Genomic DNA, 57,333 nt, shown 5'->3' on the forward strand with positions numbered 1-57,333 from the left:
CCCGATGGCAGCATCAGCAGCGAACGCCATCGTCGCAACCATGCGCAAACTCCTCACCATCCTCAACGCCATCTCGCCATCGTCGCAACCATGCGCAAACTCCTCACCATCCTCAACGCCATCATCCGGGACGAAAAGCCATGGCAAAGCGCTTGACAGCAAAGACAGTCGCTCTCCCCGGTGGGGAGAAGAGGGAAGATGCCGATATTTCGGTGGGCATCCCGGTTTTCACGGCGGGAATTTCAAGGACAATCATCATGTCTGAACTGGATTTCGATCCGGCGCTGTTCGGCCTGTGGCCGAAGGCGGCGGTTTATGAGGGGTTGGGAGCGGAGAAGGACGCGGCGCTGCAGGATGTGGCGCGGCGGGTGATCCTCGATACCAAGGCGGAGGCCGTGTCGCCGCTCGATGACCTGCAGGACATGCTGAACGGCATGACGAAGGAATTGCGCGAGCAGATGCAGCAATTCCAGCGCTTGCGACACGCTGCCGATGAAAGTGCGCAGGCTGAGGGGCAGGAGATCGACCGCAAGGTGATCCAGGCGGACGCCAAGGCGGCGATCGAGGCGATGTCGGTGATCGTACGGACGCTGGAAAAGATCGACAGCCTGCAAAGGACGATTGCGCATGATCGACAGGCACAGGCAGAAGCCGCCTTTGACGAGGAAGGCTACAAAGCCCTGCTTGCCGAATTCGAGCAGCGCATCGAGGACCGGGCTGCCCGAAAGGCCGCCGGCGCTGCAAGCGCTGACGGACGCGATGGACACGAGCCTTCCGACCGGGGAGGTGGCGGTGGTACGGCGGGTGCCGCGCGTGGGTCGCCTGAAGCTTAATGCCGAACTGCGCCAGCTTGAAAAACAGATGGTTCTCTATTCGCCGACAATGGAGCGTCTCGGTTTCATGCGGGCGGGAATTCAGGGCGTCACGGCGGGTTTGAAGGTGCGGATGGATGGATCGGAATTGGCTGACCTGCCTGTGTCAAGCTTGTCATCCGTGATCTTACCATCAGTCGTCTCGCAGGGCACGGATGCCGGAACGGAGCCCGCTGGACAAGAGACACGGATGGGCGTTTCGGAAGCCATGCCGGGTGATAGCGAGCCGATGACGGCGGATGCGGACGATGCCGGTGGTGTAATGGCGGTCGAAGCGGAGCCGACTGGTCTGTCCTTCGATCGTCTCCAACATTTTCGAAACCTGATCCGTTTTCGCAACGATTGGAGTTGGGCCGGACGCGAGGAACAGAAGCCACCGGAAGGCGACTGGCGAGTCTGGTTGCTGATGGGCGGGCGCGGATCCGGCAAGACACGGGCCGGGGCCGAATGGGTGCAGGAACTGGCATCCAAGCCGGGTTTGCGGATCGCGCTGGTAGCGGAGACGCTGGGCGATGCGCGCGAAGTGATGATCGATGGTGTTTCCGGCATCTGCCGGATCGCCCGTTCGCGTCGGCCGGATTTCGAGGCGTCGCGTCGGCGGCTCGTCTGGCCGAACGGAACGGTGGCGCAGATCTTTTCGTCGGAAGATCCGGAAAGCCTGCGCGGGCCGCAATTCGACTATGCCTGGTGCGATGAACTGGGCAAATGGAAACACGGGCAGGAAACCTGGGACATGCTGCAATTCGCGCTCAGGCTCGGGACCGATCCACGCGCGCTGGTAACGACGACACCACGGCCGGTGCCGGTGCTGAAGGCGCTGATGGCGGACCCGGGCACGCGGACGCACAGGATCCGCACAAGCGATAATGCGGGCAATCTGGCGCCGGGCTTCATCGCCGCCATGGCCGGGCGCTATGGCGGCACGCGGCTCGGGCGGCAGGAACTCGATGGCGAAATGATCGAGGACCGTGAGGATGCGCTCTGGTCACGCGCCGGCATCGAGGCCTTGCGGCTGCGCGATACCGGGCCATTGGGCAGGATCGTCGTTGCCGTCGATCCGCCGGCAGCAGCCGGGGCAGACTCCTGCTGCGGCATTGTCGTGGCAGGGCTCGACCGCAGCGGGCGCGGCGTGGTGCTGGCGGACTGTTCGGTGGAGGGCGCGAGCCCGGCCGGATGGGCGGGCGCTGTCGTTCGGGCCTACAAACGGTTCGATGCTGACCGGATCGTCGCCGAGGTCAACCAGGGCGGTGACATGGTGGCGGCGGTCCTGAAGGGTATCGATGCGCGGCTGCCGGTGACGCCGGTTCGCGCCTCGCGTGGAAAATGGCTGAGGGCCGAGCCGGTGGCGGCACTCTACGAGCAGGGGCGTGTGGTGCATGCCGCCTCGTTTCCGGAGCTCGAGGACCAGATGTGCGATTTCGGTCCGGACGGGCTGTCATCCGGCCGCTCGCCGGACCGGCTCGACGCCTTGGTGTGGGCGCTGACCGCGCTGATGCTGGATGGCGGCGGCGAGCCACGGGTCAGGGGGATTTGAAGAGGGCACCCCACCCCGGAGCCAAGCTCCGAGCCTCCCAACTCTGGGGTGGGGCGTTACCGGCGTCGGAGCGCCGGGTGATCGGGATTATTTGCTGGAGGCTGTTACCGGAGGCTTTGCCGGGGTCGCGCTTTCGCGGAACTGGCGCCATTCGTTCTCGAGGCGTTCAAACTGGGCCTGGGAAATCTGCTGTGATGGCATGGACGATCCTCTCAATCTGCTTTTGCAACCTACGGAAACACGGCGAGGGCCGAAAAGTTCCTTTGTGGAGGGCATGAAACGCGGGAAAAGAGATCAGCGCTTGTCGTCTTCGCGCTGGAAGGATTTGGTCGCGGAGGCGGCATTGGAGCGCATCTGATGCCATGCGGTCTCGAAGCGGTCGAGGATGTGCTGGTCGATGGTCGGGCGGGCAGATTGGGACGGGTTCTTGGGTTCGACTTGCATGCGATCCTCCTCGGTCTCGGGCAATATCATATTGCTGGATTTCCGATCTCACATCCCAAAGACAAAGTAAATCAGGTGATTAAACTGTTTAAACGATTTAAATTGGTTAAATCGATTTAGATCGACAGGTTTTTTCGAGGCATGCTTAACAAGGGAATATGAAAGATGGCGATCCTGCGTCCGGTCTTCTTCAAAGCGGTACGTACATCACTTTTCGACCGGCGCCTGAACCAGAAGCAGGTCGATGGTCTGTCGTTTATACTTGACCGGTGGGACGCGCAGACGACGGGGCCGGACAACCGCTGGCTCGCCTACATGCTGGCAACCGCGCATCATGAGACGGGCCGGACGATGCAGCCTGTGCGCGAAACATTCGCCGCAACGGACGACCGGGCGATCGCGCTGCTGGATGCCGCCTGGCGTCGCGGAAAACTGCCATCGGTCTCCGTGCCCTATTGGCGGCGGGACGAAGAAGGACGCAGCTGGTTGGGGCGCGGGCTGGTGCAACTCACCCACCGCGCCAATTATGAGCGCATGAGCCGGATGACGGGTATCGACCTCGTCGATCATCCCGAGCGGGCGATGGAGCCGGATGTGGCTGTCGATATCCTGTTCAGGGGCATGGAGACCGGGGCGTTTACCGGGCGCAAGCTCGGCGACTATTTTTCGCCGGCCCGGCAGGACTGGACCGGGGCGCGGCGGATCATCAATGGGCGCGATCGTGCGGCGCTGGTGGCGAGTTACGGGCGGCAGTATTGGGCTGCGATACGGGCGGCTTCGGATTGAACGGAGTGGTCGCGGATTTGGCCTTCGGCCCCCTCATCCGGCGCGACGCGCCGCCTTCTCACCGGCGGGGAGAAGAGGAAAGGGGCCATGCGGCGCCCATTTGAAAGACAATCAAGGATCGAGACCCTATGAAAAATCCATTCCGGCTGCCGTGGCGTCGTGCGGCGGAGAGCGAGCCTGTGCGCGAAACCAAATCGACCTCCGGCTTCATCGCGATTGCGCAGGACGGACGGGCGCACTGGACGGGGCGCTCCTATGCGGCGCTGGCGCGCGAGGGCTTCATGCGCAATCCGGTGGCGCACCGCGCTGTGCGGCTGATCTCGGAGGCGGCGGCGAGCGTGCCGCTGCTGCTCTATGAGGGAACCGAGGAGCGTACGCAACATCCGCTACTGGCGCTGATGGCGCGGCCGAACGGGCGGATGGCGGGCGTGGATTTTCTGGAGACGCTGTACGGCCATCTGCTTCTGTCCGGCAATGCCTATGTCGATGGCACCGGGATCGGCGGCGATCTGCGCGAACTGCATCTGCTGCGGCCGGATCGGGTGCGTGTTCTCGAAGGGCGGGATGGCTGGCCGGAAGCCTACGAGTATCGTGTCGGCAATCTCGTGCGGCGAATCCCCGCTGGCGAGGATGGGCTGCTGCATCTCAGGCTGTTTCATCCGCTCGACGACCATCTCGGCTTTCCGCCGCTGGCGGCGGCGCAGATGGCGCTTGATCTTTCCAATGCGGCCGCGACCTGGAACAAGGCGCTGCTCGACAATTCGGCCCGGCCATCAGGCGCGCTGGTCTACCAGCCGAAGGAGGGCGGCAATCTCTCGGCAGACCAGTATGACCGGCTGAAGAGCGAACTCGACGAGGGCTATTCGGGGCCGATGCGGGCAGGGCGGCCGCTGCTCCTGGAGGGCGGGCTCGACTGGAAGGCGATGGGGCTTTCGCCGAAGGACATGGATTTCGTCGAGGCAAAGAATGGTGCTGCGCGCGACATCGCGCTCGCCTTCGGCGTGCCGCCGATGCTGCTCGGCATTCCCGGCGACAACACCTATGCGAACTACCAGGAGGCCAACCGTGCCTTCTACCGGCTGACCGTGCTGCCGATGATTTTCCGGACGTTCGGCGCCTTGTCAGGCTGGCTGGCTGGGCGGATCGGCGAAGATGTGAAACTGGTGCCGGACCTCGACCAGGTTACCGGACTGACTGGCGAACGCAGCGAGGTCTGGGCGCGGATGAAGGACGCGGATTTCCTGAGCGACGCGGAGAAGCGGCAGGCGGTGGGGTATTGAGGGCGGAGGTGGTTGCTGCTATTTTGTAATACGGCGTATGACAAAATGGAGGCGATGATGGCCAAGCCCGTTCTATCCGACCCGATCACCCTGCGTCTGCCGGTCGATCTCCTGCAGGAGATCGAGGCGATCGCCGCTGCATCCGACCGCACGCGCAGCTGGGTGATGGTTCGAGCGATGCGGTATTATCTCCTCAATGAAGGTGCGGAGATCCTGGAGATCGCGCAAGGTCTGCGGGACGTCAAGGATGGCAAGGTTCATGATCTCGACGTCGTGCTCAGCGAGCTTGATCGTCTGGCTGAAGATGATGCCGCCTGATGAAAGTCCAATTCTCCGAGCGGGCATTGGCTTATCTCAAGGCTGAACAGGCCTATCTTGGTCGGTTCGACAAACGGGCGGCCAGAGCGCTTGTTCGTCAAATCCGAAAGGTGGCGGAAATCATCGGGGAGTATCCGCAATCCGCTCAGGCTGTGCCGATGTTGCCGGGTGTGAGGCGATATGTATCGGCACCCTATGTCATTGATTATACCGAAAAGGGTGGCGTCATCGTCGTGGTCGCCATTCGGCACGGACGGCAAAATCCGATCGCACCGGATCAGGGCGACGATCTGCCGGATCAGTTCGAAGTCCAATAGAACCAATATTGTCAGTGGTTTGGCACAAATTTCTGCGGCGAAAGCCTGACGGCTGATTCAATTTCTGAACTGCATGACTCAGTTTCGGAGCGCCCGGCTACAACCGATTCAAAAGACTCGGAAATTTGCTCGTCCTGACGTTGCGTCAGGCGGTGGCTTTCGTTGCGGCAGTTGATTGCCGTTCCGTTATCCTCTGTCAATTCCTACAATAGCATCAAGGGCTTAACAAATGGCTGATTTTGGCAACGACCCAGGGATATGGGCGGCCAAGGGGCTGGGCTCGGTTGCGGGTGCGGCCGTGTCGCTGGTCTACATGTTGCCGAAGGGGCGGCGCGAGGCGGGGTCGCGGTTCTTCACGGGCTTGATCTGCGGGCTGATCTTCGGCGGGCCGGCGGGATTGTGGATCGTTTCCCGGCTCGGGATCGCCGGCACGCTGTCCGGGACCGAGGTGATGCTGACCGGATCGGCGGCTGCCAGCCTTTCGGCATGGTGGGTGCTGGGTGCGGCGGCGCGCATTGCGGAGCGGTACGGGCGGGGGAAGTAGCGAATAGTGAATGGTGAGTAGCGAATAGTGAGTGGGTGGGTCGTGGCGTAGCAACATGCCGGTGACCGGTTCCTAATGATCCTTTTTCGCTCTTCGCTCTTCGCGATCCGCGATCCGCCCCATCGCAATTCATCAAAATCTGGAGAGACACATGACGACCGACAGGATGCCTGTCTGGCGAACGCAGAAGTTTGCCAATCTGACGCTTTCCGGCGTGACCGGGGAGGGACGGTTTTCTGGCTATGCCAGCATCTTTGGCGAGGTCGATCTCGGCAAGGATGCAATCGAGCCGGGGGCGTTTTCACAGTCTTTGGCGCGGCGCGGCGCGTCCGGGGTGCGCATGCTGTTCCAGCATGATCCGTCCGAACCGCTCGGAGCCTGGAAGACGATCCGCGAGGATGCGCGTGGGCTCTATGTCGAGGGCATGCTCTCGCCAGGCGTTGCCCGGGCAAAGGAGGTCCACATGCTGATGAAGGCGGGCGCGCTCGACGGGCTGTCGATCGGCTTCCAGACCGTCAAGGCCAGGACCGACGGCAAGACCGGGGTCCGCCGCATCCTCCAGGCAGACCTCTGGGAAATCTCGATCGTGACCTTTCCGATGCTGCCATCGGCGCGCGTGTCGAATGTCAAGAATGCGCGGTTCTTCCGCGACAAGGAAACGGAGCTCGTGCGCACCATGCGGCGGGCGGCCCGGATGATGATGACGAAGCTCTGACAGAAGGATCAGAATATGACGGAGACGACAGGTGTGGCGCCCGAAATCAAGACGGCGCCGGAGACGATGACGGCTGCCTTCGAGGAATTCATGGGTGCCTTCGAGGCATTCAAGGAAACCAACGATCGCCGGCTGGGTGAACTGGAAAGCAAGCTGACGGCCGATGTCGTTACCCGCGACAAGATGGACCGCATCTCGCGTACCATGGACGAGCAAAAGCGGCTGATCGACCAGATGGTGCTGAAGAAGGCGCGGCCGGCGCTGGGGCGCAGCGGCGAGACGAGCCTGGAGGTTATGGAGCACAAGGCGGCGTTCGAAAGCTATATCCGTAAGGGCGACGAGCAGGCGCTGCGCGATCTGGAGGCCAAGGCATTTTCCATCGGTTCTTCCAGCGACGGTGGTTACCTGGTGCCGAACGAGACGGACACGGAAATCGGCCGCCGGCTGTCGGTCGTTTCGCCGATCCGAGCGCTGGCGACGGTGCGCCAGGTCTCCGGCGCCGTGCTGAAGAAGCCATTTGCGCTGGCCGGCATGGCGACCGGATGGGTGGCGGAGACCGCGGCGCGACCGCAGACGGCGACGCCGCAGCTCGCCGAGCTTTCCTTCCCGACCATGGAACTCTATGCCATGCCGGCGGCGACGGCCGCGCTGCTCGACGACGCGGCCGTCGATATCGAGAACTGGATCGCCTCCGAGGTGGATATCGCTTTCGGCGAGCAGGAAGGCACGGCCTTCGTGTCCGGCGACGGCACCAACAAGCCGAAGGGGTTCCTGAGCTATACCAACGTTGCCGAGGCGAGCTGGACCTGGGGCAATATCGGCTATATCGCCACGGGCGCCGCCGGCGCCTTCAAGGCGAGCGGTCCCTCCGACACGCTGATCGACACAATCTATGCGCTGAAGGCCGGGCACCGGCAGAACGCCACCTTCGTGATGAACCGCAAGGCGCAGGCGGAAATCCGCAAGTTCAAGGACGCCGACGGTAACTATCTCTGGCGTCCGCCGGCCGTTGCTGGGCAGCAGGCTTCGCTGATGGGCTTCCCGATCGCCGAGGCCGAGGACATGCCGGATATTGCGGCGGGCAGCACCTCCATCGCCTTCGGCAATTTTGCCGCCGGCTATCTGGTTGTTGACCGGACCGGGGTGCGCGTGCTGCGCGACCCCTATTCCGCCAAGCCCTATGTGCTTTTTTACACGACGAAGCGTGTTGGCGGTGGCGTACAGAATTTCGAGGCTATCAAGCTGATTAAATTCGCGGCATCTTGAAGAAACGTAAGGACGCCCTTTCTCAAGGGTAACGACCATTCGCGCCGGCGGTCTTCCCTGCCGCCTGTGCGCGAGGGTGGACGCAGCTCCCCTCCCGCTGCGTCCACCCATTTCATTCCCTCACGGAGATTTCCATGACCATCACCGAACTGGCGCCGCCGGTCGGCGAGCCGCTGACGCTTGCCGAGACGAAGGCGCATCTGCGCGTCGAGACCGATGCCGACGACACGATGATTGCTGAGCTCATCCGCACCGTGCGCGAACATCTGGAGCGGCAGACGGGACTGGCGCTGCTGGCCCGGACGTTTCGCCTGTATCTCGACAACTGGCCGTCGTCCCGCGTGATTCAGATTGGCAGGGGGCCGGTGCAAACGATTGAAGCGGTTACTCTTTATGATGCGGCGGGGATGCCGCAGGAGATCGACACATCCGGTTTCGTGCTCGATGGACAGGCCCGACCGGCCCGGCTGGTGCTGCCGCAACAGCCGGTGCCGGGGCAGGTGATCAACGGGATCGAGATCGATTTTTCCGCAGGTTTCGGCGCGACGGGGACGGATGTTCCCGACACGCTGAAAAGGGCAATGCTGTTGCATGCCGCACTGCTTTACGAGTTTCGCGGTGCGGTTTCGACGAACGATCAGCCGGCGGCAGTGCCTGCCGGGTACGACAGGCTGATTGTGCCGTTCTGCCGCCGGGGGCTTTGACCATGGTGGCGAGGATACTCGATCCGGGGCAATTTTCGGCGCGGCTGGATCTGGAGATGCGCAGCGACACGGGTGACGGGCAGGGCGGTGTTGTCACCGCGTACGCCGTGACAGGCTCCGTCTGGGCGCGGATCGAGCCGGTTGCGGTTGAAGTGGGGGAGGTGGCGGACGAAGCGGGCTTTGCCGTGACGCATCGGATCTGGATCCGCTTTCGCAACGATATTGGCGCCGGCATGCGGTTTCGCAAGGGCGGGCGGGTTTTCGTGATCCGGGCCTTTTCCGATCCGGACGAGACACGGCGCTATCTCGTATGCCGCTGCACGGAGGAGGGCCGATGAGCGCGGCGGCGGCCCTGCAGAAGGCGATTTTCCTGAGGCTTTCCAGTGATGGTGCGTTGACCGGACTGATCGGCAGCGATGGCGTGCGGGATCACCTGCAGATGCGGATGGATCGACCCTACGTGTTCATCGCGTCGATCGAAAGCCGGGATGCTTCGACGGCAAGTGAGCCGGGAGAGGAGCATTGGGTGACGATTGAGGCACGCGCCGGCGAGGGTGGCAATCTCACGGCCCAGGCGATCACGGCGCGCGTTCGGCACTTGCTGGATGATGCCGATCTTGAACTCGACGGTTTTTCGCTGATCAGCCTGCTTCACCGGCGAACGCGGGTGGCGCGCGAGGCCAAGGCCAAGGGGCATGTGGCGGAGATGCTTTTCCGCGCGGTGACGGAGTGACGTTAAACGACCTGCAAGATGATTTGGCGCGCGCCTGAACGGGCGCCTTTTTTGTTTTCTGAAAGGATCAGGACATGGTGGCCCAGAAGGGGAAGGATCTTCTGTTGAAGATCGACAATGGCGGCAGTTACGTGACGGTGGCGGGGCTTCGGTCCAAGCGGTTGGCGTTCAATGCCGAAACGGTCGATGCGACCGACGCGGAATCGACGGGGCGCTGGCGCGAGTTGCTGGGAGGCGCAGGCGTGCAACGGGCATCAGTTTCGGGTGCGGGCATCTTCAAGGACCAAAGTTCGGACGCGCTCGTGCGTGCCGCCTTCTTCAACGGATCGATCCTCAACTGGCAGATCATCATCCCCGATTTCGGCACGCTGTCCGGGGCCTTTCAGCTGACGGCGCTGGAATATTCCGGGCAGTACAATGGCGAAATCCTGTTCGAGGCGGCGCTGGAATCGGCGGGCGCCCTGACCTTCGTGGCGCTGTGATGGTCATGCGGCACGTTGTGGCCACAGTGCGCGCCAACCGGCATCGAGGCGAAGTGGAGGCGGTGATCGATGGCGAGCGGCGGATCCTCTGCCTGACACTCGGCAGCCTGGCGGAACTGGAAACGGCCTTTGCCGCAGAAAACTTGCTGGCGCTGGCGGCGCGGTTTTCGTCCGGGCGACTGAAGGCGGAGGACATGATCCGCATTCTCGGCGCTGGCCTTCGCGGCGGCGGCAATCTGGTCTCTGACGAGGATATTGCGGGCATGAGCGTCGAGGGTGGTCTGGCGGGTCTCGCGCGACTGACGGGGGACCTTCTGACGGCAACATTCGGAAGCGCGGAGGACATGCCGGACCCTTGAGCGCCGCAGCGGGTGGGGCCGGTCTGCCGCCGGCGTTTCCCTGGCATGCGGTGATGCATGCCGGGCTCTGCCTGCTGCGGCTGCCGGCAAGGGATTTCTGGGCGATGACGCCGCGCGAGATGCAGGCGGCGCTCGGCGGCTTGCGGCCGCGGGCGGCGGGGCCGGGACGGCCGGGGCTCGAGGATTTGATGCGGGCGTTTCCGGATGAGGGGCGCGAAGGCAATAGGGAGTAGGGAGTAGGTGTTTGGCGGTCCGCACTTTGTCGCGGCCTGCTGTATCGCGGATGAATGATTGAAAGGAGATGGACGTGGCGGATGATGAGATGGATTTTGCCGAGGCGGCAGACGATGCAGCGGCCTTGCGTGATGTGCTCGATGATCTCGAGCAAAGGTCGCGATCGTTCGGCTCGGCGCTGACCGGGGCGCTGGCATCGGCGACGCGGGGCGGCAGGGGGCTGGAGGATGTGCTGCGTAGTGCGGGCTTGCGGTTGACGGAGGTCGCGCTTTCGGCGGGGTTGAAGCCGCTGGAAGGGGCGTTCGGTTCCCTTTTGTCCGGGCTTACAGGTGGAGTTGCCAGCGGTGTGACGGCGTTTGCCGACGGCGGCGTGCCGGGCCGGGTCACGCCTTTTGCCGCTGGCGGCGTGGTGTCAGCGCCGACCTACTTTCCGATGAACGGTCAGACGGGGCTGATGGGCGAGGCGGGGGCAGAGGCGATCCTGCCGCTGAAACGCGGCGCCGATGGTGTGCTCGGTGTGGCGTCATCGGCTGGTGGGGCGGCGATGAATGTCGTGTTCAATGTGACGACGCCGGATGTGCAGAGCTTTCGCAAATCGGAGGGGCAGATTGCGGCTATGCTGACGCGGACGGTCGGACGCGGGCGGCGGGGGATTTAGGGGATTTCTGCGTTCATCTCTCGCTTACTCACGGCATCGCAGAAACGCTTTGGGGCCGACGGCACAGTTTGCTGACGTGGCAGGCGACATACAGTGGCGAGCCAAAGCCACCGCTACGAACGGCGATAACGCGCGGGCGATGTGTCCGCGCTGCGGCGATGCTGGATCCGGCGCGTAAGGTTCGGTGGTGAGGTAGAGACCGCCACAAACACATTCAAGACATCAAACAGCTGGCGACTTGCGAACGAAATGCGCAAGCCGACTGATTTCACACGTTTAATTGCAAGTGTTTAAATCAAAAGGAGAAGTCATGTCCAATCAAGTCGCATTTGTCTCAATTGCTGAAGCTACAGCCTCATCGATTGCGGTCGACGTAAAACACGTCGACGTGCAATTTTACGCTCCGAACTACGGCGTGCCTTCCAGCCTGAGTGGCGGTGGCACCTACGTCCGTGTCAGCTCCCAACCGTCACACCAGGGAAAATTTCGAAGCACCGATCAGTTTCTTCCAGACGGTACGACCAATTCGACAAACGGCGGCTGGTGGGCGCTATCGCGGGATCAGGAAATCACCATCGAGCAGTTTGGCGCCAAGGGAAACGGCACGGATGATGATCTGACACCATTTCACAATGCACTGGCGTTTCTCGGCTCTGACGGCGGCGAACTGCTTCTTCGCCACGGCCCATACCGCATGTCATCGACACCGCGCGTCGAATACCCCGTCACGATCCGGGGTACGAGCCGCGACGTGAAGATGATCATCAACAACAGCAACGCGAAGGAGGGCCTGTTCATTCTTCATTCGGACGTGACGGTTTGTGGTTTTACCATTTCCGCCAATGCCTCGACGGCACTGACGAACGGCTCCGGCCATTGCGGCACCTGCATCACCATCAGTGAATGGTTCGTCAATCCCGATCTCCCCCAGCCGGCGCTTGTCAAGAACATCGTCATTCGAGACGTGACTCTGACCCGTGAAACGGGTTCCAAGTCCGCACATGCGATTGCCGTGATGGCGCGCACCTCTCATGTGCTGATCGAAAACATCGACTTCATCGGGGCAGGGGCAATTCCTGATGACGGCTCGCACGGCGATGCGGTATTGACGCATTGGGGAGCCCATTCTCACGGTGTCAGCACAGGTGCGCTGAAATTCGACAACTTGACCGGGACAGCGCCAGTTCCCGGCATCACGATCACCGGCTCGGCCGGCGCGACAGCCTATCTCGTCGCGATTGATCTGGACGCACCTGGTGCGACGAGCGGCATCATCTACATCAAGAAGGTCCTCGGCACATTTGCGAATAACGAGACAATCACCGGCCCTGGTTTCTCGATAGCAGCGGACGGCATCGTGTTTGTCACGGCCCTGAACTTCCTGTCCCAATCCGCGAATTTCAGTGTGGGGCAACAGATCAAGGGCGGAGATTCTGGCGCCACGGCGACAATTGCCGGCCAGATCGATAACGGAAGTACGGGGACCCTGTTTCTGACAGCTGTTTCCGGCACGTTCCAGAATGCTGAAATCATCACCAGTTCGTCCGGCTCGGCGACCAGCAACGGAACCACCTATTCGGGCTTGCGGCAGTCAAAGTTTTCGACGGGGAAATACAGCTACCACCCGAATAACGTTCGTGTGCGCAACTGCCGCCTGAGAAACACGGGCCGGCTGATCGCGTGCTCCGCTTCCTATTCGATCGACATCGATGGCATCGATTATCAGGGTCCGGTTTCGGGGGGGCAGTTGTTCGACCTGCCGATCGGCGACGAAGGCCAGACCTTTGCGCATCCGGACGACTTCGGCCGCGTCTACGATGGTTTCTCGATGAAGAATGTCCGGGCCAAGCTCATTACCGGCACCGGCGCAAACGCGGTCACCGTCATTGATTGCTCCGGATTTTCGACCAGCAAACAAAGCGACGCCGATCTCGCGGACTACGCCAATTATTCCGACGTGCATTACGCAGGACGCGTTCAGCCTCGACGTCGTCAGTTTGAATGGAAGAACGTCCTGATCGACGGCCTGGTGTGGGACGCAGGTCCATCCACGCCACCATCGACGACACCGTATGTCAGGCAGATCTGGCTGAGAAATCTCTGGGGCGATTTTACCTTCCGGAACGTTTACGCAGAAGGCCGCGACGGCGTTCTTGCGCTCACCATGCAGAATTGTATCGGCAACTTCCTGTTCGAATCCTGCGCGTTTCTCGGTGGATCCGTGGTCGATGCGGTGAACAGCGTCAAGTTCGACAAATGCCTGATGGAGGAGCGCAGCATCGAGGTCGGTTCGTCGGTTCTTTTCACCGACGGGGACATTCGCAGTACCGTGACCTCCGGCGTGACGGCAATCGGGGCGACCTCGCTGAGCGTGCCCGCTGGTCTGCCGACCCGCTACAACCGCGGTGACAAACTCACCTATTCCGGCGGGGTGGTCTATGTGGCGGAATACGGCGAAACGGGCGACGCGGTCCTGAAAGTGACCCCTTTGCCGGCCGCCTCCACCAGCGGCGAGACGTTCTTCCTTGATCACCGCTCGGATGTCGTGGTCGAGGATTGCACCTTCACGGGTGGTACCCGAAGCATCGACAACAACAACACCCTTCTCAAGGTCAGGGGTGGATTGTTCCGAGGCGGCGGCCAATACGGCATCCTGGGCAATGCCGGCGATAAATCCAGTATTGACATCAATGGGGCGATCTTTTCGAACAACGGGTTGCGCCGTGCAAGGCGAGGATTGTCCAGCATCGATGTGACGAATGGGGGATCCGGCTATACGTCGGCGCCAACGGTTCTCTTTACCGGAGGTGGCGGAAGCGGCGCCGTTGGCACTGCTATCCTCGGGACTGGCGGCAATGCGGGAAAGATCGCTGGCGTTGCAGTGACAAATCCGGGATCTGGTTACGCAACGGCACCTGCGGTTTCGTTTAGTGGCGGCGGTGGTTCTTCTGCCGCCGCAACCGCCGTTACGGATGCAACCCTCGCGACACGCGACGTTATCGCCAATGCAGGCGCTCTGGCCGTTCGTGCCTGCCGCTTTGAAGACAGCAAGTCCATATCGGTCAACCTGGTCGTGGCGGCGGAGGTGCAGTCGGCGGAACTGACCGGAAATATCTTCTCGGGCACGCCGACGAGCAAGCTGCAGGTCGCGACATTGACGAACGGCAAGCCGGTTCTTGCTTTCGGCAATGTGGACGGCGTTGGTTCGGGCGTGTTCTTGTCGGGCACTTGGACACCGGTTCTCAACATCGCCGACTCCGGCACCGGTATCACCACCGATACCGCAACGGGTTCGTACACCGTCTACGAAGACCGTGTCTTCGTTGATTTTGACCTCACCCTGTCAAGCAAGGGGTCGGCCACCGGCGCGGTATCGATCGTGGGACTTCCGTTCGCACAAACGGGTCTGTCCGTCGGATCGATGGCCCTGACTGCCGCCACCGGCCTTACCGGAACGGTATTGACCAGGGCCAGTGGGGGGATTCTTCGACTGGACCAGACGGTGGCAACGGGGATTTCAAGCCTCACGAATGCCAACCTGACAAATACGACCCGGTTGAGAGGGTCTATCGGCTACCAAAGGAGCGCCTAAACGGCAGCGGATGGGTTCCTGAACCAAGGGCTTGCATTTTGAAGAGACGGGGCAACACCCGTCTCTGACAGGCTCCCCTGGCAACTCTTGAGAGCCTGCCGGGGAATACGGGGCGCGGGCGATGGCCTTGCGCCCCGTTGCCAATACGACAGCCGACGGCAACCAATACTCAGCATCCAATTTCACACACGGAAAACATCATGCCGACAGGATTTCACGATGTCCGGTTTCCCTTGCGGCTGGCGCTTGGTACCAGCGGGGGGCCGGTCAGGCGGACGGATATCGTCAGTCTTTCCAATGGCCGCGAGAACCGCAACCGGCGCTGGCGCGATGCGCGGCGGCATTACGATGCGGGGTCGGGCATCCGGTCGATCGGCGATCTCTATGCGGTTCTGGCGTTTTTCGAGGCGCGCGCCGGGCAGCTTTACGGGTTCCGGTTTCGCGATCCGCTAGATTTCAAATCCTGCGCGCCGGATGCGACGGTCACTCCAGCCGACCAGGTGATCGGGACGGGGGACGGCGTGACGGCCGTGTTTCAACTGGTGAAGACCTATGGCGATGCCGGTGGGGCGAGCGTGCGCGATATTGCCAAGCCGGTGGCTGGAACGGTGCTCGTATCGGTGGGGGGCGTCGCGGCGGCGCCAGCGGATTTTACGCTGGATGCGGCGAGCGGGCGGGTGACCTTCGTGCCGGGGAAGATTCCGGCCGGCGGTGCGGTGGTGCGGGCTGGCTATGAATTCGACGTGCCGGTGCGGTTCGATACCGACCGGATCGATGTCGATCTGGCGCAATTCCAGGCCGGTCGCATTCCGTCCATTCCGCTGGTGGAGATCAAGCCATGAGAACGCTTCCCGCAGCACTCGCCGAGCATCTGGCCGGCGACGCCACGACGATGTGCCACTGCTGGCGGGTGACGCGCCGGGACGGGGTGGTTTTGGGTTTTACCGAGCATGGCCACGACCTGACGTTCGCAGGCACGGGTTTTCTTGCCGCGAGTGGCTTCGAGGCCGCCGACAGCGAGGCGGCGAGTGGACTGTCCGTCGAGGCGGGGGAGGTCAGCGGCGGATTTTCGAATGTGGCCATTACCGAAGCGGATGTGATCGCCGGGCGATATGACGGGGCGAAGGTCGAGGTGTTTCAGGTCAACTGGCAGGCGCCGGACCAGCATATCCTGCTCAGGGTGCAGGAGGTCGGCGAGGTGGTAAGGGCGGGCGGCGCGTTTCGCGCCGAACTGCGGCGGCTGACGCATCGGCTGGATCAGGTGCAAGGACGGATTTATGGGCGGCGCTGCGATGCGGTGCTGGGCGACGGGCGGTGCAAGGTCGATCTGAGCAGCCCGGCCTATCGGGGAACCGGAACAGTCACTGCCGTCCTCAGCGAGACACAGGTGCGGGTGTCGGGACTGGATGCGGCGATTGCCGGGTTTTACCGGCAGGGTGTGTTCCGGTTCACCGCAGGCGCGAATGCCGGGCATGCGGTCGATGTCGAGGATCACCGTGTTGATGGGGATGGGGTGACGCTGTCACTCTGGCTGCCGCCGCCCTTGCCGCTGGCGGTGGGCGACACGTTCATGGTGACGGCGGGGTGTGACAAGCGCTTTGCGACCTGTGGGGCGACGTTTTCCAACATTCTGAATTTTCGCGGGTTTCCGCATATGCCGGGATCGGATTTCGCGTTTGGTTATGCTGACGGTGACACTGTGCATGACGGGCGGGCGCTTTATGAGTGAGAACCGGTCAGGGCATCCGAGCTTGGGTTTTGGGGCTGACGCCCCCCTCATCCGGCCCTCCGGGCCACCTTCTCCCCGCCGGGGAGAAGAGGGAAGGCGACCGCCTAATTTACAGGTTGTCGCTTTGGCCGAGAGCTGGATCGGGACGCCGTATCGGCATCAGGCGAGCCTCAAGGATGTGGGGTGCGATTGCCTGGGGCTGGTGCGTGGTGTCTGGCGGGAGCTTTACGGCTGCGAGCCGGAATTGCCGCCGGCCTATCAGCCGGACTGGGCGGAGCGTGGCGGGGAGGATCGGTTGTTTGCGGCAGCGCTTCGGCATTTTGGCGAAGTGCTACCTTTGAGCGAGATGCGACCGGGCGATCTTATTCTGTTTCGTTGGCGGCCGGATCTGGCGGCCAAGCATGCCGGGATTGCCTGTGGCGATGACCGGTTCATCCATGCCTATGAGCAGGCAGCGGTGATCCGCTCGCCGCTCGTTCCCTCCTGGCGCCGGCGGATTGCCGGTGTTTTCCGTTTTCCTGAAAAGGCCTGATATCCATGGCGACCATACTTCTGCAGGCGGCGGGTGCGGCACTCGGCGGCGTGTTCGGTCCTGTCGGGGCGATCCTTGGCCGGGCGGCCGGTGCGCTGGCGGGTTCCGTCGTCGACCGGTCGATCATCGGCGGCATGACGACGGTCTCCGGCGCGCGATTGGGGAATGCGCGCATTCCCGGAGCCGACGAGGGGACGGCGATCACTCGCGCCTATGGCACGGTGCGGGTCGGTGGGACGCTGATCTGGGCGACGCGGTTCGAGGAGGAGGTTCGGGTCGAGCGGCGTGGGGGCAAGGCGAGCGGACCGAGAGTGGAGACGTTTCGCTATTACGCCAATTTCGCGCTCGGGATCTGCGAAGGCGAGATTGCCCATGTGCGGCGGGTCTGGGCGGATGGGCGCGAACTCGACCTGACCGGTATCGAGATGCGCATTCACCATGGGACGCAGGACCAGATGCCAGATCCGCTGATCGAGGCGAAGCAGGGTGTGGGTAAGGCGCCGGCCTATCGCGGGCTGGCTTATGCCGTGTTCGAGCGCTTTCCGCTCGATGGATATGGCAACCGCATGCCGCTGATCCAGTTCGAGGTGCTGCGGCCGGTCGGTGGGGTGGAAACGGCGATCCGGGCGGTGACGATCATTCCGGGATCGAGCGAGCATGGTTATGATCCGCGCGTGGTGAAGGAAAAGACGGGGGCGGGCACAAGCCGGCTGATCAACCGCAATGTGTTTCATGCCGGGTCCGACTGGCAGGCCTCGCTTGACGAATTGCAGGCGCTTTGCCCCAATCTCGAGCGGGTGGCGCTGGTTGTTTCCTGGTTCGGGACCGATCTTCGGGCCGGGCATTGCCGGATCGTGCCGGGCGTCGAGACGGCTGTTCGCGAGGATGAAAGCCGGACCTGGTCGGTATCGGGCATCGGTCGCGGTGGCGCGTCCGTGGTCAGCCAGAATGGCGGCGGGCCGGCCTATGGAGGGACGCCGAGCGACGGGAGCGTCGTGGCGGCGATCGCCGATCTCAAGGCGCGCGGGCTGAAGGTCTATCTCTATCCGTTCGTGATGATGGATATTGCGGCCGGAAACACGCTGACCAACCCCTATGGCGGGACGGGACAGCCGGCCTATCCCTGGCGCGGACGCATCACCGCGCATCCGGCGCCGGGGCAGGCCGCAAGTGCTGACAAGACCAGCGCCGCGCGCACGCAGGTCGAGGCTTTCTGTGGGGCTGCGACTGCAGCGGATTTTGATATTTCGGGAACCTCTGTGGTTTCCACGGCAGAGGATGAAGGTTATCGGCGGCTGATCCTGCATTACGCGCTGCTGGCGCAGGTGGCCGGCGGGGTCGATGGGTTCATCATTGGTTCGGAACTGCGAGGCCTCACGCAATTGCGGGATGGGGCCGGTGCGTTTCCTTTCGTCGAGCAACTCGTGACGCTTGCCGCCAATGTCCGGGCGGTCCTTGGATCATCGACGAAGCTGACCTATGGCGCCGACTGGAGCGAGTATTTCGGTTATCACCCGGCGGATGGCTCGGGCGAGGTGTATTACCACCTCGATCCACTCTGGGCGTCGGCGGCAATCGATGCCGTGGGGATCGACAACTATATGCCGCTGTCCGACTGTCGGGACGGCGATCTCGTCGAGGGAAATCCGGATGGTTTCCGGGTTGCTGACGATGCAGCGGCGATGCGGGCGATGGTGGCATCGGGCGAGGGTTATGACTGGTACTATGCCGGCGATGCCGACCGGCGAGCCCGAGTTCGGACGCCGATCAGCGACGGGCTGGCGGGGAAGGATTGGGTTTATCGCTATAAGGATATCGCCAACTGGTGGGGGCAGGCACATCATGACCGGATCGGTGGCGTCGAGCAGGCTCTGCCGACGGCCTGGGTTCCCGGCAGCAAGCCGATCTGGTTCACGGAACTTGGCTGCCCGGCGATCGACAAGGGGGCGAACCAGCCGAATGTGTTCACCGATCCGAAATCTTCGGAAACGGCCGTGCCGTATTTTTCCAATGGTGCGCGGCGGGATGCGATGCAGCGGCGGTTTCTGGAGGCGCAGTATGCGTTCTGGGACGGGCCGGATGCGCCGGACTGTGTCGATCCCGATCATATCTTCGTCTGGACTTGGGACGCTCGGCCGTTGCCGGCCTTTCCGGAGGATACGAAGCTCTGGTCGGATGGTGACAACTGGCAGGTGGGGCATTGGCTGAATGGCCGGCTCGGCGCATCGACGGCGGCGGATGTGATTGCCGCTGTTCTTGCCGATCATGGCTTCGAGGCGGGCAATACAGATCTCGTCAGCGGTGATCTCGGTGGATATGTGCAATCGGAACAGGCGTCGGCCCGCGATGTGCTGGAGCCTCTGATGGCAGCGCTGCAGATCGATGCGGTGGAGACGGGAGGGGTTCTGCAGTTTCGCTCGCGGATGAAACAGGCGGGTTCGCCGACGATTGTATCCGTACTGGCCGATATGGATGAGCAGCCGCTTTTCGAGGAGGCACGTGGCCATGACAGCGATTTTGGCAGCGAGGCGATCCTCGATCATTTCGATCCTGCCAACGCCTATGGACAGACGACGGCAAAGTCGCGGCGGGTCTCGCCCGCCAATGACCGGGTGTTGAGGCTTTCGCTGCCGGGCACGTTGCATGAGGGCGCGGCGGCATCGGCGGTCGAGGATGCGCTTCGGGATCATCAGGTATCACGGCGCAGTGTCCGGTTTTCCCTGTCTCCGGCAGACATCGAGCTGGAACCGGGGGATGTGATTGCCTTCGAGGACGGGCCTGCCGGGCATTTCATCGTCGGGCGGATCGAGGATGGCGCAGTCAGGGCGGTCGAGGCGCGGGCCTATGTGCCTTCGAGCGGTGGCGGGCGAAGCGTGCCGCCGCGTCTGGTTGATCCGCCTCGAAAACCCTCGGATGGATTTTCACCGATCGTCCATTTGATGGACCTGCCTCAATACGAGGATGGCGAGGCGGCAAGTTTTGCGCGCGGGGCGGTGTTTGCGCGTCCATGGCATTCGGTGATGCTGTCGTCGTCGGCGACGACGGAAGGATACAGGGCGCGAGCACGGCTCGATCAACCGGCGCAGACGGGTGTCCTGACGGAGGCGCTTGGTGCGGGCGTGCCGGGGCGGTTCGACGGTTCATGGACATTGACGCTCGATCTGCATTTCGGCGGGCTGTCGTCGGCGGGCCGGACGGCGGTGTTGAACGGGCAGAACCGGATCGCGGTTCTTGCCGCCAATGGCGTCTGGGAAATTATCGGGTTTCGCGGGGCAACGGAAATCGCCAGCGGTCGCTGGCGGCTTTCCGGGCTCTTGCGCTGTCTGCATGGGACCACGGATGCGATGTCGGCCGGTGCCGCAGCCGGCACGCCTGTTGTGCTGCTCAATGGTGCGGTGAGGCCGCTCGGGCTGAGTGCGGACGAGGTGGGCCGGGTCATGAACTGGATGATCGATGCGGGAGGGGTAGCGGGCGCAGCGGAAGGCCCGTTCGCTTTTGCCGGGGGGCTGAGGGCCGAAACGCCGATCGCGCCGGTGCATTTGAAGGCCCGGCGACTGGAGACCGGGGCGGTTCGAATTCAGTGGACCCGTTGTGCCCGACGGGCGGCCGATCACTGGCTCGACGGCGATATCGCGTTCGACGAGCCAGTGGAACGCTATCGCGTTGAAATCCTCGATGGCGGGACGGTCAAGCGCCGGGTCGATGTGACTGAACCTGTTCTCGAATATGCGCCCGCTTTGGAGCTTGCGGATTTCGGTTCGACGCAAACGAGCCTGTCCGTACGGGTGCGCCAGAGAGGCGAAAAGGTTGCGCTCGGCGTACCGGCGCAGGCCGTGCTGGCGCTGTGATGTCAGCCGATATTTTTCTAAAGGAGCGTCAAATGAACGAATTGAAGAACTGGTACCTGTCGAAAACCGTTTGGGGCGGCGTTGTCGCGATTCTTGCCTCCTGCGGCAATCTGTTCGGGCTGGATATCGCGCCGGACGATCAGAGCGGGATTGTGGACGGGCTCACCGCGCTTGCCGCTGCCATCGGCGGGCTGGTTGCGATCTGGGGCCGAATTTCGGCGCGGACGCGATTACGATAACGCGATCCATATGGATCAAAACAGAGCGTTATCCCGACATTCATTTGCCATTCAGACTGTATCGTTTATTGAATTTACAGTGATGCTTCCCAAGTCACCCATGTTTTTCGAGCCGAAAGTGCGTTCATGTCTTCACCTTTGATCATAGCAACGCTTGCAGCGGGTCTGACCGGATTCGCGCCGCCGGCGATTGATGTGCCATCGATGGTTGTCGTCGTGGACGGCGATTGCGGCCAGGCGGCAGCCGAAGTGGTGGCGGAAACCGGGGGGGAACTGCTGTCCGCCCAGCCTACCAGCGATGGCCAATGCGTCGTTACCGTGCTGATCCCCGGCAATGGCGGGCGCCCGAAGAAGGTGACGATGCGCGTTCCCATGTAAGGGGACATCTCGCGGACCCGACTCGCGATATTCTCGGACGGCCGGGAATGAGGTATGCAGTGAGTCTGATGTTACGGCGCGCGGCCTGCCCTGATCGGCCGCGCTGAAGGGAAGAAAGTCAGTTCATGCGCATTCTCGTGGTCGAAGACGACGTCAATCTCAATCGCCAGCTGACGGATACGCTGAAGGAAGCGGGATATGTCGTTGACCAGGCTTTCGACGGCGAAGAGGGGCACTATCTTGGTGACGGCGAGCCCTATGATGCTGTTATCCTCGATATCGGCCTGCCGGAGATGGACGGTATCACTGTACTGGAAAAGTGGCGCGGCGCGGGCAAGGTGATGCCGGTGCTGATCCTGACTGCACGCGATCGCTGGAGCGACAAGGTGGCTGGCATCGACGCCGGTGCCGACGATTATGTGACGAAGCCGTTCCACGTCGAGGAAGTGCTGGCACGCATCCGCGCCCTGATCCGGCGGGCGGCAGGGCATGCCAGCTCCGAAATCGTCTGCGGTCCGGTGCGGCTGGATACCAAGGGTTCCAAGGCAACGGTCAACGGCGTGGCGCTGAAACTGACCTCGCATGAATTCCGGCTTCTCTCCTACCTGATGCACCATATGGGGCAGGTAGTGTCGCGCACCGAGCTGGTCGAACATATGTACGATCAGGATTTCGACCGCGATTCCAATACGATCGAGGTCTTTGTCGGCCGATTGCGCAAGAAGATCGGCAACGATCTGATCGAGACCGTGCGTGGCCTCGGCTACCGGATGCAGGCGCCGGGCATGGTCAGCAAGGACGCCAAGAGCTGAGCGCGTCAGCGGACATGACCGGCTCCGGATCGGCGCTCGCGCCATCTTTGCCGTGGTGCCGCTGATGCTGCGGCCGCAATCCCTGACCGCGCGCGTGCTTCTGGTTTCCACCATCTGGGCGGTGGCGGCGCTGGTGGTGATCGGCGTGGTGATCTCGGCACTCTATCGTCAGGGATCCGAGCGCGGATTCCAGGATCTTTTGCGAGCGCAGCTCTACAACGTCATCAACTCGATCGTCGTCAACGACAAGCAGGTGCTGGCCGGAAGTCCGCAGCTTGGTGACCTCAGGTTCTCGCAGCCGCAGACCGGTTGGTACTGGATCGTGGAGCCGATCGGTGAATTCGCGACGCCGCCGCTGATGTCGACCTCGCTCGGTTCCGGCAAGCTACCGATTGCAAGCGTTGACGAGGTTCCGTTCGACATTCGCTACGAGCGCTTCTACACGACGGTCGATTCCTTCAACAACGACGTCGAAGTGGCGGAGACGGAAGTCGTTCTCGACATCCAGGGCCACACGGCGCGCTTCCGGGTCGCGGGCAATCGCGACGTGCTGGAAGCCGATATCGACGATTTCAACCGCAATCTCTATCTGGCGCTGGCGATCTTCGGTTTCGGTGGCCTTGGCATGAACGCGCTGGCGATCCTGTTCGGCCTCCGGCCGCTCGATCAGGCGCGGCGCTCGCTGGAAAAAATTCGCGCCGGTGAGAGCGAGCGGCTGGACGGGGAGTTTCCGCGCGAGATCCAGCCTTTGGCGAGCGAGGTCAATGCGCTGATCGATAGCAACCGCCGCATCATCGAGCGCGCGCGCATGCAGGTCGGCAATCTCGCCCATTCGCTGAAGACGCCGCTGGCCGTGCTGATCAACGAGGCGCGGGTGCTGGAGGCGCCGCATGGCGACCTTGTCAAGGCGCAGGCCGATGCCATGCAGATGCAGGTGCAATCCTATCTCAACCGTGCGCGGATCGCGGCGCAGCGGGAATCCGTGCTGGCGCGCACCGAGGTCGAGCCTGTTCTAGAACGGCTGGTGCGGGTGATGCGCCGGCTACATCCGGAGAAAACCTTTCTGCTGACGGTCTCGCCCCCCGGTCTTATTCTGGCGATGGAACAGCAGGATGTGGAGGAAACCGTCGGCAACCTGCTGGATAATGCGGCGCGCTACGCCAACGAGCAGGTACACGTTACCGCGCATATCGCGCCGGAAGGCGTTCAGGGCAAGGATCCCGGGCGCAGGAACTGGGTGACCGTTGCGGTTGATGACGACGGGCCGGGCCTGGAACCGGACCAGATTGCGGTGGCGATCAAGCGCGGCAAGCGCCTGGACGAAACGAAGCCCGGGACCGGGTTGGGACTTTCGATCGTCAGCGAGATTGCCGGCGAATATCAGGGCACGCTCGTGCTTTCGCGCGGCGATCGCGGGGGCTTGAGCGCGGTGCTGGTGCTGCCGGCCGTGTCATAAGAGGGCGGCTGGCCGTGACTTTTTTGACGGACTGGCAGGCAAAATGTCCGAATGGTTCGGCTTTCGCTGCTGCGATGTTGCCTGCTTCGGCGGGGAATGTAAAAAGAAAGTCAACCATGGATTCGGTGGACGCGCCGTCCATGATCTGCCGATGCAACGGAATTGCGAGAGCTGCCCCGAGAGATGAAAAACCTGGCCTGTTTTCCGACCATCTTTTCAGCGCCTCCGGTTGCGTGCCTGATCGTGTCTTCTCTGCTTCTCAGTAGCTGCGGCACGACTTCGGGGAATGGGGCAAAGGCTGGTACCTTGACGGCCACCAATACATCGTCATCCTACATCGCTGCACTTGGTGGAGGCGTGATCGGCCGTGAGACCGGTCTTTCGATCAGCAAGGCTGACCGTCAGCGCGCGCTCGAGGCGGAATATCGTGCGCTGGAAGGCGCGCGTGGCGGGCAGCCGGTGGTCTGGCAGGGATCGGGCGTCAGCGGTTCGGTCGTGGCCGCAGCACCCTATCAGGTCGGCTCGCAGAATTGCCGCCAGTACAGCCATACCTTGACGGTCAAGGGACAGGACAGCGTGGCACGCGGTGCGGCCTGCCGCAATGCCGACGGCACCTGGACACCGTTGACCTGAGCGCTTGCTTGCGGCGAAATGCCTCAAATTTCTGTCATTTACGGTTTAACAGTTGGAATGGTGCAGTCCGCATAGTAATTGAGCGGACATGCTGTTCTGGATTCTCGTTGCCATCCTGACGGCGGCTGTTGCTGCCGTTCTGCTGCTTCCGCTGTTGCGCGCCGCCGCGCGCGTCGAGGCGCCTCGCTCCCATGATGTCGAAGTCTATCGGGACCAGTTGAAAGAACTCGAGCGTGATCGCGCGGGCGGACTGATTTCCGCCGAGGATGCCGAATTCGCACGCGCCGAAGTTGCCCGCCGCCTGCTGGCGGCCTCCGATGCCGTCAAGGCAACCGCAAGCGTACCGGCGCCGCGCCGAAGCAATCGGCTGGCGCAGCTTGCCGTCGTCGTCATCCTGCCCGCCATAGGCCTCTGTCTTTACTTGCGTACAGGCAACCCGGGCGTGCCGGATGCGCCGCTGGCAGCCCGTCTTGCAAACCCCGGCAACGACATGAACATCCTGATCGCGCGGGCGGAACGCCAGCTTGTGATCAATCCAGAGGACGGCGCCGGCTGGGACGTACTGGCACCGATCTATTACCGTAGCGGCCGGGTTCAGGAGGCTGCGACGGCCTTTCGCAACGCGCTGCGCATTCTTGGGCCGACGCCTGTTCGCCTCGGCGGTTATGCCGAGAGCCTGATCGCCCTGTCGGGTGGATTAGTGACGAGCGAGGCGCAGGAAGCGCTTGAGAAATCGCTGGTGATCGAGCCGAACGATCCGCGCGCGCAGTTCTATCTGGCGCTGGCGATGAAGCAGGAGGGAAGGTCGGCGGATGCACTGGCCGCCTTCCGCAAGATCGTCGCGACATCACCGAAGGACGCGCCGTGGCTGCCGCTGGTCAACGACCATATCGCGAGCCTTGATGGTGGCGTCCAGTCGGGCCAAAGTGCCGAGGCCGGACCCAAGCTCGGTAACCCGACGGCGGACGATATTGCTGCCGCTCAGGATATGAGCGCGGGTGACCGGACGGCGATGATCGAGGGCATGGTCGGCAGCCTTGCCGAAAAGCTGAAGGCCGACCCGAAAAATTTCGAAGGATGGATGCGGATCATCCGTTCCTACTCAGTCCTTGGCCAGAAGGATAAGGCGGCGGAGGCCCTGAAGCAGGGATTGAAAGTCTTTCCGGCTGAGGGGAACGAGGGTAAACAATTGCTGGCGCTTGCCGGTGAACTTGGCTTGAAGACCGATGGAGGCGCGCAATGACCCGCAAGCAGAAGCGCCTGGCAATCATCGGCGGGGGTGTCAGTTTCATCGTCGCGGCCGTGCTGCTGGTGATGTTCGCCTTCAGCCAGTCGGTCGCCTATTTCTATGTTCCCGGCGACCTTGCCAAGGCAAACCTGGCGCCGGGGACTCGCATCCGCTTGGGCGGACTGGTCGAGACCGGCTCCGTGAAGCGTGGCGAGGGGGCGACGATCACTTTCAGCGTCACGGATACGCTGGGGCATGTGCCGGTGAGTTATACCGGTATCCTTCCCGATCTTTTCCGTGAAGGGCAGGGCGTTGTCGCCGAGGGCAGCTTCAAGGATGGAAATCAGCTTTTCGTTGCCGACACTGTGCTGGCCAAGCATGATGAGACCTACATGCCGAAGGATGTCGCGGACCGGCTGAAAGAGCAGGGTGTCTCGCTCGGGGGCAAGGAGAATATCCAATGATCGTTGAGCTTGGCCACTACGCGCTTGTGCTGGTACTGGCGACTTCGTTGCTTCAATCGGTCTTGCCCATCATCGGGGCGCTGCGCAACGATGGGCCACTGATGGAAATCGGCACGATCGCGGCCAAGGCGACATTCCTGCTGGTGGCGCTTTCCTTCGGCGCCTTGACCTATGCCCATGTGACCTCCGACTTCTCCGTCCAAAACGTCTGGGAGAACTCGCATTCGCAGATCCCATTGATCTACAAGTTCTCCGGTGTCTGGGGGAACCATGAAGGGTCCATGCTGCTGTGGATGCTGATCCTGGCATTCTTCTCGGCGCTGGTTGCGTGGTTCGGAAACAATCTGCCGGACACGTTGAAGGCCAATGTGCTGGCCGTACAGGCCATGATCACCGCCGCGTTTTCGCTATTTATTCTCCTGACGTCCAATCCCTTCAATCGGCTCCTCGATGCGCCCGGCGAGGGGCAAGACCTCAATCCGGTCCTGCAGGACGTTGGCCTCGCCATCCATCCGCCGCTGCTCTATCTCGGTTATGTCGGTTTTTCCGTCTGCTTTTCTTTTGCCGTGGCGGCGCTGATCGAAGGCCGCATCGATGCGGCCTGGGCGCGCTGGGTTCGGCCGTGGACATTGGCTGCCTGGACCTTCCTGACGGCCGGCATCGCCATGGGGTCCTACTGGGCCTATTACGAACTGGGTTGGGGCGGCTGGTGGTTCTGGGACCCGGTCGAAAACGCATCCTTCATTCCCTGGCTTGCCGGGACGGCGCTGCTTCATTCGGCGCTTGTGATGGAAAAGCGGGAAGCGCTGAAAATCTGGACGGTGCTTCTGGCGCTGATGACCTTTTCGATGTCGTTGCTCGGGACGTTTCTCGTTCGGTCCGGTGTCCTGACCTCGGTGCACGCCTTCGCCACCGATCCGACGCGCGGCGTGTTCATTCTGGTCATCCTCATCCTGTTCATCGGCGGTTCGCTGTCGCTGTTTGCCTTCCGCGCCTCACGGCTCAAGGTTGGCGGGCTGTTCGCCCCGATTTCGCGTGAGGGCGCGCTGGTCTTCAACAATCTCATCCTCACGACAGCGGCCGCCACTGTTTTGACTGGCACGCTTTATCCGCTGGTTCTGGAAGCGCTGACGGGCTCCAAGATTTCCGTCGGACCACCTTTCTTCAACATGACGTTCGGGTTGTTGATGCTGCCTCTGCTGTTGGCGGTTCCCTTCGGGCCTCTTCTGGCCTGGAAGCGGGGTGACCTGCTCGGCGCGGGCCAGCGACTGTTTGCGGCGGTGGCGGTCGGGCTGGTTGGCGGCAGTGCAGTTTACTATGCGCAGAACGGCGGGCCGGTCATGGCTTTGCTCGGTCTTGCCCTCGGCTTCTACCTGATCGTGGGCTCGCTGACGGAGGTTTATCTGCGATCCGGATTCGGCAAGGTCGCCGGTTCGGTTGCCGTGCGGCGGCTGACGGGCCTGCCCCGCTCAGTCTTCGGTGCTGCTCTAGCGCATGTCGGGCTCGGCGTGACGCTGATCGGTATCGTTGCGGTCACGGCATTTTCGACGGAGCATGTCGTCGAGATGAAGCAGGGCATGACCACGGAGGCCGGCGGTTACACACTGCGCTTCGATGGTCTGCGCAACAGTAATGGTCCCAACTACAGCGAGGAGAGCGGGCATTTCAGCATCACGCGCGCGGACGCTTTGTTGGGCGATGTATGGTCTTCCAAGCGGTTCTACACGGCGCGGCAGATGCCGACGACGGAAGCCGGCATCCGCACATTCGGCCTCAGCCAGCTCTATGTCTCGCTGGGTGACGACATGGCCGATGGTGGTGTCGTGGTGCGGGTCTGGTGGAAGCCGCTGATCCTGTGCATCTGGGGAGGAGCCCTGTTCATGATGGCCGGCGGGATAGTCTCGCTCAGCGACAGGCGTTTGCGTGTCGGCGCGCCGTCCCGGGCGAAGAAGCTGAAAAAGCCGGTTCTGGAGCCAGCGCAATGATCCGCCGGTTGGTCTTCGTGCTGTTGCTGATGATCTCGGCCTGGCCGGCCTTTGCGGTCAATCCGGACGAGGTGCTGGCTGATCCGGCGCTCGAAGCCCGCGCTCGCGCCCTGTCGGCGCAACTGCGCTGTATGGTCTGCCAGAACCAGTCGATCGACGATTCCAACGCTGAGCTCGCCAAGGATTTGCGCCTGCTGGTGCGCGAGCGGATCACCAATGGTGACAGCGATGCTGCGGTCATCGACTATGTGGTGTCGCGCTACGGCGAATTCGTGCTGCTCAAGCCGCGTTTCGAGGCGAAGACGCTCATCCTCTGGGGCGCGCCGGTCATTCTGCTTCTCGCAGGAGCCGTTGCCATGTTGACTGCTGTTCGGCGCCGAACAGGGAAGGTGACGGGAACGAAACTTTCCGCCGAGGAACAGGCGCGTCTGGATGCTGTATTGAAAGACTGATTTCGTTCGGTTTTTCAGGCCCCGTGGTCTGATGGCCCAAGACGTTGCCGTTTAAAGATTTACAGGCTCTCTACTCCAAAAGAACAGTTAGTCCCAACATTACCAAAAGTTCACGTCGCGGACACGAGCCAGTAAGGTGCGTTCGACTAAACCTTTCTCATCGGCTGTTCCTCCAGTCAGCCAGACTTTGAAGAGAAAAGGCAAATCGGATGTTCAAGAACCAATCACTGCGTCCTTCCCTGAAGACTGTTTTGAAAACCTCGACCGTCGCGGGGCTCGCGGCTGTCATGCTGTCGACCGGCATCCCTGCTACCGTCACCCATTCCTTTGCCGCCGCCGTCAAGATCGAGGCGCCGCAGGTTCCGAGCTTTGCGAACGTGGTCGATGCCGTTTCTCCGGCTGTCGTGTCCGTTCGCGTCCAGTCGCGCGCCAACCCGGTTTCCGATGATGCCAGTAACGGCTTCAGCTTCGATTTCGGCGGCCGTGGTTTTGACGAACTTCCCGACGATCACCCGCTGAAGCGCTTCTTCAAGGAATTCGGCGGCCCGAACGGCGGCCAGGATAATGACAGACGCGCCGATCGTGGCCATGGCCCGCGTGACGGCAAGCCGGGTCGCCTGCGTCCGACCTCGCAGGGTTCCGGCTTCTTCATTTCCGAAGACGGTTACCTCGTCACCAACAACCACGTCGTTTCCGATGGCTCGGCCTTCACCGTTATTCTGAACGATGGCACCGAACTCGACGCCAAGCTGATCGGCAAGGACAGCCGTACGGATCTTGCCGTCCTGAAGGTCGATGACAAGCGCAAGTTCGCCTATGTCGGTTTTGCCGATGACAGCAAGGTCCGTGTCGGTGACTGGGTCGTAGCCGTCGGCAATCCGTTCGGTCTCGGCGGTACGGTGACTGCGGGTATCGTTTCGGCCCGTGGCCGCGATATCGGCTCCGGCCCCTATGACGATTACCTGCAGGTCGATGCGGCCGTGAACCGTGGCAACTCGGGTGGCCCCACCTTCAATCTCAACGGCGAAGTTGTTGGCATCAACACCGCGATCTTCTCGCCCTCCGGCGGCAATGTCGGCATCGCCTTCGCCATTCCGGCATCCGTTGCCAAGGACGTGGTCAACGACCTGATGAAGGACGGCGAAGTCTCGCGCGGCTGGCTTGGCGTGCAGATCCAACCCGTCGACAAGGACGTGGCCGAATCGCTCGGCCTTGCCGAGGCGAGCGGCGCGCTTGTCATCGAACCGCAGGCCGGTTCTCCCGGTGAAAAAGCCGGTATCAAGAAGGGCGACGTGATCACCGCCGTCGACGGCGACACGATCAAGGGACCGCGCGAACTGGCTCGCAAGATCGGCGCCATGCGTCCGGGCACCAGCGTCGACGTCACGCTCTGGCGCGACGGCAAGGCGGAAAGTGTCAAGCTGGAAGTCGGCACGCTGCCGGCGGACAAGGAAGCTTCTGCCGGTGCCGAACAGCAGCCGCAGCAGGAAGAGCAGCCTTCGAGCGAGAAGGCTCTGGCTGACCTCGGCGTCACCGTCATGCCGGCCGATGACGGCAATGGCGTGACGATCTCCGCTGTCGATCCGGACTCCGACGCCAGCGATCGCGGGCTGAAGGAAGGCCAGAAGATCGTTTCGGTCAACAACCAGGAGGTCAAGTCGGCCGACGACATCCTCAAGGTGATCGAAGCCGCCAAGAAGGATGGCCGCACCAAGGCGCTGTTCCAGATCGAGGCTGACAATGCCAGCCGCTTCGTGGCGCTGCCGATCAACCAGGGGTGATGCGGCTCCACTGATCAGCCGGGCGCCGCGAACTCTCTCCAGAGTTTCGCGGCGCCCGACGTTTCAGGGAAAAGTCTCGCCGCGCAACCGGGCGGAAGGACGCAATTTCCCGAGGTCAAACCGGTTGTGGAAGAGACAGGTCCGGGACTATGGTCGCGCGCATGAAGATTCTGATTATCGAAGATGACCTGGAGGCGGCTGCCTATCTGGCCAAGGCCTTTCGCGAGGCTGGCATTGTTTCCGATCATGCGAGCGACGGCGAAAGCGGCTTGTTCATGGCGAGCGAAAATACCTACGACGTGCTCGTCATCGACCGCATGCTGCCGCGACGCGACGGCCTCTCTGTTATCAGTGAATTGCGCCGCAAAGCCATCCACACGCCGGTGCTGATCCTTTCGGCGCTGGGCCAGGTCGATGATCGGGTGACGGGCCTGCGGGCCGGCGGCGACGACTATCTGCCCAAGCCCTACGCCTTCAACGAACTGCTTGCCCGCGTCGAGGTCCTTGGCCGCCGAAAGGGCGCGCCCGAGCAGGACATGGTCTACCGCGTCGGCGATCTTGAACTGGACCGGCTGTCGCACACCGTCCGGCGTCAGGGCCGAGAGCTGCTGCTTCAGCCGCGCGAATTCCGGCTCCTGGAATATCTGATGAAGAATGCAGGGCAGGTGGTGACGCGCACCATGCTACTCGAAAATGTCTGGGATTATCACTTCGATCCGCAGACCAATGTCATCGACGTGCATGTGTCGCGGCTGCGCTCGAAGATCGAGAAGGATTTTGACCTGCCGCTACTGCGGACCGTTCGCGGTTCGGGCTACATGATCAAGGACGAAACGGCCAAGGGTGACGGGCGTCCCGACGCATGAGCAGACTGCGCGTTCTCCTTCGCACCACTGCCCTTCGCCTTTCGGCGCTTTATCTCGTGCTCTTTGCGCTCTGCGCGGCGTTTCTCGTCTTCTACGTGACCGCCATGTCCGAGCGCCTGCTGGAGCAGCAGACGCGCGACGCGGTCACGGCCGAGGTTTCCCAAATCGACAACGTCTATGCGCGCGGCGGCGTGAACGCGCTGCTCAGGACGCTGGAGCGGCGTGCACGTCAACCCGGCGCCAATCTCTATGTCATCGCCGGCCCCACGGGCGAGATTCTCGCCGGCAATGTCGCCTCGCTGCAGCCGGGGCTACTCGACAAGGAAGGCTGGACGGGGGAGGCATTTCGCTATCAGCGCTATACCGACGAAAGCCGCAAGGAAACGCATGTGGCGCTGGCGCATGTGCTTGTTCTGGACAACGGGCTGCGAATCCTCGTCGGCCGCGATCTGCAGGAGCCGGAGAAATTTCGGGTGCTGGTGCGGCAGGCGCTGATGGTTGCTCTAGGCATCATGGGCATCGGCGCCCTGCTGATCTGGTTCGCCATTGGCCGCAATGCCCTGAAGCGGATCGACCGTATGTCGGACGCAAGCACCCGGATCATGGCGGGCGATCTTTCGCAGCGACTGCCGATGAGCGGCTCCGGCGACGAGTTCGACCGGTTGTCGGAATCGCTGAACGCCATGCTGGGCCGGATCGAGAAGCTGAACGAGGGCCTTCGACAGGTTTCCGACAACATCGCCCACGACCTGAAGACACCTCTGACCCGGCTGCGCAACAAGGCGGAGGCGGCGCTGGCGCACAAGGCGACCAATTCGGGATATCGCGCCTCGCTTGAGGAGATCATCGGCGAATCTGACCAACTGATCCGTACCTTCAATGCGCTGTTGATGATTTCGCGGGTGGAGGCGGGGGCCGCCGCTGCCGAGATGAGCGATGTCGACCTGTCGCGCAGTGTCGCCGATTGCGTCGAGCTTTATGAGCCGGTGGCCGAAGATCGGGCCCTGACGCTGGAGGCGGACGTGCCGCCGGACATCCATGTCTCGGGCAATCGCGAACTGATCGGGCAGGCGCTCGGCAACCTCATCGACAATGCCATCAAATATTCCGAGGGCGGCGCAAATCCTTCGATCCGCGTGACGCTTGCCCGGCGCGACGACAGGATCGTTCTGTCGGTTGCCGATCACGGGCCGGGCATTCCCGCAGACAAGCGCGAGGATGTCGTCGAGCGTTTCGTGCGGCTGGACGAGAGCCGCAGCAAGCCGGGAACCGGCCTTGGACTGTCATTGGTCGAAGCGGTCATGGAGATGCACCAGGGCTCGCTCGAACTCGATGATACTGTGCCGGGTTCTGAAAACAATCGTGGTTTGACCGCCAGCATGGTTTTCCCGACGCCGTCGGCCTGATAGGCATGACGTGTCGAAATCGGGAGCATGGGAGAGGTCACGATGCAGACGGATGAACGGCGTCTTGCCGGGATCAGTGATTTTGCCATACGGCCGATGAGCCAGACGGACGCCAAGTCCGTGCAGTCCGCACTCAAGGACATGGCGAAGTCTTATCCGGAGATTGGCGATAGTCTCTCGTCGCACCCGCCGCTCAAGGATTTTCTGACGGCTGCCTTCTCGCTCTCGCCATATCTGCGGGACACGGCGAGTGCCCACCCAATCGTCCTTTCAAAGGCCCTTGCCGGGCCGATCCTTCCTTATCTCGAAGCTTGTATCGAGTCCGCGCGCTCGGCCTGGAAGGGCACGGAGCCTGGTAAGCCGGTATCCGATGCCGAGATCATGACGCGGTTGCGGCAGGCGAAGCGCGATATCGCCTTTGCCTTGGCGCTTGCCGATCTGTCCCGGTTCCTCGATGCCCGCGAGACGACACGCTGGCTGAGCGATTTTGCCGGTGCCGCCGTTTCCGCCGTGATCGACCACCTGCTTCTGGGTGCCCATGACGGCGGCAAGCTGTTTGTCTCCGATGTCGAGCATCCCAGCGAAAAGTCGGGTGTTGTCGTTCTCGGCATGGGCAAGCTTGGTGCATTCGAGCTGAACTATTCCTCCGATATCGACCTCGTCGTGTTCTATGAGCCGCAGGCGCCGCTGATCACCGATCGCGAGGATGCGCCCGAAGTCTTTGCCCGGCTGCTGCGCCGGCTGATCCGCATCCTGCAGGAGCGTACCGGCGACGGTTATGTTTTCCGCACCGACCTGCGTCTGCGTCCCGATCCAGGCGCGACGCCGCTGGCGATCCCCGTCGAGGCGGCCATCCTGTATTACGAAAGCCGGGGGCAGAACTGGGAGCGCGCGGCCTTCATCAAGGCACGTCCTGTTGCCGGCGATATCAAGGCCGGGGAGGCCTTCCTGCGCGAACTGACGCCATTCATGTTCCGCAAATACCTCGATTATGCGGCGATCGCCGATATCCATTCCATCAAGCGGCAGATCCATGCGCATAAGGGCCATGGCGAGATCGCGGTGAAAGGCCACAACGTCAAGCTCGGGCGCGGCGGTATCCGGGAAATCGAATTCTTCGTCCAGACGCAGCAACTGATCGCTGGTGGTCGCATGCCGGAGCTGAGACTACGGGCGACCGAGCCGATGCTCACCGGGCTTGCCAAGGCGAACTGGATTGACGCGACCACGGCGGAAGAGCTGACGGAAGCCTACTGGTTCCTGCGCGATGTCGAACACCGGATACAGATGGTGCGGGATGAGCAGACGCATTTGTTGCCGACGACGGACGCCGAGCTGAAGCGGATCGCCTACATGATGGGTTTTGCCGAGGTCAGCTCGTTTTCTGCCACCCTGTCGAAAATGCTGAAGACGGTCGAGCGCCGCTATGCGCAACTGTTCGAGCAGGAGGCCAAGCTATCGACCGAGACCGGCAATCTCGTTTTTACCGGCCAGAAGGACGACCCGGATACACTCGAAACCCTGAAAAATCTCGGTTACGAGCGGCCGCAGGATATCTCTCGCACGATTCGCACCTGGCACTATGGCCGCTATCGTGCGACGCAATCGGTCGAGGCCCGCGAGCGGCTGACGGAGCTGACACCGGAGCTTTTGCGTGTATTTGGCCAGAGCAAGCGGGCGGATGAAGCGCTGTTGCGATTCGATCATTTCATCGCCGGGCTTCCTGCCGGCATCCAGCTGTTCTCGCTGCTTGGCAACAATCCCGGCCTCCTCTCGCTCATCGTCAACATCATGTCGGCAGCGCCGCGACTGGCCGATATCATCGCGAGTAAGCCGCATGTCTTCGACGGCATGCTCGATCCGCGGCTTCTCGCCGAACTGCCGACGCGGGATTATCTGGGCGACCGGATCAGGGGCTTTCTGACCGGGGCGCGGCATTACGAGGATATTCTCGACCGGCTGCGGATCACGGCATCCGAACAGCGTTTCCTGATCGGTATTCGCCTTCTGACCGGGGTCATTCCCGGCGTGCAGGCGGGGCATGCCTTCACCGATCTGGCCGACCTCATCATCACCGCCGCGCTGGATGCCGTACTCAATGAAGTCGAGGCGGCGCACGGGAGGTTTCCGGGCGGACGTGTGGCCGTAATTGGCATGGGCAAGCTCGGCAGCCACGAACTGACCGCCGGGTCGGATGTCGATATCATCCTTCTCTATGATTATGACGACGCTGCACTGGAATCCGATGGTCCCAAGCCGCTCGATTCCGTGCGGTACTTCACGCGCATCACCCAGCGGCTGATCTCGGCGCTTTCCGCGCCGACGGCGGAGGGCGTGCTGTATGAGGTCGACATGCGCCTGCGCCCGTCCGGCAACAAGGGACCCGTCGCGACGCGCATCAACGCATTCGAGAAATACCAGCGGGAAGAAGCCTGGACCTGGGAGCACATGGCGCTGACGCGTGCCCGTGTCCTGTGTGGTGACGAAAGCCTGATCAGCCAGGCCAATGCCATCGTCGGTGATATTCTCGGACAAAGTCGTGACATTGCGAAGGTCACGGCCGATGTTTCAGAGATGCGGGACCTGATCGACAAGGAAAAGCCGCCGACGGATGTCTGGGATTTCAAGCTCATTCCCGGTGGGCTCGTCGATATCGAGTTTATCGCCCAGTATCTGACCCTGATCGCACCGGCAAAGGGGAAGGCGGTGCCTGCGAACGGGACATCAACGGCCGATGTCCTGCGGGTACTTGGGCCTGATCTCTTGAGCGCGACGGATCTCGATACGGTGCTGGAAGCCTTGGCGCTCTTCACGGACCTGTCGCAGATGGTGCGGCTGTGTATCGAAGGCGATCTCGAACTCAAGGATGCGCCGGCCGGTCTGATCGACCTCCTGTGCCGTGCGGGCGATGCGCCGGATATCAAGGTGCTGGAGGCTGACATTCGCCGCCTCTCGAAGGCGGTCCGCCGGATTTTCCAGGTGGTCGTGAAAGCCTGAGAGCGGACGCTCAGGCGTAGACCGAGATTGGGGCGGTCTTGTTTTCCGAGGCCGGCCGGGGCGCCGCATCGGGAATACGCAGCGTGATGATCGTGCCGACGTTTTCGGTCGAATGGATTTTCATAGTGCCGCCGTGCAGCAGAGTCAGGGAGCGCGAGATCGCCAAACCGAGGCCGGAGCCACCCTTGCTCTTGGCATACTGGCTCTGTACCTGTTCGAACGGCTGGCCGATCTTCTGCAGCGCCTTGCTCGGAATGCCGATGCCGGTATCGGCGATCGTCAGCGTCACGGCGCCGGAGACCTTGCGGGCACGCAGCGAAATCTTTCCGCCTTCATTGGTGAACTTGACGGCATTCGACAGGAGATTGAGCAGGACCTGCTTCATCGCCCGCCGGTCGGCATTGATCGTGAGACCCGACGAAATCTGCTGGTCGACGCAGATGCTCTTCTGCTGTGCGGGGATCGTGGTGAAGCGCAGGGTCTCCTCGATCAGGGGCGCGAGGTCGATGGTTTCGCGGCTGATCTTCATTTGACCGGCTTCGATCTTCGACATGTCGAGAATGTCGTTGATCACGTTCAAGAGGTGTTTGCCGCTGTCATGGATGTCGTGGGAGTATTCGTCGTATTTCTCCGAGCCGAGCGGTCCGAACATCTTGTTCTGGAGGATTTCGGAGAAACCGAGAATGGCGTTCAGCGGTGTGCGCAGTTCATGCGACATGTTGGCGAGGAATTCGGACTTGGCGCGGTTCGCCGCCTCTGCCCGGTCTTTTTCCGCCTGATAATTGGCGTTGGCGACAGACAGTTCGGCCTTCTGCCGTTCCAGCGTGATGCGCGACGTTGAGAGATCGCCGATGGTCGCCATCAGGCGGCGTTCAGATTCGCGCAGTCGCACCTGGTGGCGCTTCAAAAGGGTGATGTCGGTACCCACCGACACCATACCGCCGTCGCGGGTGCGCCGGTCGTTGATCTGCAGCCAGCGCTGGTCGGACAGCTGGACTTCGGATGTCTGCGAATGATTGGAGCGGTCGGGATCGGCGATCCGGCGCTCGATGATCGGGCGGGCTGCGGCGGCCGTCACCACCGAGCGCTCGGTGCCGGGCACGAGGACACGGGCCGGCAGCTTGTAGGCCTGCTGGTAGTGGGCGTTGCACATCACCAGGCGATCGTTCTTGTCCCAGAGCACAAAGGCTTCCGAGGTACACTCGATGGCGTCGGCGAGCCGCTGGTCGGCTTCGGCATAGCGCTGCGCGAGGCGATGTTGTTCCGTCACGTCCATCGCGATGCCGATCAGGTGCACGCGGCCGGATACGGTGCGGATCACCTGGGCTCGGGCTCTGAGCCAGACATAGTGCCCATCGGCATGGCGCATGCGGAAAATCTGGTCGATCTGGCGGGCATCGCCCTTGGCGATAGTGCGGGCGACCTTGTAGATGCTGCCGTCATCCGGATGCATCAGGCGGGCGGCGTCGCCGAACGACAGGACATTGCTCTTGGGCGGCATGCCGAGCATTTCATACATGGAGCGCGACCAGAACAGGCGGCGGTTCGGCATGTCGAAGTCCCACAAGCCGCAGCGGCCGCGCGACAGTGCCGTCTCCACCCGCAGGTTGGATTCCGCAAAGATCTGGTCGGCGTCGCGGGCACGCTTCGCCTGGATGTAATAGGCATAGAGAATGACCAGCAGGATGGCCGAAATACCGGCGAAGAGTGTGACGTTGAGCGAAACCTCGTCGCGCCACAGCCGGTCGATCCGGGCCAGCGGCGTGGCAACCATCAGCGTCCCTGCATCATTGGGAACCCGTATCAGGGCGACAAGATGCTCGCCGCCGCCGATGAAGGTCTTCATCACGGTCGAGTGTTCCCCGAAATACTGGAACGCCGCCACTTCCGGTGCCACGGTCGCAAGTGTCCGGCCGGTATAGGAGGAGCCGGCAGGCGAACTGGCGAAGATTCTGCCGTCCTTGCGGACCGTCAGGATGAATGCGCCGGGCTCAAGCAAATCCGGCGGCAAGACCGCGTTCAATCGCTGCTCGACTTCCCACTTCTGTGCCTTGTCAAAGAGTTCGACGCCCTTGTCCTGCAGTGCGGCGCTGGCGGTTGCGGCCGCAAGCATCGTCGCCTGGCGCGAGCTTGCCTCCATGCGGGCATACTCTACCATGATGCCGCTGATGCGCGAAATCGCGACGACAAGTAGAAAGGCCGTGATCAGGATCGGGATGGAGCGCTTCAGGATAGGCTCGGCACGGGCCAGGCGCAAAGCCGCCGGCTCGGTGAAAATCCGTGCGTGCTGGATCACGTCCTTTTCCAGGCTTGAAAAGCCGGGAAATTTTGGACGCAGCCGCTCGCCGGCTGCGCGTCCCCGCTGCGCTTCCGCCATCTTCGTCAAATCTGTAAACCCTCGTGTGATTCGATGCGCCGCTCGCTCGAACCTGCCCCAATGAATCAATTGTGATTCGGGTTGTCCAGAGAAAAACGTAAAACTTTGTTAACCAATTCTCGTCATTGGGAAATCGTATTGGCGCACGTCCCCTACGTCCGGAAACGAAAAACCCTGCATTTGCAGGGTTTTCGCGACGTCTCTACTTGATCTTTCCTAGCCTTTGAGCGTGCGCTCGACGATGTCGCTGACATCGGGCGAAAGCTTCGCTCCAGCCGCGACTTCACGCAGTGCATCGCGTGCGTGGTTCGCGCGGATTTCTTCCAGCGAACGCCAAGAGCGCATCGAGGTCAGGATGCGCGCGGCCAGTTGCGGATTGCGCGGGTCGATGTCGAGGATCTGGCGGGCAAGGAAGCGATATCCCTCGCCATCTGCGCGGTTGAAGCCGGTCGGGTTCGAAAAGGCAAAGGTGCCGATCAACGACCGAACGCGGTTTGGGTTGGAGCCGTTGAACAACGGATCGCCCATCAGTGCCTTGACGCGGTCAAGTGCTTCCGCGCCGGGAATGGTCGCCTGGATGGTGAACCATTTGTCGATGACAAGCGCGTTGTCGGCAAACCGTGCCTTGAACGCGGCAAGCGCTTCCGTTGCCGCTGTCGATGCAGGGAAGCGATGCGCCAGGATCGTGAGCGCCTGGCTGAGGTCCGTCATGTTGTTGGCCGCCTTGAACGCTGCCGCGGCGCGATCGGGAGCGTTTTCGGCATAGACGAGATAGGAGAGGGCGGTGTTGCGCAGCGCCCGCCGTCCGGCGCTGGATGCATCGGGGCTGAACGCACCTGTATCGATCAGTTCGTCGGCGAGCTTGGCGAAGATTTCCCGACCGGCCTGTGCGATCGCCGTCATGATTTGCTGGCGTCCGGCATGGATGGCATCGGGATCGTTGTTGCTGCCGATTTCGCGGGCAATGTCGGCTTCGCTCGGAAGGGCGAGCGCCTGCGCGCGGAAGGCGGGCTCAAGTTCGCTATCAGCCGCGGCGGCCAGTAAAGCCTCGATCAGCGCGGCATCACAGCGCGCAGGCTGTCCCGCCCTCACGCGGGCAGTCGCCTCGACAAGGTTCGGCAGGGCGAGATCGTTGAGCGCCTGCCAGCGGGCGAAAAGGTCGCGCTCGTGCTTGGCGATATGGGCGCGGTCCGCTGGCGTCTGCTCGAAATGCAGGTTGATCGGCGCCGAGAAACCACGGTTCAGCGACAGGACCGGGCGCGAGGTGACGCCGTTGAACACCACGGTCTGGTTGCGCTCGACGAGGTGCAGGACATCATCGGTGATCTCGGCGCCGCTTCCGGACGAAACGGCTGCTTCCGAGCCGTCTTCCAGCAGCAGGCCGAGGCGCAGCGGGATGTGCATGGGCTCTTTCGAGGCTTGTCCGGGCGTCGGCGGTACCATCTGTTCCAGCGACAGGGTGAAGGTCTGCTTGGCTGCATCATAGGCGGTCGAAGCACTGACGAGTGGTGTTCCTGCCTGATGGTACCAGAGAGAAAACTGCGTCAGGTCACGCTTGCTGACTTCGGCGAAGCAGGCTACGAAATCCTCGATCGTGACGGCCTGGCCGTCATGCCGCTCGAAGTAGAGGTCCATGCCCGCCTTGAACAGATCGGCGCCAAGCAGCGTCGCGATCATCCGGGTGACTTCGCTGCCTTTCTCATAGACGGTCGTCGTGTAGAAGTTGTTGATTTCGCGATATTTTGTCGGGCGGACGGGATGGGCGAGGGGACCTGCATCCTCGGGAAACTGCTCGGCCTTGAGGTGGCGGACTTCGGCGATGCGCTTGACCGTACGGGAGCGCTGGTCGGCCGAGAATTCGTGGTCGCGATAAACCGTCAGGCCTTCCTTGAGGCAGAGCTGGAACCAGTCGCGGCAGGTGATGCGGTTGCCGGTCCAGTTGTGGAAATATTCATGCGCGATGATCGCCTCGATATTGGCGTAGTCGGCATCTGTCGCGGTTTCGGGGTCGGCGAGGACATACTTGTCGTTGAAGACGTTCAGCCCCTTGTTCTCCATCGCGCCCATGTTGAAATCGGAGACGGCGACGATCATGAAGATATCGAGATCGTATTCGCGGCCGAAACGCTCCTCGTCCCATTTCATTGACCGCTTCAGGGCGTCCATGGCGTAGGCGGCGCGGGGCTCCTTGCCGTGCTCGACATAAATCTTCAGGGTGACGTCACGGCCGGACATCGTCGTGAACGTGTCCTCGACGACGCCGAGATCACCGGCAACGAGCGCGAACAGGTAGCTCGGCTTGGGATGCGGATCGAACCAGGCGGCGAAATGCCGGCCATCGCCCATGCCGGCGCCACCGAGATAGTTGCCGTTCGACAGCAGAAGCGGCGCGGTCGCCTTGTCGGCGATGATGTTGACCGTGTAGACGGCGAGAACATCCGGGCGATCGGGAAAATAGGTGATACGGCGGAACCCTTCCGCCTCGCACTGGGTGCAATAGACATTGCTGGTGCGGTAGAGGCCCATCAGCTTGGTGTTGGCCTCGGGATTGATTTCCGTGGTGATCGTCACCTCGAACGGCGCCGATGCCGGCAGGTTGCGGATGGTCAGGGTACGTTCCGCAGCGTCGTAATTGGACGCCGGAATTTCTTCCTGATCGAGCAGCAGAGCGGTCATCTTCAATTCGTCGCCATCGAGAACCAGCGGCGCATCCTCGGCGCCGCCTTCGCGCCGGTGGAAGATCAGGCGCGCTTCGACCTTGGTTTCTGTCGGATCGAGTTCGAAGGTGAGATCCACTCTCTCAAGGACGAAATCCGTTGGCCGGTAGTCTTCCAGATGAATGATTTCGCCCGTATCTGTCCGCATCGTGTGTCCCGCTCGTTTTCCGTCGTGTCACGCCGCCGGAAAAACCGTGTCATTGTGAAGAGGCCCAGCGGAACGCGCGGAGCTTCGGGGTGGCTGAGATCGGGTTTTGCGGTCGCGCGTGCGCATTTTCATCGCGCCAATCCGTCCCTCTCCCTGTACTTGCATCAGAGACTTACGAAATTCGCCCTAACAAGAGTTAAACCGGCTGTGCATTTTTGGCACAAGCGACGCAAATTTCCAGAGAAATTCCGGAGGCTTGCGTGCATTCGGTCCATCGTCTCCATACGAGCAGCCTATGATATCGATGAACGTGCATCAATTATTTCCGGCTCGCATCACGAAAATTGATCCCTTCTGCGATCCTGGCGCGTTAGAGTAACCCTGTTCTGGCGACGGATTCTCCGCCGCATCTCCCGCAGCCCGTCGTTTTGCATAGACTTTCGGCCCGCTGCCGCCTGCCTGACGAGTCCGATTGCATGGATGCCGAATTTCCCCACCCGATGAAGGGCATCGCGCTCAAGGTCTTTTCCGTACTCGTCTTTGTCTGCATGTCGACGCTGATCAAGGCGGCGGGAACGGAGATCGCCACCGGGCAGATTACCTTCTACCGCTCCGCCTTCGCCATGGTGCCGATCCTCGGCTATCTCGCGGTGAAGGGGCATCTGCGCACCGCATTCTACACCAAGGATATCGTCGGTCATCTGGCACGCGGGTTCATCGGCATCCTGGCGATGAGCTTCGGCTTCTACGGACTGGTGCATCTGCCGCTGCCGGAAGCGATCGCCATCGGCTATGCGATGCCGCTGCTCGCCGTTGTGTTCGCCGCCGTTTTCCTGAAGGAGACGGTGCGGGTCTATCGCTGGTCGGCGGTTCTGATCGGTCTTGTCGGGGTTATGATCATCACATGGCCGCGCCTGACCTTGCTGCGCGACGGCGGCTTCGGCTCAGGGGAGGCGCTCGGTGCGCTGGCCGTTCTTCTATCAGCGGCGCTCGGCGCCGTCGCGATGGTGCTGGTGCGCAAGCTGATTGCGAAAGAGCGAACACATACGATCGTGCTCTATTTCTCCCTGTCTGCCTCATGCTTCTCGCTGCTGACGCTGCCGTTCGGCTGGGAGCCGCTACCGTGGAATTCCTTCCTTCTGCTGATGGCTGCCGGCTTCTGTGGCGGTGTCGCGCAGATTCTGCTGACCCAGAGCTACCGTTATGCCGACATGTCGACGATCGCGCCGTTCGAGTACACCTCGATTATCCTCGGCCTGCTGATCGGTTACTTCCTGTTCGGCGAGGTGCCGACGGGCGTCATGCTGATCGGCACGGCGATCGTTGTCGCGGCCGGCATCTTCATCATTTTCCGCGAGCACCAACTCGGCCTGGAGCGCAAGGGCGCGCGCAAGCACGTCACGCCGCAGGGATAGCCTGTAGAACGATCAGGATGCCCGGGGCGGGGCGGTATCGTCTTCGATCACCGTATTCGGCCTTGCAGCCTGGTTCATGGCATTGACCGCCTCCGTTCCCGGTGTTGGCACGGTATTGGCCTGAAAATCCGTCTTGGCGACGAGGCCATCATGCTGGCTGCGCTGTGCGATACGCCATGCAGCATAGGCGGCGTAGAGCGCGAAATAGATCGCGAGAACGAGGAAAAGCGAGGCCGGCCCGAATTTGTCCATCACGGGACCAACCATCAGCGGGCCGGAGATCGTGCCCATGCCGTAGGTGATCATCATGCCGGAAGAGACCTCGACATATTCGTTCGGCCGGGCGAGGTCGTTGGCATGGGCGACGTTCAGCGCATAGATCGGAAACAGCACCGAGCCGACGAAGGCGGCAATCACATACAGCACCAGCGGACCTGCGCCGACAAAGGCCACCATGGCAAGGCAGGAGATCACCCCGACAATGCCGCAACCGACCATGACGATGCGCCGGTCCATCCTGTCGGAGGTGCGGCCGATCGGGATCTGCGAGACAGCGCTTCCGGCGAGAAGTGCGGCCAGAAGGGTGGCACCCTCGGCGGTCGAGAGGCCGATCTTCTGCGTGAACACACCGCCGAGATTGAGCCAAGCACCCGACATGGCGCCTGCCAGAAACGCGCCGACAACCGCGACCGGGGAGCGACGGTAGAGGCCGGGCACGTCGAACTTGGCCTGCGTCGGCGGTGCCGGCATGGCGGAGGAGGAGAGGGCGGTTGGCAGCAGCGCCAGCGAGAACAGCACGCCGCAGAGAATGAACAGCGACGAATTGGTGGGATCGCCGAGCGGCACCAGATACTGACCGCCGATCGTGCCGAGCATGGTGGTGATGAGGTAGAGCGAAAACAGCATGCCGCGGTTTTCATTGGTCACCCGCTCGTTCAGCCAGCTTTCGATAACGAGGTAACTGCCCGAGATCGCAAAGCCGGAAATCGCGCGGAAAAAGATCCACGCCCGCCAGTCCACCACCAGCCCGCACATCAGGATGGCGACGCTGAGCAGCGTGATCAGCGCGGCGAACACCCGGACATGGCCGACACGCGCGACGAATTTCGGCGTGATGACACAGGAGATGGTGAAACCCAGCGTGTAGCCAGTGGCGATCCACGAAATGACCAGCGTCGACCAGCCCTCGGCCACCGACCGCACCGGCAGAACGTAACTCGCCAGCCCGAAGCCGACCATCATCAGCGATGTCGAGAGCATCAGGCTGAACACGGATCTGAGGCTGGCCAGCATGAACGCTCCGATACGATTTGCGTCCGGAGCAGGATGGGGATCACAAGCCACGGGTCGACACGCGAAGATGAGTCTGGAGCGGATTGCGCGATCAGAAAAAGGGAATTGCCCGGCACGCCGCTCTTGGAATCAAGAAACGAGTGTGGCTCTATCGAATTTCGCTGACGCTGTCGATTGCGACAGGCCTTGGCGCAGAAGGCAGTCTGGAAGAAATAAAGCCGTTATTTCGGCAGGAAACCACTGGCGGCGGCCCGTTCGGCTTTAGCCACCGGGCATTCCCGGCTGAGGCGCGTATATTCGCGCGAGGCGCGCACAGCGGTACCGATATCGGCGATGAGGAACCGGAGCGAGCGGATGGATGCTGACATGATCGGATTCCCTTCAGACGTGGACGTGGCGCGCGCTCTTGCGCGCCGGTCCTGTCAGTTTAGCGCTGGATGAATTCCGCGAAGATCTGGGTCGGGCGGGTCCGGTGGACGTAGCCTGCCGCAGTCATCTGCTCGTTCGCAGCCGAGCCGAAGCTGTTGAAAGGCGTGCGCAGAGCCGAGCCGGCGTGGCGGAGCGTTTCGAAGCTCGAATGCAGGGGGCGAAAACGGGTCGTCATGGTTCAGTTCCTTAATTCCATTCCTCCCGTGCTTCTCATATTGCACCGCAGCATCGATTCCGCAACGGACGCATGCGCGTTGCTGGTATGCGCAATCCGCATGGCTTTCTTCATCGTTTGTTCACAAATCGGGCAGGCGTCCTGAAACAGGACCTTAACCACGAATCCGGGCGCGGAAGGCCAGAAGGTCTTGCCAGGCGAGCCGCTTGCTGCCGGGGGCAGACATCAGGTCCTGTGGATGCAGGGTGGCAAGAGCGGGAACGGTCGCGCCGCCGATCGAGACGTCACGCCATTCGCCGCGCATATGATGGATCGTGTCATTGCCGCCGAAGAAGAAGCGGCAGGCGAAATTGCCGAGGACGAGCAGGTGGCGGGGCTCGGCCAGCGCGATCTGGCGTTCGATGAAGGGGCGGCAGATATCGGTCTCACGGACCGATGCTTGCCGGTTTCCCGGCGGGCGCCAGGGAATGATGTTGGTCATGAGCACGGACGTCCGGTCGAGCCCGATCGCCCCCAGCATGCGCTCCAGCATCTGGCCCTGCTTGCCGGAGAAGGGGATGCCGTCGCGGTCGTCGTCTCCATTCGGCACCGGGCCGATTACCATGATGCCGGCCGATGCATTGCCGTCGGCAAAGACCATGTTGCGGGCGCTGTTCTTCAGGTTGCAGCCGGAAAAGACCTCCATCGCGCTTTTCAATTCCGACAGCGAGCGGGCGGATTCGGCGGCAAAGCGCGCTTCCGCGATCGCCTGTTCGTGCGGAATGGCGGCCTGCGGGGTCGCGGCGGTTGGAGCCGCTGCCTTGGCAACCGCGCGATTGCCGTTTTCACGGGCGGGCGGCGCCGAAGAGGCATCATTGCGCTCGAAGGCCTGCGGTCTCTGCACGACTGGCGCCTGTCCGCGTGCAGCCTTGGCCAGCTCGAATTCGGCGAAGCGATCGATGGGATCGTCTTCCAGCAGCCATTCGACACCCGCTTCGGCATGGAAATGCAGAAGGGCGGCAAGTTCGGCCGGGCTCATCCTGTCGCTGGAGATCATGGGTAAGCTTCTACAGAAGGGCAGGCGGCCGGGAAAGCGAAAACTGCCATTCTTCTCCGGCGTGTTGTCCGATCAGGCTGCCATCGCCGTCCAGTGCTCGATATCATCCCGTTCGCCGATCAGTGCGAGACCATGAGCGATCGACAGAAGTTCGCCGCCGCTTTCAATGCGGTCGCGGTCAAAGCGGTTTTCGAAGATGCGGCGAATGGCCGGCACGAAGGAGGTGCCGCCGGTGAGGAACACCTTGTCGATTCCTTTTGGCAAGGTGTTGGTCGTGACCAGTACCTCGTCCAGCGCTTCCTCGATGCGGGCAAGATCCGGCGCGATCCAGCTTTCGAAATCGCTGCGGCGCACCGTCTGCCGGCTCTTCTCTCCCAGCGGCTTGAAGAAGAACTCCGTTTCCTCCGCCTGAGACAGCCGCATCTTTGTGGCCGAAATCGCCTGGTAGAGCGGGTAGCCCTCGTCGTGGTCAACAAGTTCGATGAAGGCTTCGAGCTTTTCCGGCTCGACGGCCGAGCGCACGAGCTGCTTCAGATCAGTGAAATCCTTCAGCGTCTTGAAGATCGACAACTGGTTCCAGCGGCCGAAATTGGCGTAATAGCTGGTGGGTACGTCGAGAAGCTTGTCGAAGCTCTTGAATTGGCTGCCCTTGCCGATCAGCGGCGAAACCACCGTGTCGATGATGCGGAAATCGAAATGGTCACCGGCGACGCCAACGCCTGAATGGCCGACGGGAACCGCCGTCAGCTTGCCCGCATGGCTTTCGAAGCGGATAATCGAATAGTCGGTGGTGCCGCCGCCGAAATCGGCGACCAGCACCGTCGCGTCTTTCTTCAGGTTCTGGGCGAAGTAGAAGGCGGCCGCGACCGGCTCGTAGACATAATGGATCTCGGGGAAGTCGAAGGAGGACAAGGCGCGGGCGTAACGCTCCAGCGCCAGATTTTCGTCCGGGCTGGTGCCGGCAAACCGGACCGGCCGGCCGACGACGATGCGCTTGTAATCATCGCGCCAGCCGTCACCGGCGTAATCCGCAAGCCGATTGACGAAGGAGCGCATCAGGTCTTCGAAGCTGTTGCGGCGGGCAAAGATTAGCGTGCCCTGGAAGAGGGGGCTGGCGGCAAAGGTCTTGATCGACTGCAGGAAGCGCGCATCGCCGGGATTGTCGATGAACTGCTGGATCGCCGCCTGGCCGGCCTCGATCTTCACGGCGGCGGCACCCAGCTGCGCGTGCTTCATGAAGGACAGGGCGGTTCGCATCGAATCGGTCGTTCCGGCATCACTCGTAAATGTCAGCGATTGCGTCGTGTCGCCATGCGAAGCGGCCAGAACCGAATTGGTCGTGCCGAAATCGAAGCCGAGTGCCTTGGCCATGGTTGTCTCCAGTTTTGATCCCGCAATCGCAAGCTAAGGCGCCACGCTCTCGCGGAACCTCTGCATCGCTTCTTAAGGCAGGAATTTGGCAGCTGCTTAAGGCAGCAACTGCATCAACTTAAATTTTGAAGGGCGCCTCCTCGCATGGGGAGCCGGCAAAAGCAAGGCGGGTTGGCGCCTCGATTTGGCGGCCCCCCGGATTTCGGTCCCATCGTCCAAACCGCTGTGGAAAATACGACGTTTACGTTCACGTCATATATTTGTATCCTGCGGCATCATGTCATGCGCAAATGCGGTCGGCTGCCGTCGCAGACTGGCTCGACAAGTGGGGCCGCATTTGCCATGACGGAAGACAAGAATTGGGAACAAAACCGCGCAAAATAGCCGGGTGTGACTGGAGACGATAAGATGAGCGACGGACAAGACCTTCCCGAACGCGAAAGCATGGAATTCGACGTTGTGATCGTTGGTGCGGGGCCTGCGGGTCTGTCGGCGGCGATCCGGTTGAAGCAGGTCAATCCGGAGCTTTCGGTTGTCGTGCTGGAGAAGGGGGCGGAAGTCGGCGCGCATATTCTGTCCGGCGCCGTCGTCGATCCCATCGGCATCGACCGCTTGCTGCCCGACTGGCGCGAGGATGACAGCCATCCTTTCAAGACAGAGGTGAAGGACGACCAGTTCCTGCTGCTCGGCCCGGCCGGTTCGCTGCGCCTGCCGAACTTCGCCATGCCGCCCTTGATGAACAATCACGGCAATTACATCGTCTCGCTCGGCAATGTCTGTCGCTGGCTCGCCAAAAAGGCGGAGGAACTTGGTGTCGAGATCTATCCGGGCTTTGCCGCGGCGGAAGTGCTTTACAATGACGAAGGCGCCGTCATCGGCGTCGCCACCGGCGACATGGGCATCGAGAAGAACGGCGAGCCCGGCCCGAACTATGCCCGCGGCATGGCGCTACTCGGCAAGTATACGCTGATCGGCGAGGGCGTGCGCGGCTCGATCGCCAAGCAGCTGATCGCCAGGTATGAGCTTTCCAAGGATCGCGAGCCCCAGAAATTCGGCATCGGCATCAAGGAGCTCTGGCAGGTGAAGCCGGAGAACCACAAACAGGGTCTGGTGCAGCACTCCTTCGGCTGGCCGCTCGGCATGAAGACTGGTGGCGGGTCGTTCCTCTACCATCTCGAAGACAATATGGTTGCCGTCGGCTTCGTCGTGCATCTCAATTACAAGAACCCCTATCTCTTCCCGTTCGAGGAGTTCCAGCGCTTCAAGACGCACCCCGCCATCAGAGGCACGTTCGAGGGCGGCAAGCGCATTTCCTATGGTGCCCGTGCCATCACCGAGGGCGGTTACCAGTCGGTGCCGAAACTGACCTTCCCGGGCGGTGCGCTGATCGGTTGCTCGGCCGGCTTCGTGAACGTGCCGCGCATCAAGGGCAGCCACAATGCCGTCCTGTCGGGCATCCTCGCCGCCGAGAAGCTCGCCGAGGCGCTCGCCGCCGGCCGCGCCAATGACGAGGTGATAGAGATCGAGAACGGCTGGCGCGACAGCGCCATCGGCCAGGACCTGAAGCGGGTTCGCAACGTCAAGCCGCTCTGGTCGAAGTTCGGCACGGCTGCTGGCGTCGCGCTCGGCGGTCTCGACATGTGGACCAACCAGCTGTTCGGCTTTTCCTTCTTCGGCACACTGAAGCACGGCAAGACCGACGCGCAGAGCCTGGAGCCGGCCTCGCAGCACAAGAAGATCGATTATCCGAAGCCGGACGGAGTCCTGACCTTCGACCGCCTGTCCTCGGTCTTCCTGTCCAACACCAACCATGAGGAGGATCAGCCTGTCCATCTCAAGGTGAAGGACCCGGACCTGCAGAAGCGCTCCGAGCACGACATCTTCGCCGGTCCCTCGACCCGCTACTGTCCGGCCGGTGTCTACGAATGGGTGGAGAAGGACGGCCAGGACGTCTTCGTCATCAACGCCCAGAACTGCGTCCACTGCAAGACCTGCGATATCAAGGACCCCAACCAGAACATCAACTGGGTCCCCCCGCAGGGCGGCGAAGGGCCGGTCTATCCGAATATGTAAGGCAGATGCCGGCCGCTGTTATTCGGCGGGCGGCAACTCTTTACTCTCCCTCATCCTCGCCCTTGTGGCGAGGATCCAGCCGCGCCGCTTCAGCGGCGCGAAAGACTCCTGGCTGATGATGTTTTCTGAAGTGGTTCTTTCACCGCGCGGACGCGCGGTGACTGGATTCCTGTGACGGGCACAGGAATGACGGAGGACACTTTGAGCCCGCCAACAAACACCTGCGTTTGCTGTTGATCGTCATTGCAGACGCGCGAACATCCAAATCGTACGCAATTTCAACGCGCTTAACCCGCCATTAACCATGTTTTCCTTAATTTCGGTCGCATCAACCGGATGTTAAGGAAACTCTCGATGTCGCTTACCCGCCGTAGCCTTCTTCTTGGCGTATCCGCTCTTCTGGCCGGCTGCGCCACCAATGGGCCGAACCATGCGGTCAATTATGCGGCGAAGCCGGACGAGAAGTTTCCGATGCCGGCCATGCCGCTGGACAAGATCAAGCCGGAACTGCGCCGCCAGCAGGTGGCTTATGCGACGAAACATGATGCCGGTACCGTCGTCGTCGATACGCCGGCGCGGCGGCTCTACTATATCCTCGGCGACGGGCAGGCGATGCGCTACGGCATCGGCGTCGGCCGCAATGGTTATGCGCTGGCGGGCTCGGCCTATATCGGCCGCAAGGCGGAGTGGCCATCCTGGACGCCCACCGACAACATGATCCGCCGCGACCCAGGAAGGAACCTGAAATATGCCGGCGGCGTGCCCGGTGGCCCGAACAACCCGCTCGGCGCGCGGGCGATCTATCTCTACCAGAACGGCAACGACACGATGTTCCGCATCCATGGCACCACCCAGCCCTGGTCGATCGGACAGGCCATGTCGAGCGGTTGCGTGCGCATGCTCAACCACGATGTCGTCGATCTCTACGAACGCGTCGCCGTCGGCGGTCGCGTGGTCGTGCTGCAGGCCTGAACTTCTGCACGATGACGGCCCGGATTGACCGGGCCGCTGCTTTCCTCATGTTGCGCCCCGATCAGCGCTTGGCCGAGAAAAGGCCGGTTGATAGCGCCACGCCAAGTCCCGTGATGACGGCCGCACCGATTTCGAACGGCCCGATCTGTTCGCCGAGCAGAATTCCGCCGCCCAATGTTGCGAGAACCGGGGTGATCGCCGTGAAGGCGGCTGCCTGCGTGCCACCCAGGACTCGCACGGCGGTGCCATAGGCTACCATCGCGGTCAGTCCGGACAACACACCTTGGCTCAGCACTTGCAGTGCAATCTCGGTCGCCGGCGTGACGGCAAGCGAGGTTCCGTAGACCAGCACCAGGCCGACATGGATCAGTGCAGACCAGAAGGCGATGATGGCACCGGCCTCGACGGCCGTTAGTCCGGAGCGCTTGAAAGCGTGGGTATAGCTGGCCCAGAGCAGGGCGGCGGATGGCAGCAGGATAAAGCTCGTCCATGGGATGCCGGCGTTAGACAGGCTGCTGTAGAGCAGGATGCCGACACCGAGGAGAATGGCGCCAAGGCCGAGCCAGCGGCTGCGGTCCGGCCGCTCCTTGAACAGGAAGACCCCGATCAGCGCGGCCGCCAGCGGCATGGAGCCGCCGAGCAGGATGCCGGCCGATGCCGCCGGTGTCTGGTGGATGGCATAGGTGGTCAACTGGAAGAACAGCGCGCCGGAGCCAGCGACCATCAACAGCAGCAGATGAAGCGGCGCGCCCTTCGGCAGCGGTCCGATGCGCCACCAGACCGGCGCCAGCACGATCGCGGGAACGCCGTAGCGGATCAGGCCGATGTCGATCGTGCCGAGCGGCGTCGCCGCGCTGTGCCGGGTGGCAAGGATCCAGCTTGCCCAGATCAGGACGGTGACGATGCCACCGATGTAACCGGCCGATGTCGAAGGGGCGGCGGTGCGGGTGAAGGCGAGCGTATTCATGGCGGCTATCCTTTCTGTTCGAAACGGAAATCCGTTTCCTCGGAAGAAAATCTAGCGCCAGAGGCCGAGGCATGTCCTTGCGAAGAATGCCGCAGAGTTTATGCTGTGCGCAATCATCTGCCAATTTTGGCTTTGAAGGTTTGCAGAAATGCCAAGTCTTGATAAATTCGATATTGCCATCCTTCGCATCCTCCAGGAGGACGCGCGGGCGACAAATGTGGAGATCGCCGAACGGGTCAACCTGTCACCGTCTCCCTGTCTGAGGCGCATCCGCAATCTCGAAAAGTCCGGTGTGTTGCGCGGCTATCGCGCCGATATCGACCGCAAGCAGGTGGGATTGGGGCTGACCGTCTTCGTCGAGATCAAGGTCGGCCGCCACAGCCAGGAAAACGCGCTGTCACAACAGGATGCCCTCTTGGCCATTCCGGAGGTGGTGTCCTGCTTTCTGATTTCGGGCAGTGCCGATTTTCTGGCCGAGGTGGTGGTCGAGGATCTGGCCGCCTATGAAACACTGCTGACGCAGACCTTGCTGGCCCTGCCGGGTGTTTCGGACATCCGCTCGAATTTCGCCATCCGCACGATCAAGACCGGCGGCACGTTGAAACTGCCGGAACCGAAATGAGACCCTGTGGGCTTGGCTCCGCAGCGTCTCATTGGTCAGTATCTGGGGCCAGTGTCAGGCGTTGCTTCGCGCGGCAAGCGCCGGGGCCGGAACAGCGTTCTGTACTGGAGCGGACTTCCAGGCGACGACCATCAGCGCGCCGATGACCGTGATGTGTTCCATCACGACATAGAATTCTAGCGTCCGCATCGGTTCCTGCATGGTCCAGAACGTGTGGGCGATCGGGATGGTGAGGGCGGTGAAGACGGCAAGCGCGCCGGCGCCGAGCCAGGTCCAGCGATTGGCGATGATCAGCGCCGAGCCGCCGAGCTGCGTGATGGCGACGGCGATATTGAAAAGTGGCGCAGGCTCCAGTCCGAAGTAGGCCATTTCGGCCACGCCGGCGTTGAAGTCGAGCAGTTTGGCGAGGCCGCTGGCCCAGAACATATAGGTGAGAATCGTGCGCGCGATGTAGCCGAACGCACGGGAATTGACGAGGGTGGCAATGAAGGCAGGCATGGTTGTCTCCGGTGGCAGGTGAGGTGACTGCCCCCGGAACCGCGCTCCGCCTCAACACGGAAGCTGGGGTTCCCAAGGGCAGCGCGGCGTCACCGGCTTGGGAGGTGGTTCGATGTGCCGCGCTGTCTCCTGTTTACGCAGGGCGTGGCAGAGTACACGTTCCCGTGGGAACTGCACAAAGACCTCATGTGAACACCGAACCCTGGGTCAGAATCCGGCCAGCACCAGCTTGCCCTTCGTGCGACCGCTTTCGATCAGCGCATGCGCCTTTTTCAGGTTTGCCGCGTTGATCGCTCCGAGGCTCTCCGTCACCGTCGAACGAATCTTGCCGGCATCGACGAGGCGCGAAACTTCGTTCAGCAGATTGTGCTGCTCTTGCATGTCCTTGGTCTGGAACAGCGAGCGTGTGAACATCAGTTCCCAGTGGACGGAGACCGACTTGCGCTTGAAGGGAACGACATCGAGCGCTTCTGGATCGTCGATCAGCCCGAAGCGGCCCTGCGGCGCAATCAGGTTGATGATCTCGCCGATATGGTCCTTGGTGTTGGTCGTCGAAAAGACGAAGCCGGGTGCGCCGAGCGCCAGCTGTTCGATCTCCTGAGCAATCGGCTTGGAATGGTCGATCACATGGTGGGCGCCGAGATCATAGGCCCATTTCTGCGTTTCCGGACGCGACGCCGTGGCGATGACCGTGAGGTTGGTCAGCGTCCGTGCCAGCTGGATGGCGATCGAGCCGACACCGCCGGCGCCGCCGACGATCAGGATGGCGTTTGCGCCGGGCACGGGATCGTTGACCTTCAGGCGATGGAACAGCATTTCCCAGGCGGTGATGGCCGTCAGCGGCAGGGCGGCGGCGGCCGGGAAATCCAGCGTTTCCGGTTTCTTGCCGACGAGGCGTTCGTCGACGAGGTGAAATTCGGCGTTCGAGCCCGGCCGGTTGATGGCACCGGCATAGAAGACCGCATCGCCGGGCTGGAACAGTTTTACGCCCGGACCGACCGCCTTGACGATCCCGGCGGCGTCGAAGCCGAGGACTCGCAATTGGTCCGATTCCGGCTTGGAGCCGGCACGGACCTTGGTGTCCACAGGGTTGACGGAAACAGCCTTGATCTCGACCAGCAGATCCCGGCCTTCAGGCGTGGGGACGGGCAGGTCCACATCGATCAGGGATGTTTCGGCGGAAATGGCCTGGGGGATCTTGTAGGCGACAGCGCGCATGGTTTGCTCCTTCGAGTTTGAATGGAAGCTAGATGCGCATTATGTTCAGGAAGCGCAAGAATGCACATAAACTGTATATAGTATCAAAAAGGATACCGTGAAATGGCACGTATTCGTCACGACAAGCTCGATTGCTCTCCCGGCTGTCCGGTCGAGGGTGTGCTCAATCTCATCGATGGCAAGTGGAAGGGCGTGATCCTCTATCACCTGCTGGATGGCACGATGCGGTTCAACGAATTGCGCCGCCGCCTGCAGAATGTCACGCAGCGCATGCTGACCAAGCAACTGCGCGAACTGGAGGCCGATGGACTGATCGAGCGGACTGTCTTTGCCGTTGTCCCGCCAAGGGTCGATTATTGCTTGACGGCACGCGGACGCAGCCTGGAGCCGGTGATCATGGCGATGAAGCGTTGGGGCGATGAGAATATCATGCAGCAGGCTGCCGCATGACAAAGGCGGTCAATCAGGGTTTGCGCACCCAGGCATAACCGAACCGGAACGTATCGCCGTCGCTGCCATAGATATAGGGCAGCGCAACGATCTGCGGCTCCAGCGGCGGCACGGTCCCGATACGCTGTCTCAGGCGATTTTCGAGTTTTGCCGGAACCTGGGCGACGGTCTGGTCGCCCGCGCGCCAGACCAGCAGGATGGGCCTGTCCTGCGACCAGTCGAAAGGCGGATTGTAGAGCCGGTATGTCTCCGTATCGACCGGCGTTCGGGGAAGCTGCATCCGGAGATTCCCGGCGAGAAAAGCATCTTCCGCCACGACCAGCGCAGGGTCGATCGCCGGCTTGGCGACGATATCGGAAACAAAGGCCTGATAGGGCACCGTCAGCTTGGGATGCGTGTTCATCGGCCCGGCCGCAACGATCCGCAATACGAGCGATGCCGGGATCAATACCATCAGCAGCAGGATTACCGGCACGAAGCGTTTCAGAAAGCTGGCTTCGTCGATCCCGTGCGCATCGAGCTTCAGGCAGAGATAGAGCGGCATCATGAACAGGGCGGGGGAAACCCAGCGGGCTTTTAGTTCGGCCGTTCCGACGAAGAAGATCAGGAACAGCAGGAAGACCAACAGCACGCCGAACATGATTTCAACCAGTCGGATTCGATCGTTTTGCATTCGCAGGCTTGGCCGGAAGCGGCTGCCAGCTACGGACGCGAAGATAACAACGGTCAGGGCGCAGAAACTCAGGACGGTCAGCGGCAACTCCGAAAGACCACGCCCGATCTGCAGCAATGCGCCATCCTGTCCGCCGGTCTCCAGCTTGTTGACCGTGTCATGCGAGGCGACCTCGAAATTCTGCATCAGCCACAGCGCATGCGGCAGCGTGATCAGGATGGCGATGCCGGCGGTGATCAAAATGCGCCAGTCAAGGATGCGCTGCCGATAGGCCGGCATGGCAAGGACGGCGACGAAGGCGCACAAACAGAGAATGGAGAAATTGTATTTGGACAGGAGCCCGAGGCCGATGGCTATGCCGGTTATGGCGTAGGAAAGAGCGGTCGGGCGGTTGAGCGTGCGAAACAGGCCGTAGAGAAGCAGGCAGGCGGCAAAGAGCGAGGCATTCGAATGCGTCAGGTCACGTTGCGCCAGCCAGCCGATTTCCGGAATGGTGAGCAATCCCAAAGCGGCAGCGGCCGCCAATCCCCTGCCGGTCAGCACCTCGCGAGCGGCCATGTAGTAGAACACGTAGCTCAGGAACAGGAACAGGTTCTTGACGAGGCTGAGTGCGAAAAGCGACTGACCGATGGCATCGATGGCCAGATGCTGCACCCAATTGAAGAACGGTGGCTGGGTATCGTAGCCGAGCGCATACCACTGGCTCATCAGGATCTGTCCGGCCTCGTCCATTTCGAGCGAGTTGGGCAGCGACAGGCGGACGATCAGATTCAGCGTAAAATAGGCCGCAATGAACAGGAGGAACGCGGAGGAATGCGTCTGGAGACGCCTGACCAGAAAATTCATGCCTCTATCCGCCCGGTTCCGATGGTAGTTGAGCCGCGAGTGGAGGACATAGCCGCATGGCGAAGCCGTGACAACTCCTCGTCGGGATTTGGCCCATCGGCATTTGTGCAGACCTGCAAATGGGATGTGGCCGCCCTATATGAGGAGTTCTGCACCGCACAATCCAAGGGTAATGCATGAAGATCAAGGCCATTTTCAACCGCGATGGCGGCACGTTCCGCACGACGGACATGGAGGCTTATGGCGCAAAGGCGGAAGAAATTTTCCGGGGTGCGGGACATGACATCGAAATTGCCGTCGTTGAAGGCAGCGAGATGAGCGATGCCCTGGAAAAGACCGCAAGGCGGGACGATCTGGATGCCATGATCGCGGGCGGAGGAGACGGAACGATTTCATCGGCCGCCGGTGTTGCCTGGCAGAATGGCATTCCGCTTGGCGTGGTGCCCGCCGGAACGATGAACCTGTTTGCCCGGGCGCTGAAGCTGCCGCTGGATATCTGGAAGGTGCTGGATGTGCTGGCAGGTGGCAAGGTGGTGGATGGCGATATCGGCAGTGCCGACGGCCGTGCCTTCGTCCACCAGTTTTCCATGGGGCTGCATGCCCGCATGGTGCGTTATCGCGAATCCTACACGTTTGCCTCAAGGCTTGGAAAGATTCGCGCCAGCACGCGGGCTGCGGTCGGCGTCATGCTCAATCCACCGGAATTCGATATCGAGTTCGAGGTGGATGGCGTCCGCGAAAAGCGCGAGGTCTCGGCCATCTCCGTGTCGAACAACCATTTCGGCCCGAATGCGCTGATGTATGCCGACGATGTGACCGGCGGTCATCTCGGCTTCTACACCGCGCCACCGCTGAAGCCCGCCGGTGTGGCCAAGCTGACCTTCGATATCCTGCGCGGCAAATTCCGTGAGAGCCCGTTGATCACCGAGATGAGCGTCACCTCGGTCGATCTGCATTTCCCGCGCGCGCGCCACAAGATCAATTGCGTCATCGACGGAGAACTGCTGCCGATCGGACGCGATGTGGCCTTGCGCGTCCATCCGGGCGAATTGAAGCTGCTGGTTGGAACCGAGCCAGCGCCAGCCGCTTGAATCGGAACGTCAGGCGCCGGTGCCGTCCGTATCGAAGACTTTGCGGACGATATAGGGCGGCGTGTCGTTCTCGCCGGAATAGAGCCGCGCCATCATCTCGGCAAGGATGCCGGTGGTGATCAGCTGGACCGACGACAGGAACAGCATGACGCCGACGATCAACAGCGGTCTGCCGCCGATATCGTTGCCGAAGATGAACTTCTCGATGAACAGATAGAACAGGATCAGCGCGCTGATGCCGCCGGCCGCAAGCCCGATCGAGCCGAAGAAATGGCCCGGCCGCGCCTTGTAGCGCATGAAGAACAGCACTGACAGCAGATCGAGGATGACCCGGAAGGTCCGCGAAATGCCGTATTTCGACGTACCGTGCTGACGCGCATGGTGGGTGACTGGCATTTCGCCGATCCGGCTCGACGGCACGACACCGGCCACCCAGGCCGGGATGAAGCGGTGCATTTCGCCCATCAGCTTGACCTGCTTGATGATCGAGGCCTGATAGACCTTCAGGCTGCAGCCATAATCGTGCAGCTTCACGCCGGTGATCTTGCCGATCAGGTAATTGGCGCACCAGGAGGGGATTTTGCGCAGCAGCAGGCCGTCCTGCCGGTTCTTGCGCCAGCCGACGAGAAGATCGAGTTCCCGCTCTTCGATCGCGGCGACCATGGCCGGAATATCTTTGGGATCGTTCTGCAGGTCGCCGTCGAGCGTGGCGATCAGCCTTCCGACCGCCGTATCGATGCCCGCCTGCATGGCCGCCGTCTGGCCGAAATTGCGCTGAAGTTCGACGATCTTCAGGCGCAGGCTCGAATCCGAAAGTGCCTTGCGGGCGTTCAGGAGCGTCGCATCGGTGCTGCCGTCATCGACAAGGATCAGTTCCCAGGGGCGGCCGAAATTTGCCATGGCGTCGCGAATGCGCTGAACCAGCGGGCCGACGCTTTCCTCTTCATTGTAGATCGGCACGACCACGGACAGTTCGATCGCCGTTTCGGTACCGGTCTCCGCCCTGTTTGCTTGCAAGATGGGATCCAAAATCAAACCCTTTAAAAACGCTGCAGGTTCTCTCGCCCGGCTTATCGTGATAACCAGCCGTCCCATAGCACTGGACAGGAAAGTAGCAAATAGATGAATGCAGCAGAGGATGCCAGCCGGGATAGCTGGCTCGTCCGCAATAGGATGACCATCATCTCTCTGATGGCCGTCATCGCCTATGCCGCCTTCATCCAGTGGATATGGGGATGGCCAGTCCTGTTGCAAGAGTGGGCCGATATCGGCCTTTTTCCCGTGCTTTCGGCGCTCGTGCTACTGGTCGGCACCTATT

General features: G+C 61.9%; 54 protein-coding genes (1 of these 54 only partly in view). 41 read left to right on the forward strand and 13 right to left on the reverse strand.

Going from position 1 to position 57,333, the window contains the following annotated elements:
* Positions 1-257: 257 nt before the first annotated feature.
* A complete protein-coding gene (locus ASG68_RS26360; RefSeq protein ID WP_062602659.1) occupies positions 258-833 on the forward strand; it encodes a hypothetical protein in 576 nt (191 codons plus the stop codon).
* Between the two features lie 301 nt (positions 834-1,134).
* Positions 1,135-2,406, forward strand: coding sequence for a DNA-packaging protein (locus ASG68_RS26365; RefSeq protein ID WP_156373819.1), 1,272 nt, complete (start codon positions 1,135-1,137; stop codon positions 2,404-2,406).
* 294 nt (positions 2,407-2,700) lie between these two features.
* Here ASG68_RS26365 and ASG68_RS26370 read toward each other — a convergent pair whose 3' ends face one another.
* On the reverse strand, positions 2,701-2,850 hold the full coding sequence (locus ASG68_RS26370) for a hypothetical protein (protein ID WP_156373795.1): 150 nt from the start codon (positions 2,848-2,850) through the stop codon (positions 2,701-2,703).
* A 165-nt stretch (positions 2,851-3,015) separates the two neighbouring features.
* Between ASG68_RS26370 and ASG68_RS26375 the strand changes: the two genes are divergently transcribed.
* The 32 genes from ASG68_RS26375 (at position 3,016) to ASG68_RS26530 (ending at position 35,644) form a co-directional block, all read left to right on the forward strand.
* Complete coding sequence (locus ASG68_RS26375) at positions 3,016-3,636, forward strand: hypothetical protein (protein ID WP_062576106.1); 621 nt, start codon at positions 3,016-3,018, stop codon at positions 3,634-3,636.
* 128 nt (positions 3,637-3,764) lie between these two features.
* Positions 3,765-4,916, forward strand: coding sequence for a phage portal protein (locus tag ASG68_RS26380; RefSeq protein WP_062602662.1), 1,152 nt, complete (start codon positions 3,765-3,767; stop codon positions 4,914-4,916).
* Between the two features lie 57 nt (positions 4,917-4,973).
* Positions 4,974-5,234 carry a CopG family ribbon-helix-helix protein gene (locus ASG68_RS26385; RefSeq protein WP_062576613.1) on the forward strand — a complete coding sequence of 87 codons (261 nt, stop codon included), beginning with the start codon at positions 4,974-4,976 and terminating at the stop codon, positions 5,232-5,234.
* Positions 5,234-5,551: a type II toxin-antitoxin system RelE/ParE family toxin gene (locus tag ASG68_RS26390; RefSeq protein ID WP_062576108.1), complete on the forward strand. Its 318-nt coding sequence runs from the start codon at positions 5,234-5,236 to the stop codon at positions 5,549-5,551. The genes ASG68_RS26385 and ASG68_RS26390 overlap by 1 nt, the downstream gene beginning before the upstream one ends.
* A gap of 229 nt (positions 5,552-5,780) precedes the next feature.
* Positions 5,781-6,095 carry a DUF6107 family protein gene (locus ASG68_RS30970; protein ID WP_062576109.1) on the forward strand — a complete coding sequence of 105 codons (315 nt, stop codon included), beginning with the start codon at positions 5,781-5,783 and terminating at the stop codon, positions 6,093-6,095.
* Positions 6,096-6,246: 151 nt separating this feature from the next.
* Positions 6,247-6,810: an HK97 family phage prohead protease gene (locus tag ASG68_RS26400; RefSeq protein ID WP_062576110.1), complete on the forward strand. Its 564-nt coding sequence runs from the start codon at positions 6,247-6,249 to the stop codon at positions 6,808-6,810.
* A gap of 15 nt (positions 6,811-6,825) precedes the next feature.
* Complete coding sequence (locus tag ASG68_RS26405; RefSeq protein WP_062576111.1) at positions 6,826-8,076, forward strand: phage major capsid protein; 1,251 nt, start codon at positions 6,826-6,828, stop codon at positions 8,074-8,076.
* 134 nt (positions 8,077-8,210) lie between these two features.
* Positions 8,211-8,780: a head-tail connector protein gene (locus ASG68_RS26410; protein WP_062576112.1), complete on the forward strand. Its 570-nt coding sequence runs from the start codon at positions 8,211-8,213 to the stop codon at positions 8,778-8,780.
* A 2-nt stretch (positions 8,781-8,782) separates the two neighbouring features.
* On the forward strand, positions 8,783-9,118 hold the full coding sequence (locus tag ASG68_RS26415) for a phage head closure protein (protein WP_062576113.1): 336 nt from the start codon (positions 8,783-8,785) through the stop codon (positions 9,116-9,118).
* Entirely contained in the window at positions 9,115-9,513 is a 399-nt protein-coding gene (locus tag ASG68_RS26420; RefSeq protein ID WP_062576114.1) for a DUF3168 domain-containing protein, read from the forward strand. Before ASG68_RS26415 ends, ASG68_RS26420 begins: the two co-directional genes overlap by 4 nt.
* Positions 9,514-9,587: 74 nt before the next feature.
* A complete protein-coding gene (locus ASG68_RS26425; RefSeq protein ID WP_062576115.1) occupies positions 9,588-9,995 on the forward strand; it encodes a phage major tail protein, TP901-1 family in 408 nt (135 codons plus the stop codon).
* A 5-nt stretch (positions 9,996-10,000) separates the two neighbouring features.
* A complete protein-coding gene (locus ASG68_RS26430; protein ID WP_062576615.1) occupies positions 10,001-10,354 on the forward strand; it encodes a gene transfer agent family protein in 354 nt (117 codons plus the stop codon).
* The gene (locus ASG68_RS26435; protein ID WP_062576116.1) at positions 10,351-10,587 is read left to right on the forward strand and encodes a rcc01693 family protein; all 237 of its coding nucleotides are present in this window, start codon (positions 10,351-10,353) and stop codon (positions 10,585-10,587) included. Before ASG68_RS26430 ends, ASG68_RS26435 begins: the two co-directional genes overlap by 4 nt.
* A 68-nt stretch (positions 10,588-10,655) precedes the next feature.
* Positions 10,656-11,246 (forward strand): phage tail tape measure protein, encoded by a 591-nt coding sequence (locus tag ASG68_RS26440; protein ID WP_244484342.1) that lies wholly within the window; start codon positions 10,656-10,658, stop codon positions 11,244-11,246.
* A 310-nt stretch (positions 11,247-11,556) separates the two neighbouring features.
* Complete coding sequence (locus ASG68_RS26445) at positions 11,557-14,838, forward strand: hypothetical protein (protein ID WP_062576117.1); 3,282 nt, start codon at positions 11,557-11,559, stop codon at positions 14,836-14,838.
* 200 nt (positions 14,839-15,038) lie between these two features.
* On the forward strand, positions 15,039-15,680 hold the full coding sequence (locus ASG68_RS26450; RefSeq protein WP_062576118.1) for a DUF2460 domain-containing protein: 642 nt from the start codon (positions 15,039-15,041) through the stop codon (positions 15,678-15,680).
* Positions 15,677-16,567 (forward strand): DUF2163 domain-containing protein, encoded by an 891-nt coding sequence (locus tag ASG68_RS26455; RefSeq protein ID WP_062576119.1) that lies wholly within the window; start codon positions 15,677-15,679, stop codon positions 16,565-16,567. The genes ASG68_RS26450 and ASG68_RS26455 overlap by 4 nt, the downstream gene beginning before the upstream one ends.
* Before the next feature lie 124 nt (positions 16,568-16,691).
* A complete protein-coding gene (locus ASG68_RS26460; protein WP_062576120.1) occupies positions 16,692-17,099 on the forward strand; it encodes an NlpC/P60 family protein in 408 nt (135 codons plus the stop codon).
* Positions 17,100-17,104: 5 nt separating this feature from the next.
* Positions 17,105-20,947, forward strand: coding sequence for a glycoside hydrolase/phage tail family protein (locus tag ASG68_RS26465; protein ID WP_062576121.1), 3,843 nt, complete (start codon positions 17,105-17,107; stop codon positions 20,945-20,947).
* 32 nt (positions 20,948-20,979) lie between these two features.
* The gene (locus ASG68_RS26470) at positions 20,980-21,186 is read left to right on the forward strand and encodes a hypothetical protein (RefSeq protein ID WP_062576122.1); all 207 of its coding nucleotides are present in this window, start codon (positions 20,980-20,982) and stop codon (positions 21,184-21,186) included.
* Positions 21,187-21,312: 126 nt separating this feature from the next.
* Positions 21,313-21,564, forward strand: a complete 252-nt coding sequence (locus ASG68_RS26475; RefSeq protein ID WP_062576123.1) for a hypothetical protein — start codon at positions 21,313-21,315, stop codon at positions 21,562-21,564.
* 125 nt (positions 21,565-21,689) lie between these two features.
* Positions 21,690-22,376, forward strand: coding sequence for a two-component system response regulator FeuP (gene feuP / locus ASG68_RS26480; protein ID WP_062576124.1), 687 nt, complete (start codon positions 21,690-21,692; stop codon positions 22,374-22,376).
* Positions 22,377-22,443: 67 nt separating this feature from the next.
* Positions 22,444-23,832 carry an ATP-binding protein gene (locus ASG68_RS26485; protein WP_062576618.1) on the forward strand — a complete coding sequence of 463 codons (1,389 nt, stop codon included), beginning with the start codon at positions 22,444-22,446 and terminating at the stop codon, positions 23,830-23,832.
* Positions 23,833-24,015: 183 nt separating this feature from the next.
* Entirely contained in the window at positions 24,016-24,465 is a 450-nt protein-coding gene (locus ASG68_RS26490) for a hypothetical protein (protein WP_062576125.1), read from the forward strand.
* Positions 24,466-24,553: 88 nt separating this feature from the next.
* A complete protein-coding gene (gene ccmI / locus ASG68_RS26495; protein ID WP_062610262.1) occupies positions 24,554-25,708 on the forward strand; it encodes a c-type cytochrome biogenesis protein CcmI in 1,155 nt (384 codons plus the stop codon).
* Positions 25,705-26,157 (forward strand): cytochrome c maturation protein CcmE, encoded by a 453-nt coding sequence (ccmE, locus tag ASG68_RS26500; RefSeq protein ID WP_062576127.1) that lies wholly within the window; start codon positions 25,705-25,707, stop codon positions 26,155-26,157. Before ccmI ends, ccmE begins: the two co-directional genes overlap by 4 nt.
* Positions 26,154-28,142, forward strand: a complete 1,989-nt coding sequence (locus tag ASG68_RS26505) for a heme lyase CcmF/NrfE family subunit (protein ID WP_062576128.1) — start codon at positions 26,154-26,156, stop codon at positions 28,140-28,142. Before ccmE ends, ASG68_RS26505 begins: the two co-directional genes overlap by 4 nt.
* Positions 28,139-28,594 (forward strand): cytochrome c-type biogenesis protein CcmH, encoded by a 456-nt coding sequence (locus ASG68_RS26510; RefSeq protein ID WP_062576129.1) that lies wholly within the window; start codon positions 28,139-28,141, stop codon positions 28,592-28,594. The genes ASG68_RS26505 and ASG68_RS26510 overlap by 4 nt, the downstream gene beginning before the upstream one ends.
* 209 nt (positions 28,595-28,803) lie before the next feature.
* A complete protein-coding gene (locus tag ASG68_RS26515) occupies positions 28,804-30,375 on the forward strand; it encodes a Do family serine endopeptidase (protein WP_062576130.1) in 1,572 nt (523 codons plus the stop codon).
* A 149-nt stretch (positions 30,376-30,524) separates the two neighbouring features.
* Positions 30,525-31,241 (forward strand): response regulator transcription factor, encoded by a 717-nt coding sequence (locus ASG68_RS26520; RefSeq protein ID WP_156373796.1) that lies wholly within the window; start codon positions 30,525-30,527, stop codon positions 31,239-31,241.
* A complete protein-coding gene (locus ASG68_RS26525) occupies positions 31,238-32,647 on the forward strand; it encodes a sensor histidine kinase (RefSeq protein WP_062576131.1) in 1,410 nt (469 codons plus the stop codon). Before ASG68_RS26520 ends, ASG68_RS26525 begins: the two co-directional genes overlap by 4 nt.
* 42 nt (positions 32,648-32,689) lie before the next feature.
* Entirely contained in the window at positions 32,690-35,644 is a 2,955-nt protein-coding gene (locus ASG68_RS26530) for a bifunctional [glutamine synthetase] adenylyltransferase/[glutamine synthetase]-adenylyl-L-tyrosine phosphorylase (RefSeq protein WP_062576132.1), read from the forward strand.
* A gap of 10 nt (positions 35,645-35,654) precedes the next feature.
* Here the strand turns inward: ASG68_RS26530 and ASG68_RS26535 are convergent, their stop codons facing one another.
* Together ASG68_RS26535 and pepN are read right to left on the reverse strand one after the other, a co-directional pair.
* Positions 35,655-38,030 (reverse strand): ATP-binding protein, encoded by a 2,376-nt coding sequence (locus ASG68_RS26535; protein ID WP_062576133.1) that lies wholly within the window; start codon positions 38,028-38,030, stop codon positions 35,655-35,657.
* Between the two features lie 207 nt (positions 38,031-38,237).
* Positions 38,238-40,886, reverse strand: coding sequence for an aminopeptidase N (gene pepN / locus ASG68_RS26540; protein WP_062576134.1), 2,649 nt, complete (start codon positions 40,884-40,886; stop codon positions 38,238-38,240).
* A 476-nt stretch (positions 40,887-41,362) separates the two neighbouring features.
* Between pepN and ASG68_RS26545 the strand changes: the two genes are divergently transcribed.
* Entirely contained in the window at positions 41,363-42,301 is a 939-nt protein-coding gene (locus ASG68_RS26545) for a DMT family transporter (protein ID WP_062576135.1), read from the forward strand.
* Between the two features lie 12 nt (positions 42,302-42,313).
* Here ASG68_RS26545 and ASG68_RS26550 read toward each other — a convergent pair whose 3' ends face one another.
* From ASG68_RS26550 to ASG68_RS26560, 5 genes are all read right to left on the reverse strand, one after another.
* On the reverse strand, positions 42,314-43,594 hold the full coding sequence (locus ASG68_RS26550; protein ID WP_062576136.1) for an MFS transporter: 1,281 nt from the start codon (positions 43,592-43,594) through the stop codon (positions 42,314-42,316).
* Between the two features lie 221 nt (positions 43,595-43,815).
* Positions 43,816-43,962 carry a hypothetical protein gene (locus tag ASG68_RS31955; RefSeq protein WP_164491900.1) on the reverse strand — a complete coding sequence of 49 codons (147 nt, stop codon included), beginning with the start codon at positions 43,960-43,962 and terminating at the stop codon, positions 43,816-43,818.
* 59 nt (positions 43,963-44,021) lie between these two features.
* Entirely contained in the window at positions 44,022-44,198 is a 177-nt protein-coding gene (locus tag ASG68_RS31960) for a hypothetical protein (RefSeq protein ID WP_113107384.1), read from the reverse strand.
* Between the two features lie 154 nt (positions 44,199-44,352).
* On the reverse strand, positions 44,353-45,234 hold the full coding sequence (locus ASG68_RS26555) for a uracil-DNA glycosylase (RefSeq protein WP_062576137.1): 882 nt from the start codon (positions 45,232-45,234) through the stop codon (positions 44,353-44,355).
* 72 nt (positions 45,235-45,306) lie between these two features.
* On the reverse strand, positions 45,307-46,605 hold the full coding sequence (locus ASG68_RS26560) for an Hsp70 family protein (protein WP_062576138.1): 1,299 nt from the start codon (positions 46,603-46,605) through the stop codon (positions 45,307-45,309).
* 408 nt (positions 46,606-47,013) lie between these two features.
* On the opposite strand from ASG68_RS26560, the gene ASG68_RS26565 reads away from it, so the two are divergent.
* Together ASG68_RS26565 and ASG68_RS26570 are read left to right on the forward strand one after the other, a co-directional pair.
* Positions 47,014-48,678: an electron transfer flavoprotein-ubiquinone oxidoreductase gene (locus tag ASG68_RS26565; protein WP_062576139.1), complete on the forward strand. Its 1,665-nt coding sequence runs from the start codon at positions 47,014-47,016 to the stop codon at positions 48,676-48,678.
* A gap of 354 nt (positions 48,679-49,032) precedes the next feature.
* A complete protein-coding gene (locus ASG68_RS26570) occupies positions 49,033-49,650 on the forward strand; it encodes a L,D-transpeptidase (RefSeq protein ID WP_062576140.1) in 618 nt (205 codons plus the stop codon).
* Between the two features lie 61 nt (positions 49,651-49,711).
* Here ASG68_RS26570 and ASG68_RS26575 read toward each other — a convergent pair whose 3' ends face one another.
* On the reverse strand, positions 49,712-50,617 hold the full coding sequence (locus ASG68_RS26575; protein WP_062576141.1) for a DMT family transporter: 906 nt from the start codon (positions 50,615-50,617) through the stop codon (positions 49,712-49,714).
* A gap of 148 nt (positions 50,618-50,765) precedes the next feature.
* Between ASG68_RS26575 and ASG68_RS26580 the strand changes: the two genes are divergently transcribed.
* Positions 50,766-51,239: an Lrp/AsnC family transcriptional regulator gene (locus ASG68_RS26580; RefSeq protein WP_062576142.1), complete on the forward strand. Its 474-nt coding sequence runs from the start codon at positions 50,766-50,768 to the stop codon at positions 51,237-51,239.
* Between the two features lie 54 nt (positions 51,240-51,293).
* Here ASG68_RS26580 and ASG68_RS26585 read toward each other — a convergent pair whose 3' ends face one another.
* A complete protein-coding gene (locus ASG68_RS26585; RefSeq protein ID WP_062576143.1) occupies positions 51,294-51,737 on the reverse strand; it encodes a DoxX family protein in 444 nt (147 codons plus the stop codon).
* A gap of 207 nt (positions 51,738-51,944) precedes the next feature.
* Complete coding sequence (locus ASG68_RS26590; RefSeq protein ID WP_062576144.1) at positions 51,945-52,955, reverse strand: zinc-binding alcohol dehydrogenase family protein; 1,011 nt, start codon at positions 52,953-52,955, stop codon at positions 51,945-51,947.
* A 102-nt stretch (positions 52,956-53,057) separates the two neighbouring features.
* Here ASG68_RS26590 and ASG68_RS26595 point away from each other — a divergent pair, with 102 nt between their 5' ends.
* Complete coding sequence (locus ASG68_RS26595; protein WP_062576145.1) at positions 53,058-53,405, forward strand: winged helix-turn-helix transcriptional regulator; 348 nt, start codon at positions 53,058-53,060, stop codon at positions 53,403-53,405.
* Between the two features lie 13 nt (positions 53,406-53,418).
* On the opposite strand, the gene ASG68_RS26600 is transcribed toward ASG68_RS26595, so the two are convergent.
* Positions 53,419-54,924 carry a glycosyltransferase family 39 protein gene (locus tag ASG68_RS26600; protein ID WP_062576146.1) on the reverse strand — a complete coding sequence of 502 codons (1,506 nt, stop codon included), beginning with the start codon at positions 54,922-54,924 and terminating at the stop codon, positions 53,419-53,421.
* A 176-nt stretch (positions 54,925-55,100) separates the two neighbouring features.
* Between ASG68_RS26600 and ASG68_RS26605 the strand changes: the two genes are divergently transcribed.
* Positions 55,101-56,015, forward strand: coding sequence for a diacylglycerol/lipid kinase family protein (locus tag ASG68_RS26605; RefSeq protein WP_062576147.1), 915 nt, complete (start codon positions 55,101-55,103; stop codon positions 56,013-56,015).
* A gap of 9 nt (positions 56,016-56,024) precedes the next feature.
* On the opposite strand, the gene ASG68_RS26610 is transcribed toward ASG68_RS26605, so the two are convergent.
* Positions 56,025-57,032, reverse strand: coding sequence for a glycosyltransferase family 2 protein (locus ASG68_RS26610; protein ID WP_200943257.1), 1,008 nt, complete (start codon positions 57,030-57,032; stop codon positions 56,025-56,027).
* 105 nt (positions 57,033-57,137) lie between these two features.
* On the opposite strand from ASG68_RS26610, the gene ASG68_RS26615 reads away from it, so the two are divergent.
* Positions 57,138-57,333, forward strand: the 5' end (the start) of a protein-coding gene (locus ASG68_RS26615; protein ID WP_062576149.1) for a lysylphosphatidylglycerol synthase domain-containing protein. It continues 761 nt past the right edge of the window; only the first 196 of its 957 coding nucleotides appear in the window; it begins with the start codon at positions 57,138-57,140; its stop codon lies off the right edge, out of view.

The organism is Rhizobium sp. Leaf453 (genome assembly GCF_001425605.1).
GTDB lineage: Bacteria > Pseudomonadota > Alphaproteobacteria > Rhizobiales > Rhizobiaceae > Pararhizobium.

Coding starts and splice junctions, on each gene's coding strand:
- ASG68_RS26440 (WP_244484342.1), top strand. CDS start 10,656: ATGGACGTGGCGGATGATGAGATGGATTTTGCCGAGGCGGCAGACGAT.
- ASG68_RS26525 (WP_062576131.1), top strand. CDS start 31,238: ATGAGCAGACTGCGCGTTCTCCTTCGCACCACTGCCCTTCGCCTTTCG.
- ASG68_RS26375 (WP_062576106.1), top strand. CDS start 3,016: ATGGCGATCCTGCGTCCGGTCTTCTTCAAAGCGGTACGTACATCACTT.
- ASG68_RS26450 (WP_062576118.1), top strand. CDS start 15,039: ATGCCGACAGGATTTCACGATGTCCGGTTTCCCTTGCGGCTGGCGCTT.
- ASG68_RS26470 (WP_062576122.1), top strand. CDS start 20,980: ATGAACGAATTGAAGAACTGGTACCTGTCGAAAACCGTTTGGGGCGGC.
- ASG68_RS26385 (WP_062576613.1), top strand. CDS start 4,974: ATGGCCAAGCCCGTTCTATCCGACCCGATCACCCTGCGTCTGCCGGTC.
- ASG68_RS26445 (WP_062576117.1), top strand. CDS start 11,557: ATGTCCAATCAAGTCGCATTTGTCTCAATTGCTGAAGCTACAGCCTCA.
- ASG68_RS26430 (WP_062576615.1), top strand. CDS start 10,001: ATGCGGCACGTTGTGGCCACAGTGCGCGCCAACCGGCATCGAGGCGAA.
- ASG68_RS26590 (WP_062576144.1), bottom strand. CDS start 52,955: ATGCGCGCTGTCGCCTACAAGATCCCCCAGGCCATTTCCGCCGAAACA.
- ASG68_RS26605 (WP_062576147.1), top strand. CDS start 55,101: ATGAAGATCAAGGCCATTTTCAACCGCGATGGCGGCACGTTCCGCACG.
- ASG68_RS26490 (WP_062576125.1), top strand. CDS start 24,016: ATGAAAAACCTGGCCTGTTTTCCGACCATCTTTTCAGCGCCTCCGGTT.
- ASG68_RS26515 (WP_062576130.1), top strand. CDS start 28,804: ATGTTCAAGAACCAATCACTGCGTCCTTCCCTGAAGACTGTTTTGAAA.
- ASG68_RS26455 (WP_062576119.1), top strand. CDS start 15,677: ATGAGAACGCTTCCCGCAGCACTCGCCGAGCATCTGGCCGGCGACGCC.
- ASG68_RS26390 (WP_062576108.1), top strand. CDS start 5,234: ATGAAAGTCCAATTCTCCGAGCGGGCATTGGCTTATCTCAAGGCTGAA.
- ASG68_RS26520 (WP_156373796.1), top strand. CDS start 30,525: ATGGTCGCGCGCATGAAGATTCTGATTATCGAAGATGACCTGGAGGCG.
- ASG68_RS31955 (WP_164491900.1), bottom strand. CDS start 43,962: ATGTCAGCATCCATCCGCTCGCTCCGGTTCCTCATCGCCGATATCGGT.
- pepN (WP_062576134.1), bottom strand. CDS start 40,886: ATGCGGACAGATACGGGCGAAATCATTCATCTGGAAGACTACCGGCCA.
- ASG68_RS26510 (WP_062576129.1), top strand. CDS start 28,139: ATGATCCGCCGGTTGGTCTTCGTGCTGTTGCTGATGATCTCGGCCTGG.
- ASG68_RS26505 (WP_062576128.1), top strand. CDS start 26,154: ATGATCGTTGAGCTTGGCCACTACGCGCTTGTGCTGGTACTGGCGACT.
- ASG68_RS26465 (WP_062576121.1), top strand. CDS start 17,105: ATGGCGACCATACTTCTGCAGGCGGCGGGTGCGGCACTCGGCGGCGTG.
- ASG68_RS26545 (WP_062576135.1), top strand. CDS start 41,363: ATGGATGCCGAATTTCCCCACCCGATGAAGGGCATCGCGCTCAAGGTC.
- ASG68_RS26595 (WP_062576145.1), top strand. CDS start 53,058: ATGGCACGTATTCGTCACGACAAGCTCGATTGCTCTCCCGGCTGTCCG.
- ASG68_RS26575 (WP_062576141.1), bottom strand. CDS start 50,617: ATGAATACGCTCGCCTTCACCCGCACCGCCGCCCCTTCGACATCGGCC.
- ASG68_RS26570 (WP_062576140.1), top strand. CDS start 49,033: ATGTCGCTTACCCGCCGTAGCCTTCTTCTTGGCGTATCCGCTCTTCTG.
- ASG68_RS26370 (WP_156373795.1), bottom strand. CDS start 2,850: ATGCAAGTCGAACCCAAGAACCCGTCCCAATCTGCCCGCCCGACCATC.
- ASG68_RS26410 (WP_062576112.1), top strand. CDS start 8,211: ATGACCATCACCGAACTGGCGCCGCCGGTCGGCGAGCCGCTGACGCTT.
- feuP (WP_062576124.1), top strand. CDS start 21,690: ATGCGCATTCTCGTGGTCGAAGACGACGTCAATCTCAATCGCCAGCTG.
- ASG68_RS26420 (WP_062576114.1), top strand. CDS start 9,115: ATGAGCGCGGCGGCGGCCCTGCAGAAGGCGATTTTCCTGAGGCTTTCC.
- ASG68_RS26405 (WP_062576111.1), top strand. CDS start 6,826: ATGACGGAGACGACAGGTGTGGCGCCCGAAATCAAGACGGCGCCGGAG.
- ASG68_RS26600 (WP_062576146.1), bottom strand. CDS start 54,924: ATGAATTTTCTGGTCAGGCGTCTCCAGACGCATTCCTCCGCGTTCCTC.
- ASG68_RS26360 (WP_062602659.1), top strand. CDS start 258: ATGTCTGAACTGGATTTCGATCCGGCGCTGTTCGGCCTGTGGCCGAAG.
- ASG68_RS26585 (WP_062576143.1), bottom strand. CDS start 51,737: ATGCCTGCCTTCATTGCCACCCTCGTCAATTCCCGTGCGTTCGGCTAC.
- ccmE (WP_062576127.1), top strand. CDS start 25,705: ATGACCCGCAAGCAGAAGCGCCTGGCAATCATCGGCGGGGGTGTCAGT.
- ASG68_RS31960 (WP_113107384.1), bottom strand. CDS start 44,198: ATGACGACCCGTTTTCGCCCCCTGCATTCGAGCTTCGAAACGCTCCGC.
- ASG68_RS26530 (WP_062576132.1), top strand. CDS start 32,690: ATGCAGACGGATGAACGGCGTCTTGCCGGGATCAGTGATTTTGCCATA.
- ASG68_RS26550 (WP_062576136.1), bottom strand. CDS start 43,594: ATGCTGGCCAGCCTCAGATCCGTGTTCAGCCTGATGCTCTCGACATCG.
- ASG68_RS26565 (WP_062576139.1), top strand. CDS start 47,014: ATGAGCGACGGACAAGACCTTCCCGAACGCGAAAGCATGGAATTCGAC.
- ASG68_RS26475 (WP_062576123.1), top strand. CDS start 21,313: ATGTCTTCACCTTTGATCATAGCAACGCTTGCAGCGGGTCTGACCGGA.
- ASG68_RS26415 (WP_062576113.1), top strand. CDS start 8,783: ATGGTGGCGAGGATACTCGATCCGGGGCAATTTTCGGCGCGGCTGGAT.
- ASG68_RS26555 (WP_062576137.1), bottom strand. CDS start 45,234: ATGATCTCCAGCGACAGGATGAGCCCGGCCGAACTTGCCGCCCTTCTG.
- ASG68_RS26400 (WP_062576110.1), top strand. CDS start 6,247: ATGACGACCGACAGGATGCCTGTCTGGCGAACGCAGAAGTTTGCCAAT.
- ASG68_RS26365 (WP_156373819.1), top strand. CDS start 1,135: ATGGCGGTCGAAGCGGAGCCGACTGGTCTGTCCTTCGATCGTCTCCAA.
- ccmI (WP_062610262.1), top strand. CDS start 24,554: ATGCTGTTCTGGATTCTCGTTGCCATCCTGACGGCGGCTGTTGCTGCC.
- ASG68_RS26425 (WP_062576115.1), top strand. CDS start 9,588: ATGGTGGCCCAGAAGGGGAAGGATCTTCTGTTGAAGATCGACAATGGC.
- ASG68_RS26580 (WP_062576142.1), top strand. CDS start 50,766: ATGCCAAGTCTTGATAAATTCGATATTGCCATCCTTCGCATCCTCCAG.
- ASG68_RS26380 (WP_062602662.1), top strand. CDS start 3,765: ATGAAAAATCCATTCCGGCTGCCGTGGCGTCGTGCGGCGGAGAGCGAG.
- ASG68_RS26560 (WP_062576138.1), bottom strand. CDS start 46,605: ATGGCCAAGGCACTCGGCTTCGATTTCGGCACGACCAATTCGGTTCTG.
- ASG68_RS30970 (WP_062576109.1), top strand. CDS start 5,781: ATGGCTGATTTTGGCAACGACCCAGGGATATGGGCGGCCAAGGGGCTG.